Origin of the sequence: Collinsella sp. AM09-41 (assembly GCF_003473245.1) — a bacterium.
Lineage (GTDB): Bacteria > Actinomycetota > Coriobacteriia > Coriobacteriales > Coriobacteriaceae > Collinsella.
In genome coordinates this window covers 57,672-115,342 of the sequence record NZ_QRMJ01000001.1, presented here as the reverse complement: position 1 = coordinate 115,342, position 57,671 = coordinate 57,672, and the positions used below count along the sequence as shown (strand labels likewise).

Here is a 57,671-nt window from a genome sequence, read left to right as displayed (position 1 = left end):
GACGGGCGTATGGCCATTGATGATGTGACCGGTCGGCGAACAGGCCATGGGGGCAACGCCGAACTCGCGCATGATGTCGTCGCAGACCGAGGGCGACTTGGTTAGCGTAAAGTACGGGTCCATCGGCTCGACCCAGGTGCTCTTATCGGCGATATAGGCGCGCTCAAAGGTACGCACCAGGCGTCCGCTGGCGGGTGAGTTAAAGCCGATCCACAGGTACCACATCCAGTCGAGGGCGTCGCGGTCGCCCACGCGCCAGGCGCGGCGGGCGATGCGGTCGCAAAAATCGAGATAATCGCGGCCTGCGTGCCAGGTGCCCAGGCAGTTCATGCTGCTAAAGGTACCATCCTCGTTGAGCGGCACGCAGCCATGGAACAGCAGGTTGCCGTTGGCGACCTTATACATGGAGCCGTGGGTATAGAGGAAATCGATGTGGCGATGTAGGTGATCGGCGGTGACAAACTCGGACACGAGCTTGTCGATGATGTGCTGCTCCTCGGGTGTGAGCGTGTAGGGGTCCGTCGGATCGACGGTGGGGAAGTCGTTGGTCGTGAGCGGCCATACGCTGCCGTCGGCGAGGGTGACCGTGCCGGCGTCGTGATCGACCTTGTCGAGCAGCAGGCGGTCGGCCATGTCGAACTCCGGGTGACGCTGGATAATCTGGCCCTCGAGCTTAAAGAGCAGGACGTTGATGGCTTTGATCAGCGGGCTGATGGGCTCGCCGGCGATATAGGCGGCGTCGGCGAAGGCGACAAGCTCGCGCAGCGAGATGCCATAGTCGTTTTCGAGAATCTCGTAGTTGTCGTAGCGCAGGTTGTTGCGCAGCACCGTGGCGATGCAGGCGGGCTCGCCGGCAGCGGCGCCCATCCACAGCAGGTCGTGATTGCCCCACTGGATGTCGAGCGAATGGTAGGTGAGCAGGCGGTCCATAATCTTGGCCGCGCCGCCGCCGCGGTCGAAGATGTCGCCCACCAGGTGCAGGTGGTCGACGGCCAGGCGCTTGATGAGCGAGGCAAGCGACTCGATAAAGTCGTCGGCGCTGGCGGTCTCCAGAATGGACTCCACGATGCGCTCGTGATAGCGCACGCGATAGTTGTTCTCGTCCGGATGCGTGTGCAGCAGCTCGTCGATGATGTAGGCGTAATCGCGCGGGATGGCCTTACGCACCTTGGAGCGGGTATAGCGGCTCGAAAGCGAGCGGGCAACCACAATAAGCTGGTCGAGCATGGTTTTATACCAGGTAGGTGAGTCCTCGTGCTGGCTGCGGACCAGCTCGATCTTCTCGCGCGGGTAGTAGATGAGCGTGCACAGCTCGCCCTTTTCATAAAAGGTGAGCGTGTCGCCAAAGATCTCGTCGACATGCTCGCGTACGACGCCCGAGCAGTTGTTGAGGATGTGCATGAAGGCTTCGTATTCGCCATGCAGGTCGCTCATAAAGTGCTCGGTGCCCTTGGGCAGGTTGAGGATGGCCGAGAGATTGATGATCTCGGTAAACGCGGATTGCTCGGTGGGAAACTGTCTCGACAGCAGGCGCAGATACTTGAAGTCTTGCGGATTGCGATCGAATGCGACCATGAAACACCTTCCGATATGGTTGGTAAAACTGATAAAACAGTGTCAAGCGTTTACCAGTATGCGCCGGCTTTGTTTCGATTTTGCGCCGGCGGCTGAATTGTCGGCTGAACGGTTTGGTAAATCGATTTAGTTGAGGTAGATATGGCGGTTGAGTGGAGGCAAAGCGGGTGATTTTGCCCATGTTGGCCCATGGCGGGGATGGGGATGTTCATGATAAAGATAATCAATACAAATGGTTCGCATTGGTAAATAGTGGACATTTGTATCGTATTTAGGCTTGCTGTGCGATAATTTGCACAGCAATACTTAAGGAGCCTCATATGAGTGATTTTGTCCTGACCTGTGAATCCGCCGCCGATCGAACCCGTGAGTTCTTTGCGTCGCGCAATATCCCTGTCGTGTGTTTTCATTACGAGATCGACGATGTTGTCTATACGGACGATCTGTATCAGTCGATTACGCCGGACGAGTTTTTTGCCCAGATTGCCGCGGGCGCCATGCCCAAGACGTCTCAGGTGAGCGTGGGTGAGTACGAGGAGTTTTGGGAGCCGTTTGTTGCCGAGGGTAAAGACGTGCTGCACCTGACGTTGTCGTCGGGTATTTCGGGCACGTATGGATCGGCCTGCGTTGCGGCACAGATGCTCGCGGATCGCTATCCTCAGGGCGGCAAGGTGCGCGTCATCGATTCGTTGGCGGCGTCTTCGGGCTTTGGCCTGCTGGCGGAATGTGCCGCCGACGTGCGCGATAGCGGGGCTTCACTCGACGAGACGGCCGCCTGGATCGAGGAGCACAAACTCAACCTGCACCACTGGTTCTTCTCGACCGATCTGTCGAGCTACCTGCGCGGCGGTCGCATTTCGGCTGCGAGCGCAATCATCGGCACGGCGCTTAAGATTTGCCCACTTATGACGGTCGATTGCGAAGGTAAGCTGTCGCCACGTGAGAAGATTCGCACTAAGAAGCGCGCGATTTCCGAGATGGCTAAGACTATGATGGCACACGTGCAGGACGGTGCGGATTATTCGGGTAAGTGCATCATGTCGCACTCGGCGTGCCGCGAGGATGCCGAGGCAGTTGCGGCGCTGATTGAGGAACAGGTTCCGCAGCTTAAAGGCAAGATTGAGATTAATAACATCGGTACTCTGATTGGCTCGCATACCGGACCTGGTACGGTGGCGCTCTTCTTTATGGGCGACAAGCGCGTGGATTAATTTGCCCCATCACGTCGCTGTATGATTGCTTAAGCGAAAACGGCCCGCCTCACGTTTGTGGGGCGGGCCAAGATGTTTTGCTAGCGTTTCTTTCCGCGGAAGAAGAAGCCGTGCAGCGCGGGCTTGAGGCCGCGGTTGGCGCGATGCTCCTCGACGCGCTCGTGGATCGAAGCGACGCGCTCGATGACTTCGTCGGGAATCGGCACGTCGGGATTCATGTTCTCGACCTGGCTGACCTCGGCGGCGGAGACCTGGTCGATAATGGGCACATCGTCGTGCGAGATGACAGGTGTGGCGTCTTCCTTCATCTTGCGATAACGCTGCATCATGTCGGTCTGTAGCTGCTGGGCCGAAGGCGGCGTCCAGATGATGGCGTTGGCGCCGGCGGCGATGGTTTCACGGATGCTCTCTGGCGTCTTGCCGCCCGGCGCGATGAGCGGCAGGTTGGGATAGTGCTTGCGCAGCTCGCGTAGGACCTGGGGCGTGTTCTTGCCAGCGGCGATGTTGAGAATCTTGGCTCCAGCGCGCACCTTGGCGTGGGCATCGTCGTCGCAGCGAACGACCGTAGCGATGACGGGGATGTCGGCGATGTTGGTGATGTGCTCGACCATCTCGGCGGTGGCGGGGGAGTTGACCACGCATCCCGCCGCGCCCTGCATCTCGGAGACGGCTGCCATCTGCACGGAGCGCTTACCAGTGGTGGTGCCACCGCCCACACCTACAAAGACCGGGCACTCGGCGACGGTCAGCAGCGCTTGCGTAATGGCGGGCTGCGGCGTGAAAGGGTAGACCGCAAAGACGGCATCGGCGTTGGAGTTGCGGATAACCGCGACATCGGTGGTGTAAATGAGCGACTTGATGCGGCGGCCAAAGAGCGTGAAGCCGCTGGCCTCCTCAATCTCGTCAGGCATGCGAAGGGCCGCCTTGCGCAAACGCCCGTCGATGGGCAGCGGCTCCATGGGGAGCAGTCCGTTGGGGGTCACGGCTACCTGGGGCTCGGTGAACTCGTCTGCGAGCTCGACCTCGGAGAAATCGACCGAGGCGACGATGTCCTCGTGAACCTCGGCGGGCACATCGATGGGGGCTTGGTCGTTTGCCGCGGCAGGCGTGTCGAAGGAGCTGGTGCCGACGAAGGCGTCGACGCGCTCATTTAGATCGTTGAGGGTATCCATGGAAGCTCGATTCTATGCGATGACGGCCGGCGCGATGCAGCCGGAATTGCGAATGCTAAATCGTTTGACGAGTTGATTTTTCCCCGCCACGCAATTCGTTAGACCGAAGGGCCGGCGAACGTGAAGGAGCTGTGGTGGCGGGGATCGAGGTGCTATCTTGAAAGTCCCGTTTAAAAGAGAGGTGACGCGGTATGGAATTGACAGCAATGTTTGGCTCGATTGGCCTGTGTGTGGGCGCAATTGTTGCCGCCGCGGTCATCTACTTTGTGGTCACGGCCATTAAGGGCAAAAGGGCCGAACGCAAGGAGCGCACGATGCTTAAACAGCATCGCGACCAGCAGGGCAAACGCGCACGGAGATAGCTTGTTGAGTTTTGGATCCGTGCGCTAACTGCGTTTTCGGATCAGGGCAATGTAGAAGCCCTCAAAGTCGCGGCTGGGCGGAATGGTGAGCGTGCCGGGCAGGCCGTTGGCGATGGCCGATACCTGACCCGCGGCAATGGCTTCGGTCAGGGCGTTGGACTCGATGCGCGGCTCCTCACCAGCTTCCTGGGCGCGGCGTGCCTCACTTTCGCTCGGCGTGCCATCGAGGGGGATAAGCTCGCAGTCCATGTGCTTGTCGAGGGCCTCTTGCAGGGCGTCCTCGTTTTCCTGCGGCAAGATCGAACAAGTCGAATAGACGAGCGTGCCGCCCGGTTTGAGGGCTCCCATGGCGCGGTCCAGAAGTGCTCGCTGCGAGCGGGCGCACCTGCTCAGCAACTGCTCGGTGAGGCCGCGCAGGCTCTTCTCGTTGCCGCTGACGACTGTGCCCGTGCCGGTGCAGGGAGCGTCGAGCAGGATACGGTCAAAGCGGAAGAACTCGTCGAGCTCGCGTGCGTCGATGCGCATGACGGGCACGTTTTTTGCGCCTTGGCGGTGGAGGTTGGCTTCGAGCTTCTCGGCGCGGGGAATGCTCATCTCGCAGGCGGTGAGGTGTGCCTGGCCCTGGGTGAGGGCGGCGATCTGCGTCGTCTTGCCGCCGGGGGCCGCGCACATGTCCAGGATGTCCTCGCCGGCCTGGGCGCCCAAGACCAACGGCGGCATCATGGACGACAGACTTTGCAAGTAGATCTTGCCGTCGCGGTAGATGTCGAGGTCCCACAGGTCGGAAACCTGGGCCTCGGGCAGGATGGAAGCGTCCGGGTACCATGCGACGGGGCGGTGGGCGATGCCGGCGGCATCGAGCGCCGCGGCGATGTCCTCGGCGGTTGCCTTGAGCGTGTTGGCGCGCAGCGTGACCGGGCGTGTGGCCGCGGCGCCGAAGCCCTCGATCATAAGCTCGGCATCGGCGGGCGCATAGGCGCCGGCGACCGTGTCGACCATAAAGCGCGGCAGGTCGGCGGCGCAGGGAAGGGCGGCAAGCTGGTCGGAAAGCTCGGTGGCGGCAAACTGCCTGAGCTTGAGCTCGGCCTTGACCTGCTTTTTCTGCTTACGACGACGCGGCTTGGACATCCGTCTTTCCTTCCCATTCCATTACATGTCGAGTGTTTAGTACTGGCTCTCGTGCTTGCTAAAGAAGTCGAAGCGCGGGGGCAGCGGCTTCACGCGGTGCTCGCCGGGCTTCTCGCCCAGGATCTCCACGAACTCGTCCGTGGAGGCAAAGATGTTATCCCAGCTAAAGAAAGCGACCGGGTCGACGTCGAAGTACTCGCAGATGAGCTCGCAGCCGGCCGGCACAATACCGTGCATCAGGACGGTCGCCACGCGCAGCTCGGTAAAGGCGTCGACAAGGGCCTGCGTCATCGCGGCGTTTGCCTCGTTACCCTCGAGCTTGTTGGCGGCCTTGGAAGCGTCGCTCCAGCGCTTGTTGGCGGCGCGCAGGTAGTCGTCGCACACGGCAAGCGCGCGGTGCGTCTCGAACTTGTACATGGCCTGCTCAAAGGCGAGGGCTGCCTGCTGGGCGGCTTCGACCACGGTGTCAGAAGCGGCACCGGCGGGGATGCAGCCGTTGCGGTAGGGGCTCTCGTCGCCTTCCTTGACGGCGACGCCGTAGAAGCAGCTGCGGGCCAGACGGTTGAACACGCCGGTCAGCAGCGCGCTCTCCTTAAGGGCCGGGTCGATAACGCGCTTGTCGTCGCAGGCGCGTACCTCGTTGCCGTCCTTGTCCTTGCCGGTCACACGCGTGTCGTATGCCTTGGGGCTAAAGCTCACCGGCTTTTCGGATAGGCCGAGCGACAGCCAGTGCGCGCGCATCTGCTCGCAGGTGTAGTGGTTGAGCAGGTCGTCTGCCGGCGGGGGAGGCGTCTGCGAGGACGAGCTGGCCTTTTTGCCCATGTAGAGCAGGTGGTAGCAGGCGCTGACGGTGCTCTGCGTGAGGTCCCAGCCCAGGGCCTCCCACATGGCGGTCTGCGCGATGCAGTAGAAATAGATGTTGTCCTGACCGATGAACTGGTAAATCTGAGCGTCGTCAGAGCACCACCAGTCGCGCCAGTCGAGCGAGCTGTGCTGGTAGGTGGGTGCGGGCACCTGCGTGGAGTCGGCGGCGGGCTCGCCCATGAGGGCGGCATCCTGGGCGGCGACGCCCTCGGTCACGCCGGCGGCCTTGGCATCGCGCGCGAGCACGGTACGCGTATAGCTGATGGGCGCCCACAGGCTCTCGGGCCAGCACCAGCAGGTGACGTCGGAGACGCCATCGACCTCGGGCACCGGAACGCCCCAGTCGATGTTGCCGGTGATGCGGAAGGGCACGAGTGCCTTGCCGCTGCGGAAGCGCACGCCACCGTTGGCGAGCACCGCGTGGGCGTCGTCGCGCTCCTTCCAGCTGGGGAAGGTGACGGTAAAGCTGCTCTTGTTGCCCTCGGGCTCCAGCACGGTGTGCTCGGGGAGCTGGTCCTCGACGGCATCGAAGGCCTCGCGGAACTTGTTCTGGATGTAGAGCTGAGCCGGCAGCAGCCACTCCTCCATGGTCTTGGAGACCACGGAGCGAACCTGCGGGTTCTGGGCGAGCTTGGCGGTGTAGGTCTTCATAAAGTCGAGGTAGGCCGGCAGGTCAAAGTAGAGATTGTCGACCGGGCGCAGCTCGGGCACCTCGCCGGTGAGCTGGCTCTTGGGCGCGATGAGCTCCTCGGGCTCAAACTGGTGGCCCAGATCGCACTCGTCGGCATAAGCCTTCTCGGACTTGCAGCCCTGGATGGGGCAGCGGCCGATGACCTGGCGGCCGTTGAGGAACGTGCCGGCCTTGGCATCGTAGAACTGCAGCGTGGAGCGCTTGGAGATGGTGCCCTGCTCGTGCAGGCGCTCGATAATCTCGGCAGTCACCTCGTTGTGGATCTGGGCCGCCGGCTCAAGGCCCGAGCCGCCGTAGATGTCGCAGCTGATGTTGTAGTTGTTGAGGGTCGCGGCCTGGCGGGAGTGATTGGACTCGACATACTCGCCGATGGACTTGTCGTAGCCCTCGTTCTCCTTGAGCTTGCGGTAGCTCTCCATGATGGGCGAACCGTAGCAGTCGGTGCCCGAGGTGAAGATGACGTTTTCGCGGCCCAGGCGGTCGCGCAGGAAGCGGGCGAAGAAGTCGGCCGGGACAAAGACGCCGCCGACGTGGCCAAAGTGCAGACCCTTGTTGCCGTAGGGCTCGCCGGCGGTAACGATGGCGCGGCGCGGCCAGCTGGGACGGTCGTTCATGGAGTATTTGGATGCCATGGGACTCCTTCGCATATAGGTAAGAGCGCGGCCGGGCACGGGGTTCGGCGGCGCGGTGGTCAATTCGTGCATATCGTTCGACATTATCGCACATGCGGGCGGGTGCGTGGCAGGGGCGCTATCCTAAGATGCTATGAATGAGATTTCCAACATACATGCGTTTGAGGACGAGGTTTTTCTGCACGCTTGCTTCGTGTGGGGGATGGCCGTGATCGCGGTGTTTGCCGTGTGCCTGGTGCCGGTGTTTATGCTGTTGGGCGGGCCTGCGGACTTGGACGCGGCTGAGGCGGGCGGCTGGACCACCGTCGTGGGCTGGATGGTCGGTGTGGCTGCGGTTTCTGCAGCGTCGTTTGCCGTGCACGAGCTGGTGCATGCGGTGTTTTTTAAGCTGCTGGCGCCTGCGGGCGCGCATGTGACCTTTGGCGCGAATCGTGAGACGGCGATGATCTATGCCTGCGCCGAGGGCGTCGTGTATTCGCGTCGGCGGTACATGGCGGTTTGCCTGGCGCCGACGGTTGTTTTGACGGTGGCGTTTGCCCTGGGGTTTGCGTTCTCGGGCTATCCGCTGCTGTGCTACCTGGCGGCTGGTCTGCACTTGTCGGGCTGCGTGGGCGATTGGTATTACGTGCGGACCATCCTGCGCGACCGCCGCATTGTCGCCTGCGAGGATACGTCCTTTGGCGTGCGCTTTTTCGGGTGAGGAGATGTTGATGAGGCCGTTGTTGTTGCACGCTTGCTGTGCGCCGTGCTCACTTGAGCCGGTTCGCTTGCTGCGCGAAGAGGGGTTTGAACCCACGATTTGCTGGACCAACCCCAATATTCAGCCGCGCGATGAATGGCAGCGCCGCTTGGACGAGCTACGCCGGTGGTGTGCCGATGGCGACATCGAGCTCATCGAAGCGGGGGAGGACCGCGAGCGCTGGGAGGCCGGCGTGGCCCCGCTGGGCGCCGATCGACCCCGTCGCTGTCGCGCGTGCTATGCCCTGCGCTTGGCCGAGGCGTGCCGCGTGGCCCAGGAGCGCGGGTTTGAGTTTGTGGGCACGACGCTCGCCGTCTCGCCGTATCAGCTGTTCGATACCTGCAATGATGTTTTGGAGCGTCTGGCTGTCGCCCGCGGTCTCACCCCGGTGATTCGCGATTTTCGCCCGTATTACCCCGAGGCGACACGTCGTTCGCGCGAGCTTGGCATGTATCGGCAGAACTACTGTGGTTGCCGCTTCTCGGCTGTCGAGGCGGCCATGGACCGCGCCCGCATCCGCGACGAGCGCAAAGCCGCCAAAAAGTAGTTCGTTTGGGACGTCAGCCTGCTAGGATGTAGAGCGGACTTTAGCTATATAAGGAGTATCCGACGTGTCTATGCGTACCGATGATTTTGACTACAACCTTCCTGAGGAACTGATTGCCCAGGCTCCTGCCGAGCCGCGCGACTCCTGCCGCCTGCTGGTGGTTGATCGCAAAGGCTCCGAGACAGGAACGCCGCTAGAGCATGGCGGTACCGTTGAGCACCGCATCTTCCGCGACATCATCGACTATATCGAGCCGGGCGATGTGCTCGTCATCAACCAGACGCGCGTGATGCCGGCCCGTCTTATCGGTCGCAAGGCTGGCTCGGGCGGTGTGGTCGAGACGCTGCTGCTCAAGCGCCGCGAGGATGTTGACCCGCTGGGTCACGTTTGGGAGTGCCTGGTCAAGCCGGGCAAGCGCCTGAAGCCCGGTGCTCAGATTGAGTATCGCGCCGGTGGCGCCCATGCGCCCGAGGGGGCTCCCGTGGTGCTGATGGCCGAGGTCATCGACTTTGTCACCGATAGCCGCGGCGGTCGTCTGGTGCGTTTTGAGCCGGCCGGTTGCAATGCCGCCGGTGACCCGCGCACGCTCGACGAGGCCATCCATGCTGCCGGCCACGTGCCGCTGCCGCCTTACATTACCGATTACGAGGGCGATCCCGAGAAGTACCAGACCGTCTACGCCATGAAGGAGGAGCACTCGGCTGCCGCTCCTACGGCGGGTCTGCATTTTACGCCCGAGCTTATGGCTGCCATTGAGGCCAAGGGCGCGAAGTTTGCCGCCGTCGAGCTCGAGGTGGGCATCGATACCTTCCGTTTGGTGGAGGAGGACGATCCCACGCAGCATGTGATGCACACCGAGCGCTACCACGTGTCGCAGGAGGTTGTCGACGCTGTGCATAAGGCTAAGGCCGAGGGGCATCGCGTGATCGCCGTCGGCACCACTGCAGTGCGCTCGCTCGAGAGCGCCTTTGACGCGGATGCCCCGGTGTCCGATCCGGCCGTGACAGCGCGTTATTTTGAAGGCCGTGAGGACGGCGCCGACACGCTCGGCCGCGGTGACATCGTGGTGCGCGAGAACGCGACGACGCAGCTCTACCTCATGCCTGGCTCGACCTATCACGTGGTCGACGCGCTGATCACGAACTTCCACGTGCCGCGCTCTACGCTCATGATGCTCGTGAGCGCGCTGGCCACCCGCGACCAGATCATGGATGCCTACGCCGCTGCTATCGAGGAGCGCTATCGCTTCTTCAGCTTTGGCGACGCGATGCTCATTTGTTAGTTACGCGGTTCTACGAACCGCGTAACCAGTTGACGCTGCAAACGCCCCTAAGCGGCAATCTGACGTTCAATCGTCGGGCATGACCAGAAGGTCAATGCCCTCCTCTTTCACGTCACCTTGCTCGCTTAGGGGCGTTTTCGCTGACTTTGCCAAAGCATCGGCAGGTACTCATTGGGGACGTACTTAAATGAGTGCCTGCAGAATGAGAGTGGATAATCTCCCGTTTTTGGCCTGCTTGGGGGCTCAAAGTGGGAGATTATCCACTCTCGTCATTGGGCTAGTCGTTGGGGACGTTCTTGTTTGACTAGTCGTTTAAGAACGTCCCCAATGACTACTTGCTTGCGAACAGCCAGACTAGGATGATCGCCAGGATTGCGGCGACGATGCAGACGATGGCGCCGGTGAATTTGATGCGTGAGTCGCGGGTGCGCTCTCGTACGTCATCCTCGGTAGCCTCGAGCTGGGCCACTTCGCGCTCGGTTTCGGCGTGTTCGGCTTTGTCTCGGGCCAAGGATCCTGCAAGCGACTCAGTGATCTCTGGGTGGTCGTGCACCTCGGTCGCCTGTTCGATGATCGACTGTGCATGTGCGGCATCTGCTTGGGCGTTGGCGATGGTCTGCTCCTGGTCGCGGCGTGCCTTGTCCTCCGCGGCGATCTTCTCGCGCAGTTCGCGCTGACGAGTCGCGGCGGCAGTCTTCGCCGTCTGCAACTCGTCGCGCGCGGCATCGGCTTCGGTCGTCACGGCTTGGTGCGCGCGTTTTGCGTCGGCGATAGGGGCTTGAGCCTGCTCGACGGCCTGCTCGGCGGCGGCAAGTGAATGCTCAAGATCGGCGGTCACGCGCGGAATGTCTTCCTCGGCCTTGCGGAGGGCGTCGGCAGCGTCGGAGATTTGCATAGACAGCTCGCTGGTGCGCACGGTGTAATTGGCGGGATTTGCCGAAGGGTTGCGCTGCAGCTCGGCATACTCGCGACGCAAGGTCTCGAGCTGTGCGCGCGTAGCATCGGCAGTTTGTCGTGCGGCGGCGACACCGGTATCGCGCTCAGCCTTCACTTTGTCGCGGATGCGCTTGGAATCCTCAAGGCGACGAACCAGGCGGTTGCCGGTCTCGCGCGAACTCGCCTCGCGGGCTTCCACGGCGTCGAGTGCAGCCTTCAGGCGGAGCTCGGTCGCATCGTCCTCTGCCTTCATTTGCTCGAGCTGGCCCTTGAGCTCAGTCGCTTTGGCGGCATGGGCGTCGCGGTCAATCTCGGCGGCCGCAGCGGTCTTTTGTGCCGTGGCGATTGCCTGGCGCTGGTCGGCGATGATCTGATCGTAGCGGCCTGCGATGTCCTGGCGCGTCTCGAGCTCCTCTGCCTGGTCGGCGATGCGCTGCTCAAGCTCGGACAGGTGGGCGCGGGCATCGGCGAGTGCCTTCTTGGCGGCGTTCATCTCGCGCATGGCCGACGCGCCCTGGGCGATAAAAGTGCCCACGGCGTTCGCGGTGTTCGAGACGGCGGTCCCCAGATCGCGGCTCGCGGCGGGGGAGTGCGGGGCGGTCGGGCGAGCGGTGTCGGCAGCGTCCGCATCGGTAGCCTGCGGCGCGGCGATATTGCCGGTGCCGCCTTCGATCACGGAAAAGCCCGCTGCGTGTGGGTCGACCGCGTCGGTGCCGATCGTGGGGTGCTCGAGTTGCAGGAACGAGGGCATGGTGCTGCCCTGGTCGGCAACCGGGGTCTCGCCGGGCACAAACGTCGAGGCGGCCTCGGCAGCTTCCTCTTCCTCGGCGTCGACATCGGCATCGGCGACAGCGTCTTTCATCGCTTTGACGGCATCCATCATGGAGTCCATGACGGCGTCGAGCTCTTCTTCCGAAGACACCTCGATGGGGCCTGCTGCTTGCGGAGCGTTCTCAGCCTTGGGCTCAGTATCGCTCGGGTCCGGCTGCTCTAGCTGCTCTTCTTTGTCTTGCTCTGCGGCGACATTTGCGTCTGCGGCCTCGTCTGCGGCGGCAGGAGCCTCCTCGACAGCGGCATCAATGCCGCCATCGCTTCTGGTGGAAGTATCGCAGTCGTCAATGGTGTCTGCGGAATTATCAATATGCTGTTGAGTCTGGGGGTCCAGCTCGTCTGTCATAGGCATGTGCTCCTCATCGTTGTTTGTCACCCTATGATAAAGTCTCGCGCCGACATCCCGCGCGCTGCAGCAAAGTTTCAAAACGTGTTCGATGGCTCGCGTCGATAGCAAAAACTCGGCCACTTTATCCAGTTTGTACTTGACATTCCCTTCGCCGAAAGACGTTGCGCCGTTCGCCTGCCATGGGCTTTATTTTTCGCTTGAACCCGCTAAAGTTGCATTTCAGCTTTTGGCGCGTGAAGTTGGATGCGCGCAGTCGACGGGCAGGCCCGTCGCGATTTGAAAGGACTTTGTATGGGACTTTTCACTGGTAAGACCGTGATCGTTACCGGCGGCGGCAAGGCCACGCTTAAGGACGGCTCCGCTGGTTCCATCGGCTACGGCATCGATATCGCTTTTGCCAAGGAGGGCGCAAACCTCGTCATCACCGGCCGCAACGTCGCCAAGCTCGAGGCCGCCAAGGAATCCCTCGAGGCCGAGTACGGTGTCAAGGTTCTGCCTGTTCAGGCCGATGTTTCTGCTGGTCAGGACAACGAGGCTGTCGTCCAGAACGTCATCGACAAGGCCATTGAGGAGTTCGGTCGCATCGACGCCGTCGTCAACAACGCTCAGGCCAGCGCCTCGGGCGTGACCATTGCCGATCACACCATGGATCAGTTTAACCTGGCCATTTACTCTGGCCTGTATGCCACCTACCTGTACATGCAGAAGGCCTATCCGCACCTGAAGGAGACCAAGGGCTCCGTGGTCAACTTTGCTTCGGGCGCCGGCCTGTTTGGCAACTACGGCCAGTGCAGCTATGCCGCCGCCAAGGAAGGCATCCGTGGTCTGACTCGCGTTGCCGCCAACGAGTGGGGCAAGGACGGCATCAACGTCAATATCGTTTGCCCGCTTGCTTGGACCGCCGCGCTCGAGAACTTCCAGGATGCCTATCCCGAGGCGTTCAAGGCCAACGTCCACATGCCGCCGGCAGGCCACTACGGCGACGTCGAGAAGGAAATCGGCCGCGTTGTCGTTCAGCTCTGCGGTCCCGACTTTAAGTATATGAACGGCGAGACCGTCACCCTCGAGGGTGGCATGGGCCAGCGTCCGTAGGGTTACGCGGTTTTACCAAACCGCGTAACGGGTCGACGCTGCGCGGTCACCAGGGCGACAACTTGTCATTCAAAGAGGGCGGCATGACCAGAAGGTCAATGCCGCCCTCTTTTCATGCCAATTTGTTCGCCCTGGTGACCGCTCGCTGACGTTGTCAAAACATCGGCGTTGCCAAAATATCGGCGTTGCCGTGGCTGGTAAATAGCTCCACTCATCGGGGACGTACTTAAATGAGTGCCCGCAGAATGAAAGTGGATAATCTCCCGTTTTTGGGCTGTGCTTTGGGCAAAAGTGGGAGATTATCCACGCTCATCCGGTAATCGTCCAAAAATCCACGCTCATTTGCCGTGTCCCTGCCGTATCCTCCTCGCACCAGTTTCTGTCGAGTCGGTGCTTCTTGCGGGTTGCCCGTATAATGGTTTGCGTATGAACCGCAACCAAGGAGTTCCAGTTTATGGACCAGAACCTTTTTAAATTCGACCTGATCGCCGAGGACCCGACGACGCACGCGCGTGCCGGCGTACTGCACACCCCGCACGGCGACATCGAGACGCCGATTTTTATGCCCGTGGGCACCAAGGCAAACGTCAAGGGCATTCCTACCGAGACTGTCAAGAAGCTCGGCGCCCAGATCGTGCTCGCCAATACCTATCATCTGTCCATGCGTCCCGGCGAGGACACCATCGCCGAGCTGGGCGGCCTGCACAAGTTCATGAACTGGCACGGCCCCATCCTCACCGACTCGGGCGGTTTCCAGGTCTTCAGCCACAACGATGCCGTCAAGCTCACCGACGAGGGCGTGCGCTTTATCGTCAACGATTACGACGGCCGCCACGTGTTTTGGACGCCCGAGGACAACATGGAAATCGCCATGAAGCTCGGCTCCGACATCTGCATGCAGCTGGACCAGTGCCCGGGCTATCCCGCCACGCGCGCTTACGTTGAGCGTGCCGTCGAGCTGTCGAGCATGTGGGCCGAGCGCTGCTATAAGGCGCATACCCGCGACGACCAGGCACTCTTTGGTATCGTTCAGGGCGGCATGCACCTGGATCTGCGCCTGCGCTCGCTGCGCCATCTGGAGGAGTGCGGCGACTTCCCCGGTTACGGCATCGGCGGCTACTCGGTGGGCGAGGACCACGAGACCATGTTCGAGACGCTGGCGCCGCTGGTTTCCGAGTACATGCCTAAGCACAAGCCGCGCTACCTCATGGGCGTCGGCAACCCTACCACGCTCGTGCGCGGCGTTGGCGTGGGCATCGACATGTTCGACTGCGTCCTGCCGACGCGCACCGGCCGCATGGGTACGGCGTTCTCCAGTGAAGGTCGCCTTAACTTCCGCAACGCGCGCTTTGCGCACGACGACGGCCCCATCGACCCCACCTGCACCTGCCCGGTGTGCACGGGCGGCTACAGCCGCGCGCTCATCCGTCACATGGTCACGCAGAAGGAGATGCTCGGCGGTATTCTGCTGTCGATGCACAACATCTACTACCTGCTCAACCTTATGCAGCGCGCCCGCCAGGCCATTATCGAGGGCCGCTACGGCGCGTTTGTGAGCGACTGGATGAACAGCCCTGCGGCGGTGGACTACTAAGAGCCGCGACCGCTGACCGATGCCTTGCAAGCGCATGATGCATCGTGGGTACCATACCGAATAGTTGATGTTCGGGCGGGTGTTTGACGCATGGCGTCGACCCCGCTCGCTTTTCTTTTTCTCGATAGGAGTACCCTTGATTAAGAATGAGAACGTCGAGGGCGAGCCGGCCTACGACGAGACGTACCGACGCGGCCCCGTGGTCATGCGCGGCCCCATGATTCCTAAGGACAACACCTACGCCAACCTGCTGGCGCCCGAGGACTCGACCGACTGGTTGCATGCCGACCCCTGGCGCGTGCTGCGCATTCAGGCCGAGTTTGTCGATGGCTTTGGCGCGCTTGCCGAGCTTGGTCCTGCGGTGACCATCTTCGGCAGTGCCCGCACGCCCAAGACCGATCCGCTCTACAAGGCGGCGCGTACGGTCGGTCGTAAAATCGCCCAGCGCGGCGTGGCGGTTATCACCGGCGGTGGTCCCGGCGTCATGGAGGCGGCCAACAGGGGAGCGGCGAGCGCGAACGGCAAGTCGGTCGGCTTGGGTATCGAGCTTCCGCACGAGCACGGGCTCAACAAATACGTGAACCTCGGTATGGACTTCCGTTACTTCTTTGTGCGCAAGACCATGTTCGTCAAATACAGCTCGGGCGCCATCGTGTTTCCCGGTGGTTTTGGTACGCTCGACGAGATGTTCGAGGTGCTCACGCTGGTGCAGACGCACAAGGTTAAGCGCATGCCGCTCGTTTTGGTGGGCACCGAGTACTGGCGGGGCCTGTTCGACTGGCTTAATGGCCCGGTGATGGACACCGGTATGATCAGCCCGCTCGATCCGGAGCTGGTGCACATTACCGACGACCTCAACGAGGCCGTCGATATCGCCCTGAGCGGGCTGATGTAGGGCGAGCGTGCCTGTCGTTGTAGTGATGAGAAGGCAGGCTGATGCTATTTAGCATCAGCCTGCCTTCTAAATTGGGTATACTGATGCAAAAGACGAGAGCGAGGAGGTCGCGTATGTCTACTGCAACGGTTAAGCCTACGACGGTTCGCATCGAAGAGGGGCTCAAGGAACAGGCGACTGAGTTCTTGGATACGGTTGGTCTGAGTCTCAATTCGTATCTGAACCTTGCTGTTCGGCAGCTGGTAAATCAGCGAAAGATTCCGTTTGAGATTGTGGGTCGGCCCGAAGTTCCCAACGAGGCGACGAGGCGCGCCATGGTGATTGCCGAGGCTCATGAGTTGGGGATTCTGCCAGACGACAGCCCGTCATTCAATAACGCTGATGAGCTTATATCATTCCTCGATGAGGACTAGCGATGTTTGAGATTAAAGTCGAGGCTCAGTTTAAGGCGGATTACAAACGGACGATGCGCATCCATCCGCAGCTAAAAACCGAGTTTAAGGCAGCAGTCGCAGAGCTTGCAGCTCGCGGCTCGCTTCCCGCGGAATATGGCGCCCATGAGCTTTCAAACCCGGGCGGCAATTACAACGGCCACATCGATTTCCATCTATCCGATGGCTTGGTCGATGTGGTCGTTCTGTACTTGCCGCATAAGACTAATCCTGTGATCCGACTGGTGAGAATGGGCTCGCATGAGGAGTTATTTCAGGGCCCGCAGGGCTGATTGCTCGCTTATGCTTCGCGGGGAAATAGGGATTGATTCGCGGCCGATTGGCTAAAACAGCCCCTATTCCACCGTAACTGTTGGAGACGTCCCGTTCGTGGCTGCGACCTCCAGTTCTCCTCTTCGCTGGATTTCGCTTAAAAGCTCGGCTGCAACTTCGCTGCTTTTGAAACGGATGCTGCAGTCCTCTTTCTTAGGAAAGGCCAGTAACGGGATAGTTCCGTACCAGACGGTTTCCTCGTCAATTACTGACGCGCGCAGGCGCCCTTCGGCTTTGATGGAATAGTCGACGTTCATCTCGGTAAAACTCGCTTTCACGTCATTGTGCGGAGTCGAGGCAATTGAAATCTCAAGGGCAATCCCACGGGCGGCGGCGCCTGTGAGTACGGCAGCGAGCTTTGCGAGGCATGCAGCGGATGCGTAGGGCGCGGCAATAAAAATGCTTTTCGTTGCGCGCTCGATGTCATCCGCTAAGGCCTCCACGGCCCTTGCCGGCCTAACGAGGATGTTTTGATCGGCCCGTTTGTTGTCATTTGCTGCAAAGACTTCATACCCCAGCTTGGCGTAGGTCTTGAGTCTCTTCTGGTACATGTGCGCGAGCATGGGTATCGACAAATCAACATAGTCGAATATCTCAACCCGCTGCTTGCCCTCGTGACTTCTATGTAGCCTGCCTGCCTGCTGCGTTATGCTGCCGTCCCAAGATATCGGTGTGGCAATGAGCAGAGTGTCAAGGTAAGACAGGTCGAAACCCTCGCCCAGAAGGCCTTCGGTTGCGATGATAATTCGATGCTCATGCTCGAAGCCGGGAAGGCTGTTCAGTATTGCCTTTCTTTCTTTGGCGTCGATTTCTCCGGTTAAGAGTATAGGTTCGTGTCCGCGGCTTTGAAGCAGCCTACATAGCTCTTCGGCATGTTTTTTCCTTTTGGATAGCACAAGCGGATGTCGACCGTTTGACGCGGTCTCGAGGGCATCGTCGACAATTGCTTCGTTTCTCGCTGTGTGCGCACACAGGAGATCGAGAACTTGATTAAAGGACGCCCCTGGTTCGTAGGCGGGTAGTCGAACTCCGGTAAAACGCGGCCTAACAACGCGCTGAATTCCCTGTTGGATTGCTTGCGTTTTTGGATCAATGACATGGCGAAGCGGGCCGCAGAGCATTGAGAGTGCTCGCGTGAGTCCGTCCGAGCGTTCGGGCGTCGCGGAAAGGCCGTATACATATTTGGCTGGAGCGGATTTGAGGACGAGCTCAAGCTGTGGTGCGGCTGCATGGTGACATTCATCACAGATGATGAGGCCGTAATCACGAACGAACTCCTTGGCTATTGGTTCTCCGGTCTGGGGGTCCTTGCTGGACAGAGACTGGAATGAAGCAATGTCGATGAGATGGCTTATGGTGGTTTTGCCTCCTCCGATTTGGCCAATGAGCGGAGGCTGCCTTTTACTGATTCGTCCTTTTGGGGTTCGAACTGGCTTTCTGTTATCCGTAATGTCGATAAACCGTTCGAGCTGGGATTTCCATTGGGCAATGAGCGCAGTCTTGGGAACGATGACAAGCGTTGGAAGACCGATGGCAGCAATAAGATAGGCCCCAATGACGGTTTTCCCGAAACCCGTCGGCGCGGACATGATCCCGTCTTCATAGTTGAGCATCTGTTCGGCGGCAATTTGCTGTTCAGGGCGAAGAGCCCCTTTAAATGTCATCACAATTGGATTGCCCGACATGCGCTTGTCTGAATAGTGAGCAGAAGCGCCGGCTTCTTGAAGCAGCCGCTCGAGTTGAGCTTTACAGCCTCTGGGAATCGCAACGCAGCCATCTCTAAGTTCACTGAGGTCTATGTACCGCGGTTTGCCAAATACTGATTGGTGCATTGATTGGGCACGGAAGAATTCCGGGTTGGCAAATGTTGCAAGCCTGCGAACCTCCATCTGGGCGGCCGGGCTCAGAGATCTTTCGGTTATGTAGAGCATATCGGCTTGCGTGACGGGTAGCGATGACGGGAAGTCCTGCAGCGTGAGCGGAAGCCGCTTTCGCGGCCTCTGAGAATGTGGCGCGGCGGTGTTTCCCGCCACTGCAGCTGATATTCCATGCGGTTTATTGTCGATGCTTTCGATTAGATTTTGCACCGTTGCATGTGGAACCAGCTGAATTTGTGAAAGGTAAAGCCATTGATCGGGAAAGGGCTCAAATTGCTCGTCAACAAATACACTGTTCCCTTTTCGCTGCGCTTTTCCTTGAAAAGGCAGTGCTATGAGATTTCCGAAGCCGCCCTCAGGAATGGTGGACTGCGCGGGCAGCATCCGGTCAAAAGCTTCAAAGGTGATTGTCTTGTTGAGCGCCGCCGCTTCGGTGATAAGGCTGCTTCCAAATTCTCGTGCGATCTTTGCGCTGGTGAGCTCTAGGAAGAAAAACCAGACATGTGCGCCGTTACCTGATCTCGATCGCTCGACTGCAGCATCGATCCCATGGTTTTTTGCGACAAGCCGAATGGCGTTTGTCGCTTCTTTCCAATCGGCTCCGTCAAAGTCGATGACCAGGACTTTTGTGTTACTGTCACTATCGAGAACGTATTGACCTATGACGTCTCGGAGCCTGTCGTCGTTGCCTTTGAAATGGGCGATGATCGCGGCATCGCTCAGCTTGGGGAAGATGCGGTTGCCGCATTCCGCGCATTTGGTTTTCTGACGATTTACTTTGGGGCAAATGCTTGCCTTCCATTCATTTGCGCAGGCGGGTGTATAGCCGATGCCCCCGTCTTTTCTGCGGTACCCATGAGCGTAAACATCTTTGCGGCCAGTAAAGAGATTGCGAAAGAGTTCCAGTTTGTCGCGCGCTGGGCTCGCACTGGTGACGATTCCTTCGACCTGTGCCCGTCTATCGAAAGATTCGCCAGCTTTCTCCCATTCTTCCAGTGTTGCGTAACGGATGTCTGGACCGTTGCCGCAGATGACGATTTGGCTGTGCGGCTCCGATACATGGGCGACGGTTTTCTTGAATTGGAATAGCGTACCCCCGATGAGGGCGTATTGATGCGTGACGGTGCTCATGTAAATGCCGTTCTTGTCGGAGTTCATTGAAATGAGGGTACGTTATTTTGATTTTTAAGGGACTCGACTCTGATTTTGGTTCGGTGATAGCGGAGTACAGCTCCGTGAGTGGTGTTTGGCTGATGTCAAAATGTGCGGTAGCTGTTGCTGAATGGGTTTTGGCGGCCATGAGGTGGGCTGGAGGCGCAGGAAACTATCCTCGAATAGACCCTGTGGGCAAAAAATGGCAAATATGAGTACTGTGGTTTGAGCAGTAACATATCATCTGGAAAGTATTTAAGACCAATCGATTCGGATTGGATAGAATCAACCCTCTAAACATGGCGATTCGGGACTTTATGACGCTCGGAATTGGCGGAAGATGGCAAATTCAGCCAGATTTCGCTGTTACTAAACTGGTAACAGTACTCATATTTGCCATTTTTTGCCCAGAGGGTATCGCAAGGGGGTTGGACAAAGCATCGATCGCCGCCAATTTCTCGATTAGCTGGTTGGGCGGCAATGAAGTTGCGGCGTAATGGGAAGCGTTTCGCGGCCTTTTGGCTAAAACGGCCCCTTTTCCGCCGCGACTCCTAAAAAGACGCCGGCGCGCCTTGAGTTGCGGCGCGTCGGCGTGATGGCTTTGTTGTGGCTGGGTGTACTTCGGTTGTTCGACGGCTTTGGCATGTCCGATCTTGCCAGGCAAGCCTTTGTTACCGTTTAACGTTTGCCCAGATAAAACCTGCCAAAATAAACCTGTCCCTAATTGGCAGGTTGGTAGCGGGGACAGTAGCTGATGGCGATGGCGTCGACGCCTACGTGGGTGGCGATGGTGCAGCCGATGGGGCCGGTGCCGGCGTCTACGTAGTTCTGGCCTGCGAGCGCTTGGTTAACGAGCTCCTGCTCCTCGGCAGCACCGGTCGTGAGCACGCGCACGCTGGAGCCCGGGTGCTCGGTCAAAAATTCGAGGCAGTCAGCCATGGTGTTCGCAACGATGCGCTTGGCACCGCGGCCCTTCTTGATGGCCTTGATTTCGCCTGACTTCCACTCCGGCGAAACGGCCAGGCGAATGTTGAACATCTGCGTGAGCTGGCCGGCGAGTTTGGGCGCGCGGCCGTTCTTAACGAGGTTCTCGAGTGTGCGGGGAATCAGTAGCAGGTGTGCATCGGGCAGCGTCGCGCGGATCTGCGCCTCGGTCTCGTCCAGGCTGCGGCCGTCCTCGCGCATGGCGAGCGCGTACTCCACCAGCAGACCCTCGGCGCCCGAACCGGTGCGCGAATCGATGCAGCGCACGTCGAGCTCGTGGGTCTCGGCCGTCAGGCTGGCGTTGGCATAGCAGGCAGACCACTCGCTGCATAGCGAGATAAAGATGGCGCTATCATGGCCGTCGGCGCGCACGCGGTCAAAGAGCGCCTTGAACTCGCCGGCGCTCGGCTGCGATGTGTGCGGCAACTGCTCGGAACCAGCCATGCGGGCGATGTATTCCTCGGCGGTAATCTGCACCTGGTCGAGCAGGTCCTCGCCCTCGATAATCACATGCAGCGGAATCACGTAAATGCCGAGCTCTTGAGCACGAGCGGGGGAGATGTCCGACGTGGAGTCGGTTATGATGGCAAAAGACATAATTGCACCTTTCGTTGGGGCGCTTGCGCGCCGCCTTCTGAGAGCAAAGTGCGACAAGTATAGTAGAGTCGTTCCACATTACTAGGTTCAATTGTTGAATAGTCAACAGTTTGAAGTGTCGGTGTGGAAATCGTCAACTGGGGAAGAGAGGGTGCCAGTGGAGCAGCTGGAGATATGCAAGCGGTCGGTTGTGCTGTTTGATTTCGATGGCACGGTGGCCGATACAGGCCGGGCGGTGATGACCTCGACGCGCAAGACGCTGGCTGTGCGCGGGTTTTCGGAGGCGCAGATGGGTGATCTGCGCCGCATGATTGGGCCGCCCCTGTGGAAGAGCTTTCACGACTTTTATGGCTTCTCGCGCGAGGAGTCGCTTGTGGTGGCCGACGAGTACCGTGCCTTTTTTGATGAGCTGGGACCGGAAGAGTACCCTGTGTTCGATGGAATTTCCGAGCTGCTGGATGGGTTGGCCGCCCAGGGGCATCGCTTGGCCGTGGCGACGTCGCGCATGGAGGCAAAGTGCATCGACATGGTGGGCGAGCTGGGGCTTTCTCAGTTTAAGGCAGTGGTTGGCATGAATCCGCCGCAGGGACGCGAGACCAAGGCCGATTCGGTCCGCGATGCCCTGGCGGCGCTCGGTGCGACGGCGGACGATGCCGTGATGATCGGCGATCGCTTTAACGATGTGGAGGGCGCGCACGCAATGGGCGTGCCGTGCATCGGCATCTATTCGGGCGCGGCGGCGCCGGGTGAGCATGAGGCCGCGGGCGCCGATGCGGTGGTGCACTCGGTGGCCGAGCTTGCTAAACTTTTCGCTATATAAGTATGTGATGTGAGGGGCGGGCACGCTCGCCGCTCATTGGTAAGGAGGTCGTCCATGAATCAGGTGGAGCAGAGCGTTGCCGAGTATGTCGACGAGGTTTGGGAAGATGTCGTCGCCGATATCGAGCGTCTGGTGAGCTATCCGTCCGTGGCGGTTTCTGCCAATGCGGAGCCCGGCGCGCCGTTTGGCCGTCCAGTCCGTGACGCGCTCGATTGCGCGCTCGGCATTGCGCAAAAGCTCGGCTACCAGACGAGCGACGACGAGGGTTATGTGGGCATTGCCGATATCCCTGGCCGCGGCGACAAGCAGCTCGCGACCATTTGCCATGTGGACGTGGTGCCCGCAGGCCCCGGCTGGAACACCGACCCGTTTGCGATGGAGCGTCGCGAGGGCTGGCTGCTCGGCCGCGGCGTTATCGACGACAAGGGTCCTGCCGTGCTGTCGCTCTACGCCGGCGCCTATCTGCTCAAGCACGGTATTACCCCGCGCTACACCTTCCGCGCGCTGCTGGGCTGCGATGAGGAGGTGGGCATGTCCGACGTTCACCATTATCTGGAGAACCACGCAGACCCCGACTTTTTGTTTACACCCGATGCCGAGTTCCCGGTCTGTAATGCCGAGAAGGGCCAGTTTGGGGCGACGTTTGTGAGTTCCAAGATCGACGGCGGGCGCATTGTGTCCTGGAGCGGTGCCGAGGCGAGCAACGCCATTCCGTCGCAGTCTATCTGCGAGCTTGCGATTGCCGCCGATGAACTGCCGGCGCCCGTTGAGAATGCCGGCCGCCTGGAGATCACGGCGCTCGATAACGGGCATGCGCAGATTTTTGCCCACGGCATTGGCGGTCATGCCTCGATGCCCGAGGGAACGATCAATGCCGTCGGCCTCATCGTGGCGTATCTGCGCGAGGCCGAGGATGCGTTTGGTGCCCGTGACGAGCGCCTGCTGACGCCTGCCGAGCACGAGTTCGTCAAGTTCCTGGCCTTTGTGCATGCGGATGCCTATGGCCGCGGCCTGGGTATCGATGCGACGAACGCGGCGTTTGGCCCGCTCACGTGCAACCCCGGCGTCATCCGCGTGGTGGATGGCCACATTGAGCAGGTCATTGACGTGCGTTTCCCCGACAGCACGAGCGCCGATACCATCCGCGAGCAGCTCGAGCCACTTGTGGGCCGCTTTGGCGTGACGTATCGCGTGGATCGCGCAAAGGTGCCGTTCTCGGTCTCTGCCGACGATCCGGCTGTGAAGGCGCTTATCGATACCTATAACGAGTTTACGGGCAAGCATGTCGAGCCCTTCGCCATGGGCGGTGGCACGTACGCACGCAACTTTGCCCGCGCCGTCTCGTTTGGCCCCGAGGAGACCGGCCTGGAGCTGCCCCCATGGGGCGGCCAGATGCACGGCCCCAACGAGTGCGCCAACGAAGAGCAGCTCAAGCAGGCGCTCAAGATTTATATCGTCGCAATCCTGCGCTTGAACGAGCTGGAGCTTTAAGGTTACGCGAACGCCAGGGTGACAACCTGTCTTTCGAAGAGGACGGCATGACCAGAAGGTCTATGCCGTCCTCTTTCTGAAAATGATCCCTTGGGGACGGAGGAAAACGGATCATTTGGTGTAAAAGGCGGGTCATGCTTGTCGGCGGGATTGTTATTCGTTTGTAAAGCCCTGCCGCGCTTGCGGTAAGGGTCTATCAGATGCCCGTAATAAAGCGCAGCTGACGCGGGCGCTGCTCGATCGAGGCCGTATCTTTCCAAACAGCAAAGCGGGCAGGGTGTCCGCGAGTCGCATGTATGAAAGGAAGATCATGCTCGATCAGGCTTATTCTCGTCGTCAGTTCCTCGGCCTCGCTGGTGGTCTTGCCAGCATCGTCGGTCTCGGTCTCGTTGGTTGCGGCGGCTCCGGCGAATCCGACGCCGCCGGCAAGGGTAGCGCCGCTGCTGCCGAGTCCGTCTCGGGCGAGGTGACCTACGACGGCGCCTCCTCGTTCCAGGCTCTCGTCGAGGCCGCTGCCGAGAAGTTCATGGATGCCAACCCCGACGTCTCCGTCTCCGGTTCGGGCAACGGTTCGGGCAAGGGCCTGACCGCTGTCGCCGCCGGCACCGTTACCATCGGTAACTCCGACGTCTTCGCCGAGACCAAGCTCGAGGCCGATCAGGTCAAGAACCTCGTCGACCACGAGGTTGCCGTCGTGGGCATGGGCCCCGTCGTCTCCAAGAACGTGAAGGTCGACGACCTGTCCCTCGAGCAGCTCAAGGGCATCTTCTCCGGCCAGATCGCCAACTGGAAGGAGGTCGGCGGCGACGACGCTACCATCGTCGTTCTCAACCGCAAGGCCGGCTCCGGCACCCGCGCCACCTTCGAGGCCGCCGTCTTTGGCGACGAGGCCGTCGACTTTAAGGGCGACGCCGAGCTCGACAAGTCCGGCGACGTCCAGACTCAGATGGGCAGCACCGACAACGCCATCTCCTACCTGGACTTCTCGCACTTCGATGACTCCAAGTTCAACGCCATCAAGGTCGAGGGCGTGGAGCCCAAGAGCACAAACGTCACCGACGACTCCTTCAAGATCTGGGCGACCGAGCACATGTACTGCGCTAAGGACGCCGACGAGGCTACCAAGGCCTTCCTGGAGTTCATGCTTTCCGACGACGTCCAGGGCAAGCTCGTCGAGGAGCAGGGCTTTATCCCCGTCTCTGCCATGAAGGTCGTCAAGGACGCCAGCGGCAAGGTCTCCTCTAAATAAGTAATCGCCCCCGGAAAGGTTTGCAATGGCAAAACAGCTGCCAAAGCGCGACCTTGAGAACGTGGGCCTAGTCGTCACGGGCGCGTGCGTAGCGCTCGTGACGCTTGTCGTTGCCGCGCTCATCTTTATGGTCGCCCAAAAGGGCCTCTCGGCATTTGTTAAGGACGGCGTCTCGATCGTCGAGTTCTTCACCGGTACCAAGTGGGACCTGGCCAACACAGCCGAAAACGGCCTGCCTTATACCGGCGCCCTGCCCCTGATCGTCACCTCGTTTGCGGTCATGGTGCTCTCCACGCTCATCGCGCTGCCCATCGCCATCGGTTCTGCCATCTTTGCGGTCGAGATCCAACCCAAGTTTGGCTCCAAGGTCTTTCAGCCGCTCATTGAGCTTTTGACCGGCATTCCCTCGGTCGTCTTTGGCCTGATCGGTTTTCACGTGGTCGTCGGCCTTATGAAGAGCGTTTTCCACGTGAGCACGGGCCTGGGCATCCTGCCCGGCGCCATCGTGCTGGCCGTCATGATTCTGCCGACGATGACCACGCTTTCGGTCGATGGCCTGCGCGCCGTGCCCGACAGTTACCGTCAGGGCTCGCTCGCGCTGGGCTACACCCGCTGGCAGACCATCTGGCACGTGGTGCTCAAGTCCGCCATGCCGTCGCTCATGACCGCAGTCATCCTGGGTATGACCCGCGCCTTTGGCGAGACGCTTGCCGTGCGCATGGTTATCGGCGGTATCGAGGCCATGCCGATGTCGCTGCTGTCGCCAGCGTCGACCATCACCACCACGCTCACCACGTCCATGGCGGTCTATGCCGAGGGTTCGGCCCAGGACGACGTTCTGTGGGCACTCGGTCTGCTGCTGATGGGCATGAGCCTTATCTTTATCCTGATCATCCACCTTATCGGCCGCAAGGGGGCGAAGGCTCGTGGCTAGCACGCGCATCCATATCGACGAGGCGAGACTCGGGCGTGTCCAAAAACAGGACCGCATCGCCACGGGCGTGCTGACGGCGATCGCCGCCATCGTCATGCTCATCGTCGTTTCCATGGTGGCCTACATCCTGTTCGAGGGCATCTCGACGCTGCTTAAGCCGGGCTTCCTCACGCAGCCCGCGCGTGCCAACGGAACCCAGGGCGGCGTGCTCTACCAGCTGTTCGACTCGTTCTATCTGCTGCTGATCACCCTGGTCATCTCGGTGCCCATCAGCTTGGGCGGCGCGGTCTTCCTGGTCGAGTACGCGCCCGACGGACCCATCCGCGACATCGCCTCGACCGCCATCGAGACGCTGTCCTCGCTGCCCTCCATCGTCGTGGGCATGTTCGGCTTTCTGGTGTTCTCGGTGCAGCTGGGCTGGAAGTACTCCATCATCTCCGGCGCCGTTGCGCTCACCATGTTCAACATCCCCATCCTGGTGCGCGTGATTCAGCAGGCGCTCGAGGACGTGCCGCAGGCCCAGCGCGATGCGTGCCTGGCTATGGGCCTCACCCGCTGGGAGGCCACGCTGCACATCCTGATCCCCGAGGCCATGCCCGCCATCGTGACCGGTATCGTGCTTTCGGCCGGCCGCGTGTTTGGCGAGGCCGCGGCGCTGCTCTTTACCTCGGGCATGAGCTCGCCGGTGCGTCTGAACTTCTTGAGCTTTAACCTGTCGAGCCCCACCTGCGCCTGGAACGTGTTCCGTCCCGGTGAGTCGCTCGCCGTGCACATCTACAAGATTTATGGCGAGGGCAGCCCCGAGGCCCAGCAGATCGTTTGGGGTACCGCGGCGCTGCTGATGATCTGCGTGCTGCTGTTTAACGTAATCGCCCGTATCGTGGGCAAGCAACTGGCAAGGAGGATGACGGCCGAATGAGCGAGATGAATACAACGCCCGCAACCGAAGCGGCCACGTCCGAGACCCAGGACTTTCTGTCGAGCGTGGGGCAAAGCGAAAAGCACGTGCGTGTGAGCGGCAAGGCCGTGAACGACGAGGTCGTGCTCTCCACCAAGGACGTCAACGTGTACTATGGCGATCACCATGCGCTGCACAATACGTCGCTCGACTTTCACAAGGGCGAGATCACGGCGCTCATCGGGCCTTCGGGCTGCGGCAAGTCGACCTTCTTGCGCAGCCTCAACCTAATGAATCGCGAGATTCGCGGCTGTCGCGTGGAGGGCGAGATCAACTACCGCGGCCGCAACGTGAACACCAAGACCGAGAACACGTACGAGCTGCGCCGTTCCATCGGCATGGTGTTCCAGCAGCCCAACCCGTTCCGCAAGTCCATTCGCGACAACATCACGTTTGCGCCCAAGCGTCACGGCATCACCGACCGCGACGAGCTCGATCGCATGGTCGAGGAGAGCTTGCGCGGCGCGGCGCTGTGGGACGAGGTCAAAGACAAACTCGACAAGAGCGCCTACGCGCTTTCGGGCGGTCAGCAGCAGCGCCTGTGCATCGCGCGCACGCTGGCGCTCAACCCCGACGTGATCCTGTTTGATGAGCCCTGTTCGGCGCTCGACCCCATTTCGACGCTGGCGATCGAGGACCTGATGTCATCGATCGTTGTCGACCGCGCCATCGTCATCGTGACGCACAACATGGAGCAGGCGTCGCGCGTGTCCAATCGCACGGCGTTCTTCTACATGGGCGATATGGTCGAGTACGAAGAGACCGACGAGATTTTCCAACGGCCCAAGGATAAGCGGCTGAATGATTACCTCACCGGCATGTTCTCCTAGTCCGGGACATGCTTGAGGCCCGCGACGGCCACGGTCGCCGCGGGACTGATTGGAGAGGCGGGTCATCTCTTTTGCGAGATGGCCCGCCTTTTGCTCTGCGACCGAAACGACCACCACAAAGGGGACAGGCACCTTCGTGGTGGTTTGGGGTGGGGCTCGCTGCTATCATGGACAACGTTGAATTTCTACGAAGGAGCAGGGCATATGGCGATTCTTTTGGGATGCGATTCCATCAGCCTAGAGTTTCCCACCAAGCATATTTTCGATAGCGTGACGCTCGGCGTGGGCGAGGGCGACCGCATTGGTATTGTCGGTAAAAACGGCGACGGCAAGTCGACGCTGCTGAGCGTGCTCGCCGGCACGCTGGAACCCGACGACGGACGCGTGACGCACCGCCGCGGCACCACGATCGGACTGCTCGGCCAAAAGGACCAGCTTGTCGACACCGATACCGTACATCATGCCGTTGTGGGCGACACGCCCGAGTACGAGTGGGCCTCGAGCCCCCGCACGCGCCAGATCCTGGCTGGCCTCATTAGCGATGTGCCCTGGGAGGGCACGGTGGGCGAGCTTTCGGGCGGTCAGCGCCGTCGCGTGGACCTTGCGCGCCTGCTGATCGGCGACTACGACGTGCTCATGCTCGACGAGCCCACCAACCACCTGGACATGCGCACCATCAACTGGCTCGCGCGTCACTTAAAGGCCCGCTGGCAGCGCGGTCAGGGCGCCATGCTCGTGGTCACGCATGACCGCTGGTTCTTGGACGAGGTCTGCACCAGCATGTGGGAGGTCCACGACGGCCAAGTCGACCCCTTCGAGGGCGGCTACTCGGCCTACATCCTGCAGCGCGTGGAGCGCGATCGCATGGCCGCGGTTACCGAGGAGCGCCGTCGCAACATGGCGCGCAAGGAGCTCGCGTGGCTAAGCCGCGGCGCCCAGGCGCGTTCCACCAAGCCCAAGTTTCGCGTGGATGCCGCTCGCGAGCTGATTGCCGACGTGCCGCCTGTGCGCGACGAGCTGGAGCTCAAGCGCCTGGCGGTGAGCCGCCTAGGCAAGCAGGTTATCGACGTGGTCGACGTGGACGCCGGCTATGTGGATACCGACGGCGCGCCCAAGCAGGTGCTCTCCGACGTGACCTGGCTCATCGGTGCGGGCGACCGCTATGGTCTTTTGGGCGAGAACGGCGCCGGCAAGTCCACGCTGCTTGACGTGATTCAGGGCAAGATCGCGCCCCTGCGCGGCCGTGTGAAGATTGGCCAGACGGTGCGCTTTGGCGTGCTGTCGCAGCAGCTCGAGGAGCTCGAGCCCTCTATGGGCGATACGATACGCGAGGTGCTCAGCAACTATAAGAAGTACTACGTCATCGACGGCAAGGAGACCTCGCCCGAGAAGCTTTGCGAGCGCCTGGGCTTTACGACGCAGCAGCTCTGGAGCCGCATCGGCGATCTTTCGGGCGGCCAGCGCCGTCGCCTGTCGCTGCTGCTGACGATCCTGGACGAGCCCAACGTGCTTATCCTGGACGAGCCGGGCAACGACTTGGATACCGACATGCTGGCGATTGTCGAGGACCTGCTCGACGGCTGGCCGGGCACGCTGATCCTGGTGACGCACGACCGCTTCTTGATGGAGCGCGTGACCGACCAGCAGTGGGCACTGCTTGACGGTCATCTGACGCATATGCCCGGCGGCGTCGACCAGTACCTGCGCCTGTGCAACGCCACGGCCGAGGGCGAGCCCGTGGGCGCGCCGAGTGCCAAGACCGGCACGTTCGACACCGGCGCCGCGGCGGTTGCAGCCGAAAAGCCCAAGTCGAGCGGCCAGCCCAATGGCCTTTCCAATGCCGAGCGCCAGAAGCTCCGCCGCGAGGTGAGCTCGCTCGAGCGCAAAATGGAGACGCAGCGCGCCCGCGTGGAGGAGGCCGAGGCCGCGATGGCTCAGGTCGACCCCACCAACTACACGGCGCTGGGCGAGCAGCAGACAAAGATCGACGAGGCCCACGCCGCCATGGACGAGTTGGAGATGGCGTGGCTCGAGGCGAGCGAGAGGCTCGAGGGCGAGGAGTAGGCGAGGATGATCAAGGCCGCGTTTTTCGATATCGACGGCACGTTGCTGAGCTTTAAGACCCATCGGATTCCGGCGTCGGCGCAGCAGGTGCTCGACAGCTTTCATGAGCAGGGGATTGCGTGCGTGATCGCCACGGGTCGCCCGACCTATCAGATGCCCGATTGGCTGTTCGAATTGGGTTGGGATGCGTACATTACGCTCTCGGGCCAGCACTGCTTTGATGCCGAGGGGGTTTACCGCAGCTGCCCGATCGATCCGGACGACGTTGCGGTGATCGTGGACCAGGTGGCGCAGGGACGCTACGACTCGCTGTGTATGCAGGGCGAGAACTCGTTTGTGAACCGCCTGTCCGAGCGCGTGGTGACGGCCGGCAACAACGCGGGGATCGTCTACCACGAGGAACCGTTTGAGCGCGCCTTTGACGCACCGGTCTACCAGTTCTGCGCCTTTGTGGACCCGGCCGACGAGCATATCGTGACCGATGCGGTGTCGCATTCGCTCGCTACGCGCTGGTGCGATCTGTTCTGCGACATTATTCCGGCAAACGGCGGCAAGGACCTGGGTGTGGCGGCGACGCTGGAGCGCCTGGGCATCGACGCGAGCGAGGCGATTGCCTTTGGCGACGGCGAGAACGACCTGTCGATGTTCTCGGCCGTGGGCACAAGTGTGGCAATGGGCAACGCGCAGGCGACCGTGAAGGCCGCAGCGACCTACGTAACGACCGCCGTGGATGACGACGGCATCTACAACGCCGCGAAGCACTTTGGCCTCGTGTAGCTGCGACCCGGCACTTGGGGACGCTCCTTATCTGCCGGCAGCTGGGGACACTCCTTGCGGGGCGTTCCCATTTTGTTTTCGTCCCGCACGTTTTGTGAAACGCGGCTAACTTTTTGGTCAATGCAGTAAGACATGGTCAACTTTTGCGGTAAAGTAAGCCAAGGAAAGTATCAGAAGGCTAACTAGCAATCATCGCGAAAGGCGGCCCATGGCCCTACGTGAATCCGGAGAAGACTATCTCGAATCGATCTACGTTCTGTCGCAGCGCCAAGGCACGGTGCGCTCAATCGACGTCGCCGAATACCTGGGCGTGACCAAGGCGAGCGTTTCCAAGGCCATGGCGACGCTGGAAAGCAACGGCTATGTCGAAATGGGCAAGCGCGACGTTCATCTGACGGAGCGTGGTCTGGAGGTCGCTCGCCAAATGTGGGAGCGCCACTGCTTTTTTGTGGGGCTGCTCGAGGACGCAGGCGTTTCGGCAGAGGTTGCCTCGCAAGAGGGCTGCCACATGGAGCACTGCCTAAGCGAGGAAAGCTTTGAGAAGCTAAGGGCAATGCTGGGCCGGGACGGCGACCGGGATCAGTAACCCCATCAACCAAGTCTAACTCAGCCAAGGAACCCCGCCAGCAAGCGATGCCCAAGAACCACCGGCGATGTTGCCGCAGGTCCCGGCAGGGATGTCCCCTCCAAAACATTCCGCAAGTGGCCCCGTTGTCTATAGCCCCGTAGGAGCAGGACAACGGGGCCACATTTGCCGAGGACGTTTTGGAGGGGACATCCCTGCCGGGACCGTCCGAGTACAAGCTACAGGTTCTTGACACCCATCGCGCGCATGGCGTTCAGGATGGCGATGATCGCCACGCCTACGTCGCCAAAGACGGCAAGCCACATATTGGCGATACCCAGCGCTGCCAGCACAAGGATCAGCAGCTTAATGCCCAGCGCAAAGATTATGTTCTGCCAAACAATCGACATGGTCTTGCGCGCCACGCGGATCGCGCGGGAAATGTTGGACGGCTTGTCGTCCATCAGCACCACGTCGGCGGCCTCGATCGCGGCGTCGGAGCCCATGGCGCCCATGGCAATGCCCACATCGGCGCGCGTAAGCACAGGCGCGTCGTTGATACCGTCGCCGACAAAGGCGAGCTTGCCCTTGCCACTTTCGGCCGCGAGTAGTGCCTCAACGCGCTCGACCTTGTCGCCCGGCAGGAGCTGCGCGTGGAACTCGTCGAGACCGAGTTGCTTGGCCACAGACGCTGCAACCTCCTCGCGGTCGCCCGTGAGCATGACGGTGCGGTTGATACCGGCGGCATGCAGGTCGCGAATCGTTTGCTCCGCATCGGCCTTAACGGTGTCTGCAATCACGATGTGGCCGGCGTACACGCCGTCAACGAGCACGTGGAGGATCGTGCCGACAACCTCGCAGTCCGGTGCTTCAACGCCGGCCGCGCCGAGCATCTTGGCGTTGCCAACGACGACGTGCTTGCCGTCGATGGTTGCCGTCACGCCGTGGCCCGCGTCGTTGGCGGAGTCGCTCACGCGCTTGGGGTCGACCTCGCCCTGGTAGGCGTCGCGCACGGACTGCGCGATGGGGTGATCGGAGAACGACTCAGCAAGGGCTACGACTTCGAGCAGCGACTGCTCGGTATAGCCAGCCTCGGGGTGCACCGCGACGACTGAGAACGTGCCGTTGGTGAGGGTGCCCGTTTTGTCGAAGACGATGGTGTCCACGTCGGCGAGCGTCTCGAGGTAGTTGGAGCCCTTGATGAGAACGCCCAGCTTGGACGCGCCGCCGATGCCGCCAAAGAAACTCAACGGTACGCTGATCACGAGGGCGCACGGGCAGCTGACGACCAGGAAGGTCAGGCCGCGCAGGATCCAATCGGACCAAGCGCCAGTCACCAGGCCGCCGCCAAGCGCGAGCACCGCGGCAGCGCCAGTGACGGCGGGGGTGTAGACGCGGGCAAAGCGCGTGATGAAGTTCTCGGTGCGCGCCTTCTTTTCGCTGGCATTCTCCACGAGCTCCAGAACACGCGCGACGGTTGACTCGCCAAAGGGCTTGGTGGTGCGCACGTGGATGAGGCCCGTCATGTTGATGCAACCGCTGATGATATCGTCGCCGGTCTTGGCCGGGCGGGGGACCGACTCGCCCGTGAGTGCGGCGGTGTCGAGCTGGGTTTCGCCCTCGACGATGACGCCGTCGATAGGCACGCGCTCGCCGGGCTTGACCACGATCACGGTGCCGACGGCGATGTCATCGGGAAAGACCTGTTCGAGTGTGCCGTCGGCTTGCTCGACGTTAGCGTAGTCGGGCGCGATGTTCATCATGGCACTGATCGACTTGCGGCTCTTGCCCACGGCGTATGCCTGGAACAACTCGCCGACCTGGTAGAACAGCATGACAGCGGCACCTTCGGCCATGTGCGGGTCGGTGTCGGGGAAGAGCACCATGGCAAACGCGCCGATGGTCGCGACGGCCATGAGGAAGCTCTCGTCGAAGGCCTTGCCGCGGCGGATGTTATTGAATGCCTTTTGCAGTACGTCGTAGCCGGCAATCAAAAACGGCACGAGGAACAGCACAAAGCTGGCGTAGATGTTGCCGGGCTCCCCAAATGCGATAGTGAGGGCGCCGAGCTCGTCGAGGGCATAAACAACGGCAAAAATGCCCAGTGCTACCAGGATGCGGTTGCGCTTATGCTCAAGGGACTCTCTCTTCTTGCGCTTCTTCTTTTTCTTTTTGGGATCGGCGGCTGTCATGATTCAAACCTCTCATTTGAGTTTATGAACACTCGCTCATATAATTTCGCGAGCAAAGGCCGCGGCAAGCGCGGCCTCGCAGGTCAACGTATGCGCGGGTTAGAGAATGATCTCGCAGTCCGGCTCGGCGTCGGCGGTGAACTCAACGACGCGGTCCAGGACCTCGTCGAACTTGGCGTCGTCGGCCTCGAGCGTCAGCTTCTGGGTCATAAAGTTGACCGAAACGGACTTGACGCCCTCGAGCTTGGCAAGTTCGTCCTGAAGCTCGCGCGCGCAGTTGGCGCAATCGATCTCGTCGAGCTTGAACTGCTTTTTCATGGTGGGTTCCTTTCCCTGTGTTAGCGGTCTGGGTGCCGGCCGCGCTGATACCGTGGTTGATTGCTATTCGCAGATATGGCTCATGCCCTGGTTAAGCATGGTGTAGACGTGATCGTCGGCGAGCGAGTAGAGAATGTTGCGGCCGTCGCGGCGGAACTTGACCAGGTGCGACTGCTTAAGCGTGCGCAGCTGGTGCGATACTGCCGACTGCGAGGTTGCGGTCGCTTCGGCGATGTCAGCCACGCAGAGCTCGCGGCCCATGAGGGCATAGAGGATCTTGATGCGTGTGGTGTCGCTGAAGACCTTGAACAGGTCGGCCAGGTCGTACAACAGCTCCTCGTCGGGAAGGTCCTCGGGCGAGCAGGTGGTGGGGACGATCAGCTCGGTGGCCTCGATGCCAGTCTTTGTTTCATCAGCGTGGCTGCTCATTGCAACATCCTTTCATATGAACATGCGCTCATATAACTTACTTCCGATTATATGAGCGCATGTTCATATGTCAATACTATTTACGTTAATTTCGATGACTGCTTGCCGCCTCTGCGATTTTCTGCGGGTTGGGAGACATCGACGCAATGCTCGCCAACATATTTCGAGATGTTCGGCCAGCATGCTAAGAAAGCCACCTTGAGAAGCATTAGAACTGTTCATATTTGTACTTTATCGTGTTAAATACCGCGAGAATCAGTTCTTCCTCTACGGGAGTTCCTGCAGAATCAGTTTTATCTAAAGTTATATTGAGCATTGCTGCAGCCAATCTGGCACATCGGTGGCCGAATAAGTCGAAAAATGTAGGTGGACATCCGCAGAGATCGCCTTTAGAAGAGCGAATTCTCAATTAGATCAATAATCGTGTCGTCTTCCGTGCGGTTTTCATCGATTTTTGCGAACATGTCGCATTCCCAAGGCCCATTGATTTCCTCAGCAAGGGCCCCGACGTGTTGCATGTCGTCGGGTTCTGGCACATCGTTGATGCTCGGGTCATCAGCTTGCGGATATTGGCTTGCAATTTCGCGCTTGGCGGCCTCTTCTTCTTTGAGTGTCTCCAGGACGCGGCGACCGTATTCGAAGTAGCGCCGCAAGACAAATTGACGAAGAGTTTCTTGCAGGATGGCGAAGTTATCCGGGAGTCGACCGGGCCATATCTTCTCGCGAATGCGAATCGCTTCCATGACCCGCCTAAAAGCGGACTGCTTGAAAAACGAATGACGACTAACTGTGATAACGGCATATCCCATGTTTCGCAGCGTGTTTCGGCGTTCCTCGTCAATTGATTGCTGTTCGGGCTCGTCGTGGTAAAAGCCGTTGTATTCGATATCGGTCATCGAATTTTCGAGCAGCGCGTCGAGGTAGAAAACCGTCCGTCGCGTTAGGGCGGCGTATCTTTTGGGGACTGGGATCGGATAGTCCGTTTTGATAGCGCGTATGGCTAAGCCACCCATTGACTTGGGCATTGTCAGCATCATGACAAACGCCGTTTCGAGTGGGGAGCGACAGCCTTCGCGTACATAAGAAAGTGCCTTAAGTGCTTTATTAGATCCACGATACCCCGATGCCTCTGAAAAGAAGGCTCTGAGCTCTTCAACGCTGGTTAGGGCTGGGCGCTCGCGATATTGAGTTTCGTCGGACGTTCCAAGCGCGTAGGAGCCGCAGATTTCAAAGTAATACTCAACGAGCTCCGAAAGGTTGAGGTCGGCTGTTGCTTCTAACGCGCACAGCTTGATGTCGACGATGTAGACGTTCGGCTCGAGTTCTAGGTAGCTTTCTGCATCAAACGTATAGCGCGTGCAGTGGCAGATGCAGCCCTTGCGGTGCCTTTTGGCATTATTGGAAAACGTCAGCACATGGATGCTTTCAGAATCGACATTCTTTCTGTTGAGCCATGCTCGCGCCGCTTCCAGGTTGGACGTGGTCGGCGCAGACACCTTGATCTTTTCCATAGATATGGGATCGGTCGCGTGGCTTGCGAGCGAGTTGACTGTTTGGTATACAGCGCGTGCCGTGGTATGTGACAGAACGATTCCCATACGCGCATGATGGCATAGCGGACGCCATATACGCTCGAAACTTCGGGCAACGGTATTGGGGCGCGGCTTATCTTCTGCGAACGGTGGGTTTTTGAGCTGTCGTATTGAGGGGGGGCAGCTTCGGCTGGGGAGGTTTCTGTCGGCTGCCCCATTTTGGTGAACTTTAGTTGCGGATTCGTAGCTTCTAAGCGTTTTTGCCGACCGCTCAGATGCCTCACCAACATAATTTGAGTTATTCGGCCTTATCCTATACGAATGGTGTGATCGCAACGTCTTATTCGAATTGATTCAGGTAGATTTATAGGGCTTGGTTGCGAAATTGGGGCGACTATAGCGCTCGATTGCGGTTCAAGGGGCCTCGACTAGTGGTTCAGCTGGCCGAACAACTCGAAAAAAGTAGGTGGGCCAATCTGCCGACTATGTGAAGCATGCGTATTTGCTCGTTTTGATTAAAACTAGGGTGCAGCCATAAGACTGCGCCCTAGTTTACTGCGTGCCGGTGCGTCCAGACGGATTGCACTGTGCCTGGCAGGCGCTCCCGCAGATGGATCGGTTATTTCGCAAACAGGTTCTTGAGGTTGAACTCGGCCTGTACCGTGCGGAGCATGAGGTCGGTGTCGTCCAGACCCAGATGCTGCTCGTTGGCGTCGGGCGCGAGGGTGCCGCGACGGCGTGCCCAGTTCTCGAGCGCGGCGGGGGCGGACTCGCGGGGGAGCGAGCGCACGTCGGCGTCCAGGCTGCGGCAGATCTGGCGCGAGTCGATGACGATGATCTTACCCGCGCGGCGTGCCTCGGCGTAACCGTCCAGGTGAATCTTGAACCAGCTGTCCTCAAAGGCGGCGTTATGCGCCATGTACGGGTACTTCTTCATAAGCTTGAGCAGCTGCTTTTGCAGCTCCTTGTTCTCGCGGAAGGGCGTTTTGCCGTCGATGTCGTCCCAGGTAATGTGGTGGATATTCGACAGCGGCACATCTTCGCCGCGGTAGATGTCGGGCAGGCCGCAGTAGTGTGCCTCGGCGTCATGCGGGACGGCGTCGCTGGTGAGCTCCATGATCTCCCAGCCCACGTTGATGATATAGCCGCGCTCGGGTGCACGGCCGGTGGTCTCGATGTCGATACCGAGCACGGTGCCCTGGATGGGCTTGCGGGCGTAGGCCACGCCGAGCGCGTCGCGGTCGCCGCGGATTTCGCGCATAACGGACGCGGCGGTGCGCTTTTGCATCTTGCCGATGGCGGCGCAGGTGTCGGCATCGGACAGGCCGCGCGAGAGCGTCGCGGGCGTCACGTTGCGCAGACGCGCCTCGCCAATCTGGTCGCACAGGTCGCGGTTGCGGTCGGCCAGGTCGCGCACGGTGGCAAAGTCGAAGCCGGGGTCGCCCTCGGCGGTAAAGTACTCGGTCTCGAGCACCTTGAGGGCCTCCTCGCCCTTCTGGCGCTCGGACTCCATGGCGCCGTGGTCGCCGTAGATAAACATGGGGATAAACGGCTGGCGCTCGTATTCGAGTGCTTGCGATACGTTCATATGCTACTCCTTGGACGGGCCGCGTTGTGCGGCTCGAGGTTACTGAGTTATGGCGAGATGATAGTTTACCATAGGCAACTATTGGCACCGCGCCCGGGACAACTACAATACCCTAGTTGACCGCTAGGACTTTTACAATGCTGCCGAAAGACACGAAAGGTTCCATCCGTCATGGATTTACTGATTGATATTCTGCTCGACGCCGGCAAGGACACGCTGTCGCTGGTGCCGTTTTTGTTGGTGACGTATCTTGCTCTCGAGACACTTGAGCACGTTGCGGGCGACCGCGTCAACGGCGCTATCAAGCGCGCCGGCGCTGCGGGTCCCGTGGTTGGCTCGCTGCTGGGCATGGTGCCGCAGTGCGGATTTTCGGCCATGGCAGCAACGCTGTACGCCGGCCGTGTCGTGACCTTGGGCACGTTGGTGGCGGTGTTCCTTTCGACCTCCGATGAGATGCTGCCGCTGTTGCTTGCCGAGCAGGTTCCCGTGCAGACTATGGCGATGCTTTTGGCTTCGAAAGCGCTGATCGCACTGGTCACGGGTTTTATCGTGGACGCTGCCATTCGCGGCCTGCGCCGTAACGCCCGCGCGCACGCGGCGATTCGCCGTACCGTGCTGGGAACCGCGGCCAACCCGGCCCACGTGAACTGCGCGCACGACGACCACAGCGGCGGTGACATCATCGACGAGGTGGCCGAGGCAGGCGTGAGCGCCGACCACATCCACGAGCTGTGCGAGCGCGACCATTGCGGTTGTGATGAAGACGAGGACGAGCACGAACACGGACATGGCCACGATCACGGTCATGAGGGCGAACATGAACACCATGATGGTCACGGTCACTCTCACTCCCACGAAGGGACGCCTGTCCTGTCGATCATCCGCAGTGCGATCTCGCACACCGTGCAGGTCTCGGTATTCATTTTTCTGGTGACGCTGATTCTGGTCGCCGTGCTCGAGACGTTCGGCGAGTCCGCGATCGAGCAGTTCCTGCGCGGCAACGAGACACTCGCTGTCCTGGGTTCGGCGCTTGTCGGGCTGATTCCCAATTGCTCGGCGAGCGTGGTCATTACACAGCTGTATCTGGAAGGCGCGCTGCAACTGGCGCCGATGCTCGCCGGCACGCTCATTTCCGCCGGCGTGGGTTATCTGGTGCTGTTCCGCACCAACCGCAGCGCCCGCGAAAATGCCGTGTTCCTGATCATGATGTACGTCATCGGCGCTGGCTGGGGCCTCATCCTCTCCGCCGTTGGCCTCTAAGTGGGCCTAAAAAATGGGCTTCAAATAGCCATGCTCAGCGCCTGCGCAATGCGGCGACGCATGGCATTTTGAAGCCCGTTTTTTGTTGAGCCATGGATTCCGAGCGCTCACACCGCTCAAAACAAAAAGGTAGATTTCCGGACATGTCCCAAAAATCTACCTTGGTTAGCGCAGCAGCTCGGTGAGGTTGCGTTTAAAGCGGGCGCGGTCTTCGCTGGTAAATGCCGCCGGCCCGCGAGTGCGTCCGCCGGCGCGGCGCACCTTCTTTTCCTCGTGGCGAATAAACAGCTGCATGTCGATGGTTGCTTTGTCGTAGACGCGCCCGCGCACACCGATAGCGGCGGCATCGCGCCCGAGCACCATGCTCGCCAAGCCAATGTCCTGCGTCACGACCACGTCGCCCGCCTGCAGGCGTTCGACAATGGCAAAGTCGGCGCTGTCGGCGCCCACGCTCACGTCGAGCGTCGTGACCCAAAAGCCGCGTCGCGCGTGCTCGGCATCGCGCGGGTCGTCGCGGCGAATGTGCCGTTCCAGGTTTTGCGTGCTGTTGCCGGCGATAACAACGGCGACGCCCGCCCGCCGCGCGCAGTCAATCGACTCGCGCGTGACCGGGCAGGCGTCGGCATCAATAAAGAGCGTTCGCGGCATCTAGTGCACCAGTTTGCCAAATTGAATAGCGCGAACAATCAGCGTTACGCCAAACACCAGCAGCGCGGCGCCGCTAAAGATGACGAGCATCTTGGCCGACCACAGCGGATAGATAAACACGAACATGCCGGCGATGATGGAAAGTGCGCCGCTCAGGATGGCGAGGGCGCGGTTGGACGAAAGCTCGGACTCCAGAATGGACATGACACCTTCGACAATCCAGCCAAAGCCGGCCACGATAACCACCATCGTGGTGAGCGTCGCGGTCGAGAAGGCCTGGTTGCGCAGGATTATGACGCCGCCCAGAATGATGAGCAGGTTGGAGATGATGCTCGTAACGCGCCAGCCGGTGGGCAGCAGCGGCTCGAAAACAGCGGTAAACAGCCTGATCGCGGCCGTGATCACAAAGTAGATGCCCAAGACGGTCGTCAGGAAGACGAGGGATTTGGCGGGCGCAAACAGCAGTGCGATGCCGGCGACGAGCGCCAAGACGCCCGTGATGGCGTAAATCCAGCGCACGGCCTTGACGGCCTTGCCTGCCATGCTTTTCTCGTCAAATCCAAACTGGCTCGATTTTTGGTCATCGTTCTTAAAGATGCCCATAATGTCTCCTTTCCGTGCGGCGTAAGCCTTGATCGTTACAACCAGTAACGCTTAAAGGCGCTAGCGTATGGGTCGGGGAGGGCGAAACGTAACCCAAAGGTCCCGAATTGTTTCCGTTGTTCCCCACGTCGCGATTTTCTATTCAACAGGTGTAGAACATTGCAGCCCTGTTCGTTATTGCCCACGTTTTAGGTTAGATTTTCCTAAGGACAATTGGCTTGTATTGGGGGTCCCTATGAACGAAGCAGTTCCCGAGGCACCGTCGAGTGTCGAATCGATGGCAAAGCAAGGTTGCGAAAAGCTCGGTCTGGAAGCGTTTGATGCGCTGGTCCGTCGTGCCCGTACGTGCCGTCGCTTTGACGAGTCCATGCGCGTGCCGCGCGAGTTTTTGCTTGAGCTGGCGGAACTGGCGCACCTGGCTCCCTGCGGCGCCAATGCTCAGCGTCTGCGTTTTCATGTGGTGAGCGGTGCCGAGGACTGCGCGCGCGTATTTGATGAGCTTGCATGGGCCGGCGCGCTTAAGGACTGGCCGGGTCCTGCCGAGGGCGAGCGCCCGACCGGCTATATCGCGATTTTGGCCGAGCGCGCCGTTCCGGGCAAGCCTGCCGCTCCCATTACCGAGGTCGACACGGGCATTGCCGCGCAGACGATGATGCTCGCCGCCCGCAGCGCCACGCCCGAGGTGTCAGCCTGCATGTTCAAGGCCTTTACGCCCCGCGCGATCGATGCCATGGGGCTCGATAACGACAAGTATGAGCTCAAGCTGATCATGGCGTTTGGCGTTCCGGCCGAGACACAGGTGATCGATGCGATCGATTCCAATCCCGACGGCTCCATCAATTATTGGCGCGACGAGGCGCGGGTGCACCACGTACCCAAGCGTTCGCTCGCCGACGTGCTGGTGTAGTTGAGTGTCACCGCGGTGTGATCCGGCGGTAAACCACCACAAAGGTACCCGTCCCCTTTGTGGTGGTACGAGGGGAGGGTGTGTGGCAGATCTGTATTTGGTGCGGCATGGGCAGACTGAGCTCAATGTGCAGAGCATTTTGCAGGGCTGGCACGATTCGCCGCTTACGGCGCGCGGGCGCGAGCAGGCGCTGACGGCGCGTACGGCGTTTGCGGCGCGTGGCGTGGCCTTTGATCATGTGTATTCCTCGCCGTTAGGCCGGGCGCGGCATACGGCCGAGCTTATCGTTGGCGAGGGCCGTTCCATTGAGCTGGTCGATGACCTGCGTGAGTGGCATTTTGGCTCGCTGGAGGGCACATCAAATCGCGAGATGCCGCCGCAGCCCTGGGGCGATTATCCTGTTGCCTTTGGCGGCGAGTCGGAAGTGCAGCTTCAGTCGCGCATGGTCGCGGCGCTGTCCCGTATTATGGCCAGGCCGCAGCACGACTGCGTGCTGGCGGTTTCCCATGGCTCAGCCTGCCAGGAGTTTCTTGAGTATGTGACTGGCGGGGGAGAGCTGCCCGACAACGGTGCCGTGCTTCATTTTGGCTATTGCGACGGGGCGTTTTCGCTTTTGGGTTGGTAACGAACGAAAGGACCCCTATGAATAAAGATCTGTATCTGGTCCGTCATGGACAGACGATATTCAACCTTAAGCGTATCATTCAGGGGTGGAGTGATTCGCCGCTTACGCAGTTGGGTTGCGACCAGGCGGCGCGCGCCGGCATGTTTTTACGTGCGCGCGGCATTGAGCCCGATCATGCCTACACCTCCACGCTTCATCGCACCGAGCAGACTATCGCCAACTTGTGGCCGGGCTTGGCGTACGAGCGCCTGGACGGCCTGCGTGAGTGGTTCTTTGGCGACTTTGAGGCCGAGCGCGTGATGCTCATGCCCGAGCGCCCGTGGCGCGATTTCTATCGTCAATTTGGCGGCGAGGGCCAGATCCAGGTGCGCACGCGCATGGTGGCGACGCTGACCGATCTTATGCAGCGTCCGGACCATACGTGCGTGCTCGCGGTAAGTCATGGCTCAGCTATCAAGGAGTTTTTGGACCACGTGCGGGGCGCGGCGGCCGACGAGCGCGAACGCGTGCCGGGCAACTGCTCAGTGCTGCATTTTGCGTTTGACGATGCGGCCGATACGTTTGAACTGGTCGAAGTCTTTACGCAGGAAGACTACGCGCGCGAGCTGGGGCTAGAGCCGCTCGTGGCGGCGGCAGGTCCGCAGCGTGGATGACGCTGACGTTGCGGCCCGGTTTACCGGCGTAATTGTTTGATGCGAAAAGGGCGGAGGTGCATGCGTTTGCTGCATCTCCGCCCCTTGTTTGTTTGGATGCTGGGTTTTCCAGCTTAGCGTTTGAGTTCGCTAGAACCGTGAGACCTGGTGAGTGAGCAGACCCGTCGGAACCTGCGGCGCGCTGCCGCTGACCTGCGCGGCGGGGAACAGCACGGCTACAGCAAAGTTGAACGGCTCTTTGCCAGAGTAGGCGCCGGCAGCGCGGGCCTCGTCGGCCAGAATCTGCGATGCCCCAGCCAGTGCGGCGACATAGGCGGAGTCACCGGCGAACACCGGGTCGGGCGCCTGATCGAGCATGGCACGGATGGCGGCAACGGCGTCCTCGCGCTTGACCTCCCACACGCGATGTGTGACGCCCGCGGGATCGGTGACGGCGTAGAGCGATGCGCCCTCTTTGGCAGCGCTCAAAATGATATCCATGACGGGCGACGCCTCGTAGGCGAGCGACACGGGGCGCGGCTGCACCTTGAGCTCGGCGATCGCGCGCGCGGTGGCGAGTGCGTCGATGCTCTCGGCGGCAGCCTCGTCGCCGCCCGTCAGCACGTTAACCGGGCAAATCGCCACGACACCCGTCACGCGTCCCGGCTCACCCGAGCATTCGTACACGTAATACGCCGCGCCTGGATCCTTGAGCATCAGACCATCGGCAATGGCTCCGCGCAGAGCATCGTTGCCGCTCAGGATGCTGCCCATTGCAGGCAGTGCCTCGAGCACGCGGTCCTGAGCCGGGCGGATGCAGGGAAACGGAAGTGCTTTCATGGGGCGGTCCTAACGCACGAGTCGGTTTGTTCGCGGCTTATTATGCCCCAACTTGGCCGCTCGCGTCCCAGAGCACGTTATCGGCGAGCGCGATTAGCACCTGCTGACAACGAACGATGTCGGCGTGGGGCACATATTCGTTGGGCTTGTGCGCGAGCGCGAGCGACCCGGGACCGTAGCTCATGCAATTGCGGTTACCTGTCTTGCCGGCAATGACGGCGGTGTCGGTGTAGCCGGTAAAGAAGCCGACGGTCGTGTCCGCGTCCGTCACGTCATCGGCGGCACGCTTGAGCGCTGCTAGAAGGGGAGAGTTCGGGTCGCGCTCGATGGCGGGGCGGTCGCCCGTCACGGTGTAGCTGCCATGGCAACCGGGAACGGCGGCTTCGGCGACGGCGATGGCATGCTCGACCATATTGATTGCGGCGGCCGTATCGGTCGGCGGGGTCAGGCGCATGTCGACCCAGACCTTGGCGTGGTCGGGCACGACATAGGGGCGATAGCCGCCCTCGATCTGTCCAAATGTGACGGTCGAAGGCCCCAGGTCATCATGTACGGGCAGCGCCGCGAACGCACGGCGCAGCGCACAGACGACCTCGGCCATGGCGGCGACGGCGTCGGCGCCCTTCCACGGCTGGCTCGCATGCGCTGTGACGCCGGCCATGTCGATCTCGAACCACGTGCGCCCCTTGTGCGCCACCTGAATCTGTCCGTCGGTGGGCTCGGTATCCAGCACCCATTCGCGCGAGCCGACCCAGTCGGCGTCGATGGCCGCCTCGGAGCCGCGCATAAAGTCCTCCTCGTCAACCGAGCAAATGAGCGAAAAGCCGCGGTGGGGAAGTGCGCCCTTCGCCGCAATACGCTCAAACGTGTGAATAAGTGCGGCAATGGCGCAGGCCAGACCGCCCTTCATGTCGCAGGCGCCGCGGCCATAGAGCTTGTCGTCCCGCACGGTCGCCCCGAGCGGCGGTATGTCTGCGTCCCAGCCATCTCCCAGGGTGACGGTATCCATGTGGCAGATGTAGACGAGCCGCGCCTCGTCGCTCGCGTCCGGCACGGTAATCATAAGGTTGCGGCGCCCGGGGAGCACTTCGAGCTCCTCAATCCGCACAGCATCGAGCGCAGGACTATCAAGCTGCGCTAGCTGCTGCTCAATGAGCCTCTTAATGAAGTGCTCAATCTCGCCCTCATATGCGCCGGGGTCTGAGCTGTCAATCTTTACAAGGTCCTGCGCAAGCCGCCAGGCAAAGTCCTCATCAACCATATGCAACCTCACAATCAGTTTGCTTTCCAAACCGATTGTAAGCCTCCCGAGAGATTCACGACGTGCAAGTAGCAGTATTTACCGTTCGCAGGCCGAGCCATCGCGTTTGTCGTCTGGGCGGGCTCACAAACGACGTACTGGGTACGTACTCTTCATGGACGACATGCTGTGCGACATATCAGCCTTTAGGTATTACCGGATACCTCCACAGGTTTTGGCAATAATGCCGGACCTGCCCGATTCTGCGGACGATCCGCGCAGGGAGCACCTATGTGAGCATCCGCTCGTCACGCATTTCCTGGGCACCCCGTTACACGTGTTGGCGCAGGGCAGCTGCGGACGTAAGGGCGATCGCATTGTCAGGCATGTTTGGAACGGGGAGAGGCCGTTTGATTCCGTGCGGCAGACGGAGTTTGGCTTCGATGTTGCGTCCCCACTCTTTACCCTGCTGACCCTGGCTTCCTCGGTCTCAAACGAGCGTCTAATCATGTGCATGTATGAGATGTGCGGCACCTTTGCCGTGTGCAAGATTGCGCCTCAGGTAAAGTCGGCACTTGAGCAGGCATATGGGAGCCGATGGAGTGACGCACGGTCGGGCTGGGAAAACGTAAAGGATGTCTCGGGGAATCCAACGGACTTGTGGAAACGACCTCCCTTGATCGAGCTCTCTGAGCTTACAGAGTTCGTCGATAAGGTCCGGGGGCTCCGCGGCGCTAAATCGTTCATACGAGCCGCGAAATGCATTACGGGGGTGGCAGCATCGCCGCTCGAGGTCCAGGCTTCGATGCTGTTTGGTCTTACGAGGTTGCGCGGCGGCGAAGGGCTGCGCCTTACCAATAACGTTGAGATTCGTATGACGCGCAGCGCCCGTCTGATTTCGGGGCTTGATAGGCGCTATGCCGATATCCTGCTGGCAAATAAGGACGGCAGCCGAGAGTGTCTGGTTGAATGCCAGGGTAAAGCCATTCACGGATCCATTGAATCCAAGATTTCGGACTCCGATCGAACGACGGCCTTGCAAGCCATGGGATATCCCGTCGTTCTGATGACCTATGGTCAGCTGGCCGACTTCGATGCCTTCCGCGTGGTGATGGAGCTCATCATGTCCTATCTCGATGTGCCGCTGAAAGACAAGACGCCGCGACAGCAGGAGCTCGAACGGCGGCTTCGTGAGGAGATTTTTATCGATTGGGCGGGAATGTAGTCGCGCGGTGGGTAAACGGTAGCGCGAGCTAGAGTTCTGGTCGCAAAAAGGCTTCAATTTTGCCTTGGAGGGACCCTAAAAATGCTATCTAGAATAAGTTGTTTCGGAAAATAGACAGTCAACTTACATTCGGCACATAGAGACCGATTTTTACCTACTAAAGTCCCTGATAAAGCTGTTTATCAAAGCGGGTGTGCTTAGCGACTGGAGCCTCACTATCGATTATCTGAAAAAACTTGTTCTGGGTATCATTTTAAAGTCGTCCGGAGCAACAAAATCGCCCCCCCGTTTCGTGAATACGGGGGGGCGAATGGGCTTCGTGGTCTGTCTGGCAGGCTTGGCACCGGCGCTATTTAATCACGCGCACGCGATACATCGACGGAATCTGCTTGAGCGCCTCGATCGTGCTGCCGTCCAGGTGCTCATCGGTGTCGAACATGGTGTAGGCGTTCTCGCCAGCGGACTCGTTGGTCATGCGCTGCACATTGGCGTTGTCCTTGGCGAGAATGGCCGTGATCTGGCCGATCATGTTGGGCACGTTGGCATGCAGGCAGGCAATACGGCTTGCGGCGCGCGCCTTGCCCATGCTGCAGGCGGGGTAGTTGACGCTGTGCGCGATGTTGCCGTTTTCCAGGTAATCCTTGAGCTCGCTGATGGCCATGTCGGCGCAGTTGGCCTCGGCCTCGCCGGTGCCGGCGCCCGAATGCGTGGTGATAAACGTATTGGGCATCTTGACGGTCTTGGGCGTGGCAAAGTCGCAGCTAAACCAGCTGAGCTTGCCCTCGCGCAGGGCGGCGTCGACGGCGTCTTCGTCAATGATGGTCTCGCGCGCGTAGTTGATGAGCACGGCGTCGGGCGCTAGCAGGTTAATCTGCTCGGTGCTGATCATACCGATGGTGTCGGCCTTGCTGGGCACGTGCACGGTGAGGTAGTCGCAGCCGCGGCACAGATCCTCGAGCGTGCCCACGCGCTGCACCTCGCGGCTCAGCACCCACGCGTGCTCGACGGAAATGAACGGGTCGTAGCCGTAGACGTCCATGCCCAGATCGACACAGGCGTTGGCGACCTTGGAGCCCACGTTGCCCAGGCCGATGACGCCAATGCGCTTGCCCTTGAGCTCGCGACCCACAAAGGCCTTCTTGGCCTTCTCGGCGTCGACTTGGATATCGGGGTCGTCGGCGTTGTCGCGCACCCAGTTCATCGACTGCACCACGCCGCGGCTCGAAAGCACCAGCATGCCCAGGACGAGCTCCTTGACGGCGTTGCTGTTGGCGCCGGGGGAGTTAAAGACAACGACGCCCTTCTTGGCGTACTCCTCGACGGGAATGTTGTTGACGCCGGCGCCGCAGCGGGCGATGGCGCGAATGCCCTCGGGCAGCTCGTAGCCGTGCAGGTCGGTCGAGCGCATCAGGATGGCGTCGGCCTCCTCGGCGGTGCTTACAAACTCGTAGCCCTCGCCAAACTCGACTTTGCCGTCTTTAGTGATGTCGTCGATGGTCTTAATCTTACGCATGGAAAAACTCCTTAGCAGGTTTTGATCTAAGCAGGGTGGTTTGAAGTGGCTGGTCGGCCCGCGCGTTGCGGGCTAGTTAGATCGCGGGCTCAAACTATGCTGCGCTTCGAAGTCTTTCATGTACGAGGCCAGTGCCCGCACGTCTTCCATGGTTACGGCGTTGTAGACGCTGGCGCGCATGCCGCCCACCAGGCGATGGCCCTTGACGTTTTGAATCTGGTGCTCGGCCGCGCCTGCGACAAAGGCGGCGTCGAGGTCGGCATCGCCGGTACGGAAGGTGACGTTGGCGATGGAGCGGCTGTCGGCCTGTGTGGTGCCATGGAACAGCACGCTGTGCTCGAGCAGGTCGTAGAGCAGGTTGGCCTTGGCCCAGTTGCGCTCGGCCATAGCGACAAGTCCGCCGGTCTGCTCAACCCAACGGAACACCTTACCGCACGCGTAGATGCCAAAGGTGTTGGGCGTGTTGAGCATGGAGCCCTTGGCGGCCTGGGTCTTAAGGTCCATGTACTGCGGAGTCTGCGCAAAGGCCGGACCGTCGGCGATCAGGTCGTCGCGCACGATAACCACGGTGACGCCCGCGGCGCCGGCGTTTTTCTGCGCGCCGGCGTAGATGAGTCCGTAGCGCTCAACGTCGAGCGGCTGCGACAAAAAGCAGCTCGAGACATCGGCGACCAGCGGCACGTCGCCGCAGTTGGGCAGCTCGTGGTACATGGTGCCAAAGATGGTGTTGTTCTGGCAGATGTAGACGTAGTCGAGCCCGTCTCCCGCGGCCTCGGCGGCAATGCGCGCGTTTATGTCGGCCATGTCGGGGATGCGGTCGAAGTTGGTGTCCTCGGAGCTCGCGAGCAGCACGGCCTCGCCGTACTTGGCGGCCTCCTTGTACGCCTTGTTGGCAAAGTTGCCGGTGACGACGTAGCCGGCGCGGCCGCGGCGCATGAGGTTCATCGGGATGCCCGCAAACTGCAGCGTGGCGCCGCCCTGCAAAAACAGGACGTGGTAGTTGTCCGGGATGCTCAGCAGGCGGCGCAGGGTTGCCTCGGCGTCGTCGATGATCTGCTGGTACATGCTAGATCGATGACTCATCTCGAGCACGGACATGCCGCAACCACGGCAGTCCATCATCTCGTCGGCGATCTCGGTAAGCACACTGGTGGGCAGTGCGGCCGGGCCTGCTGAGAAGTTGTGCACACGCGCCATCTTCTAGGTCCCCCTTGTAGTCGTTTGAACGTTCGGGATACTTTAGCACAGTGGAGCGCCAGGCGCGACCGCATCACGGTAAAACTCGAGTGCGTCGCTATGATTTACAGGATGGTTACATGGGGGAGGGGTGCCTTACTTCTCAGGAAAATCCAAATCTGCGAGCGAAGGCATGAGGTTCTCTGGGCGCTTGATCTCTTCGTCGCAAATTAGCTACCCCCGCCCGCTACGATGCCAGCGTGGCGATGACGGCTTCGTCGCCGGCGTATATGAGGGTGTTGCCGTCGGGGATGATCGTTTGGCCGTCGCGCTTGAGCATCACCACAATAAACGGATGCTTGCCCTGCGGCACGTCGCGCAGGCGCTGGCCGGCCAGGCGACCGTGGGGCGTTACGGTGATCTCACGCAGCGTAACCTCGGCACGCTCTTCAAACGTTGGCGCGGCCATAACCAGAAGGTCGCCTTCCTCGATGACGGTATCGCCGTTGGGCAGCACTGGGTGCGCACCGTCGCGCAGCACCAGGACGACGAGCATGTCCGTGACGCTGCCAATATCGGCGAGCGAGCGTCCGACAAACGGATGGCCCGCGCCCACCTTGAGCTTAACGAACGACATGCCGTCCTCGTCGCGGTAATCGTTAAAGGTGCGGCGCACGTCGCCTTCCGCGTCGATCATGTCGAGCTTCTTTGCCACCGCCGGCAGCAGCGAGCCCTGCACCACAATGCTCGACACGGCAATCACAAAGACTAGGTCAAACAGGTCGTGGCCACCGAGAACACCGGCCACAACGGCAAAGAGGCTAAAGACGACCGAAGCCGCGCCGCGCAGGCCCGCCCAGCTTACGAGTGCTACCTGGCGAGGATTGGTCTTAAAGGGCGCCAGCAGCATGCCCACGGCGATGGGGCGGCTCACGAAGAGCATAAACGCCATGAGTGCCAGGCCCGGCGGCAGCATTTGCGGCAGGCGGGCGGGCGTCACGAGCAGGCCGAGCAAAAAGAAGATGGTCATCTCGGCCATCTCGGTGAGGGTGTCGAAGAAGTGCGCCAGCTCGACCTTGCCGGTGATGTCGCTCGCGCCCAGCACAATTCCGGCAAGGTACACGGCCAAAAAGCCGTTGCCACCCAGATAACTCGGCAGTGCGTAGGCGACGATCGCCACAGCGAACAAGAAGATGGTCTGCGCACCCTCGGCTGTTGCATGTGCGCGCTCGATCAAGCGGCCCGATGCCCAGCCGATGACAATGCCCAGGCCCACGCCTAGGATGATTTGCTTGGCCAGCAGCACGGGGATGTTAACGTCGCCGCCCGCCGCGAGGGTCGCGAGCACGGCGGTGAGCATGTAGGCGACGGGATCGTTGGAGCCCGATTCGACTTCGAGCAGCGAGTCGGTGCCGCCCTTTAGCGAAAGACTGTGCTCGCGCAGCACGCTAAAGACGCTGGCCGCGTCGGTGGATGCCACGACTGATCCCAGCAGCAGGCCGCCGATCCAGTCGAAGCCCAGTACAAAGTGCGCGAACACGCCCGTGATGCCAGCGGTGATGACGACGCCGAGCGTGCTCAGCAGCACCGCTGGCACAGCGACAGGTTTGGCGCGGTCGATGTTGGTGTTAAAGCCGCCGTAGAACATGATGAACAGCAGCGCCGTGCTGCAGACGGTTTCGGTGAGCGCGTAGTCGCTAAAGTCGATGTGCGCCGGCCCGTTGACGCCCAGCAGCATGCCGAGCGCGATAAAGATGAGCAGGGTGGGGAAGGGGAGCTTTTTGCCGACGGGTTTGATGGTCAGGCACAGAATAATGACGAGTCCGATAAAGAGAAGTATCTGGTTCATGGATGGTGTCCGCTCCTGGGTGGTTTGCGTGGCACGGTCAGTTGTCTGCTGTTATTTGTACCCAAAGATGGTGGGTTTATGGGGGCGGATTGCAGGCGTGCGCATTTTCGACACGAGGCGAAGGTGCGGGCGGCGCTGGTTGGGGCGCTGTATCAGACGGCGCGGCGTGAGCGGTGCGGGTTGACGGGCGTGCGCCGGCGACTGTTGACGGTATGCAACCCTTTCCAGCTTTATTGCTACGGAGTACAATGGGTAACGTTTAAGTTCAACTTGAAGTTTTAGTTGCGGCGCCGGGCTTCGGCCGCAATGCAAGGAGAGGCGTACCATGGCGATCTATGTGACATCTGATGCTCACGGGCACGTGCGTGCGCTTGACGAGGCCCTGTCCAAGATTTCGCTGGCGTCCGACGATACGCTGTACGTGCTGGGCGACATGATCGATCGCGGGCCCGATCCGGTTGGCGTTATTAAGCTCGTGCGCTCGCTGCCCAACGCTCGCGTGCTCAAGGGCAATCACGAGCAGATCATGCTCGACGCCATCATTGGCCAAGATCCGCTCGATGCCGAGACATGGGATATCAACGGCGGTTGGACTACCCGTCAGCAGCTCAACGATATGGAATTCGAGGCGTACGAGGAGCTCGTGCGTTGGATGGCGACGCTGCCGCTCTACGCAGTGGCCGAGACTGATGAGCGTCCGTACCTGCTGGTACATGCCGGCATCCAGACCGAGGCGGCGCGGGCGTTTTTGCTTGAACATGGGGTTGATTGTGCCGATGGTGCGGGGGCGGTGAATGCTGATCGCGAACTGCTGAAGCAGATGCTTGCCGTGCAGTCGTCCGATGACCTGCTGTGGATTCGTCACGGCTATTGGGATGCGCCGACGGGGTTGCTTTCTGCCGAGGGCAAGGGTCCGGTCGTGGTGAGCGGCCACACGCCCACGGTGTCGCTTGGGCGCTATTGCGAGGTTGGCGGCCTGGCGGGGCTTGATGAGGAGTCGGGCCGCGGGCAGATTGTGCGCCTGGGCGGCGAGGATACCGCCGGCGTGCCCGATCGCATCGATATCGACTGCGCCGCCGCCACCGGCTCCGAGTTCGGCCGCGTGGGCATCCTGCGCCTGGATGATGGTGCGGAGTTCTACGCGAACATCAACCCGGGCGAATAACCTTGTTCCGCCGTTCTACCGAACGGCGGTCACGTTGACGCTGCGCAGCCCCGAAGCACCCCATCTTGTCGCTCAAACCGTTGCTCGCGTACAGAAGTACGCGTCGCTCCTCTTTCGCGCCAACCTGGGGCACTTCGAGACTGCTCGCTGTCGGTGCCAAAACATCGACGTTTCTTTTCTTCAAATTGATTCGAATTAGGCGCCGTATGGGTTGCGGTCGCGTTCGATGCGTTGGCGGATGTGGGCGTACTCGATAATCAGTAGCACCAGGAGTAGGGCCATGATGGCTAGGTAGCTCACCACAGCGCCCATCAGACCCAGCAGCTTAATCAGGATCACCGGCAGCACCACGCTTACGGCAAAGCAGATCAGGTAGATCTTGGTGACGTCTCCAGCGTGGCGCAGCACCGTGATGATGGCGTAGATAAAGTCGATTGCCGCGGTGACGCCGCCGGCGACAACCATTAGCAGCGCCAGCGTGCGGTAGCGCTCAAAGTTAAGGCCGTACATAAAGCTCATGATGGGGATGCCGGGGCCTGCCATAAATGCGGCGCACGCTCCGGTAATGACTACGATTAGTGCCATAACGGCAACAATAATCAGGTCAAAGCGGCGACGCTTACGCGGATTCGCCCAAATGCTCGACAGACGCAGGAGCTGCGGTTTATAGATAAATCCAATGCTCAATAAAATAGCCTGCGCCGGAAAGAATAGGGCATTAAAGTACAACTGATACTTGTAGGCCAGCGTGCCTTCCATCACGAACTTGGGCATGCTCTCGATAAGGTTGAACAGGAACAGCGCACCAAAGAGCGGGGCGCACTGGACAAACAGGTAGCCGACCTCGCGCAGGCTCACGCGGCGCGATTTTTCAGTTTCGAGCAGGGCGAGCGGGGCGGTGACCAGCACGAGCGAGGCGATGGCGGCGACGCCCATGGCCATGGCCGCGATGGGCATGCTGCGCGTAAGGAACAGCGCCACGCTAAAGACCACGATGACGCCGATGGAACGCAGCGTTTGGCTCATGCCGGCCAAATAGAGCTTGTCGGCCTGCTGCAGGCGGCCCTCGTACACGTCCGCCACGCCGTCGATTACCTTATAGAGGTAGACGCCCAGGCCGATCGTGGCCATCTGCGCATCGTAGCCGCGGGCGCTGCTGTACATGAGGCCGCAGCCTAGGGCGAGCGCTCCGCAGAGCCAGCGGTTGAGCTGGTAGGAGGCAAAGGACGTCTTTTCGTCGATGTCCGAGACCTGAAAATTACGCGCGCCGTAGTTGCACGCGATCATGATGAGCGTGCCGGTGACAAAGGCGATGGAGAACTTGCCGGCTTCCTCGGCGCCCACAAGCTGCGTGGACACAATGGTGAGCAGGGGAAACGTGAAACCCCATACGGCGGTGCCCAGGGTATTCCAAAGGTAGTCGAGACGGGTGGCGTGATCTTCGTACTCGGCTTCTTGCGTGGAGAAGCCGCCGCCGTAGACAGCGCCGAGCAGGCGGTTCCACCATGCGTTAACCATGCGGTGGATGGGGCCGGGTTGGCGATCGCGCTCGCGGCGACGGCGTGTGGCCTGGCTGCTGTCGGGACCGCCGGCGTTACGCTGGCTTAGCTCTTGGATTCGTGCGAGCTCCTCGGCGGTGTGCGATGCGGGGAACAGGCCGTTCTCGATGCGTCCGCCCTGGGCCTTTGCGGTACCGCTGCTCGTTGCGGCGGGGTCGGCGACGCCATTACGGCGGGCGATGGTGCGGCGGATGCTATCGAGGGGCGTGATGCTCAAGGCGATTCCTTTCTATTGCTGCGCTCTAGTATAGCCGCGGTGGTATCGACTCGTGTTTTTGACCAGGTTGTTCAATATATTCGGCGGTGCCATTCAGTAGTCGGCACTTTAGGAACGTCCCTAAGTGCCGGCATCTGGGGACACTCCTTGAATGTTGCCTGTTCAAGAGTGTCCCCAACGACTAGTCGTTTAAGAACGTCCCCAATGACTAGGCCGCTTGCGTGCGATTTTTGACCGTTGGGCGGGCGCTTCGCCCTTGCCGCAAAAACGTTTTTGCATATCGGGTACAACGGGCTTTACGTGAGTAAAGTGCGCGCCGCGTCCACGTGTCGCGTTTTTAAAGGAGGCCCCATGCCTGGTGTTACCCCTGCAGAAGTTCTATCCAACTTTGGCATTACGCTGGTCGAAGATCCCGCCGAGAACCAGCCCCGCCTGCTGGTCGACCTGCCGGCAGCCGAGCTCGTCGAGCATGCGATTCGCCGCGAAGAGGGCCGTATGGCCTCCAACGGCGCACTCGTGATCGAGACGGGGGAGCGTACCGGACGTTCGCCCAACGACCGCTTTATCGTTGACACCCCCGATGTCCACGACAAGATTGCCTGGGGCGCCGTCAACCGCCCGCTGTCCGTCGAAAGCTACGAGGTCATCAAAGCCGGCATCGTTGACTATCTCAACGAGCGCGATGTGTTCGTCACCCGCGGCATGGCCGGCGCCGACCGCAACCACACGCGCCGTCTGCTTGTCGCCTGCGAGCGTGCCAGCCAGGCGCTCTTCATTAAGCAGATGCTCGCCCGCCCGCTCGCCCGCGAAATCGCGCGCACTGGCGAGCCGGATTTCTGCGTGCTCGCCGCGCCGGGCTACCAGTGCGATCCCGCCATCAAGGGCCTCAACTCCAGCGCCGCCGTGGTCATCAACTTCCAGGAGCGAGTGATTCTGGTCGCTGGCACCGGCTACTCCGGCGAGATCAAAAAGTCCATCTTCAGCGTCATGAATTACCTGCTGCCCGTCGAGGACGACGTACTGCCCATGCATTGCTCGGCCAGCATGGATCCCGTCACGCACGAGACCGCGGTGTTCTTTGGCCTGTCCGGCACCGGCAAGACCACGCTTTCGGCCAACCCCACGCGCCTGCTGATCGGCGACGACGAGCACGGCTGGTCCGACATGGGCATCTTTAACGTCGAGGGCGGCTGCTACGCCAAGTGCGAGGGCCTGGACGCGTTCCACGAGCCCGAGATCTTCAACGCCGTTCGCTTTGGCGCCATCTGTGAAAACGTGGTACTCGATGAGAATCGCAAGCCTAACTACGACGACGTCTCGATCACGCACAATACGCGCGTGGCCTACCCCGTCGAGCATATCCCCAACGCGTGGACCAAGGGCATGGGCACCACCCCGAGCGTCGTGCTGTTTTTGACCTGCGACGCCTTTGGCGTGCTGCCGCCCATCTCGCGCCTGACGGCCGACGCCGCCATGTATCACTTTGTGACGGGCTTTACGGCCAAGATTCCCGGCACCGAGGTCGGCGTCACCGAGCCCACACCCACGTTCTCTTCGCTGTTTGGCGAGCCGTTTATGCCGCTCGACCCCATGGTCTACGCTAAGATGCTCGGCGAGCGCATCGCCGACGGTCGCACCCGCGTCTATCTGGTCAACACCGGCTGGATCGGCGGCGGTTATGGCGTGGGCCATCGCATCGAGCTTGCCTACACGCGCGCCCTGGTGGCCCGTGCCCTCGACGGTACCATCGAGGACAGCGAGTTCGTGCATGACGATATCTTTAACGTCGACATTCCCACCACGTGCCACGGTGTGCCCGACGGCATTCTGGTGCCGCGCCAGTACTGGCAGAGCACCGCTCGCTACGACGAGGCAGCGCACAACCTGGCCGTGATGTTCGAGGAGAACTTCGAGAAGAAGTACTCGCACCTGCCCGAGTCCGTCAAGGCCGCCGGCCCGCACGCCCAGGTGCCCGCTGAGGCCCGTCATCGCGGCCGCGGCCTGCTGGGGCTCCGCCACTAGCGTCGCCTCAGGCCCAAAACCACCACAAAGGGGACGGGCGCCTTTGTGGTGGTTTTACTCACGCGAATGACTCGGGTTACAATACGCCTGACATATCGCCCCCTTCTCCGGATGGGGGCAGCGTAAGCGCTCTTGTGGCGGCACCGTAGGACTTTGAAGGTGGCCGCTGTGAGGGCGCTTTTTGTTTAGGCGTCCGGACTCGGGCGTCCGCTATGAAGGGAGAACATATGAAGAGTTTCGTTGCCGAGGATTCGTTTTGGGAGCTGTTTCCGCAGGCGGCTATCGGCGTCGTGGTCGTAAAGGGCATGAAGCCCGCGGCTCAGATTCCCCAGGAGGACGTGGATGCAATCGCCGCGCTGCTTGACCGCGCCAACATCGATGCGGAGCGCCATCTGACCAGCGATACCATCAGCGAGAACGCGCCGGTCAAGGCATGGCGCGAGGCCTATCGCCTGTTCAAGACCAAGAAGGGCGCGCGTTGCTCAGTTGAGAACCTGCTCAAGCGCGTGCTCAAAGGCAAGCCGGTCGGCCACATCACGCCGGCGGTGGATATCTACAACACGATTTCGTTGACTTATGCGCTGCCCGTTGGCGGTGAGGATTTGCATGCTATTGAGGGCAATCTGCGCCTGACGGTGACCGACGGCGGCGACGCGTTCTTGCCACTTGGCGAGGAGGCGGATGATCCGACGCTGCCCGACGAGCTTGCCTATATCGACGATGCAGGCGCCGTGTGCCGCTGCTGGAACTGGCGCGATGGCGTTCGCACGGCGCTGTCCGACGATTCGGCCGATGCGTTCCTGGCGATTGAGTGCGTAGAGCCCGAGCGCATGGGGGATTGCCAGGCTGCGATCGATCGCCTCGCTGAGCTGCTCGAGCGGTATTTGGGAGCGACGGTTGTCGTTAAGACGCTTGTGACCCGCGACAATCCTTGCGTGGAGTTGTAGCAACGCCTAAAACTTATTGAGGTTCAAACCACCACAAAGGTGCCTGTCCCCTTTGTGGTGGTTTTTATGTTGATGGGTTAACAAATCGGATATTTGGGTACGGGTGTTGCCTTGTGCGGCTAAGATGTTTACCCGTTAGCATCATGTAAGCGAAAGGCGGTCGTCACCATGCAGCAGAACGACGAGACACGTTTTGAGGACTTTGTCGGACTGATCAGCGGCCTCTACAAGGAGATTCAGCGCATCAAGACGTCCGAAGGCGCAAGGCTCGGCCTTAAGGGCTCCGATGTCATGTGCCTGTACTATCTTGAGCGCAGCAAGGACGGCCTGACTGGCGCCGACCTCGCCCGCATGGCCGGCGTTACCCGTGCCGCCGTTTCGCGCACACTGGCTCATCTGGAGGAGGGCGGCTACGTCGAGGTTGACGACTCGGGTGATGCGGCCGTCAAGTACCGTGCTCCGGTGCGCCTGACTGCTCTGGGCGGCGAGAGCATGAGCGAGGCCGATCGCATCATTCGCGATGTGCTCGATACCACCGGCAAGGCCATGGGCGTGGAGCAGCGCGAGCAGATGTATGCGTCGCTGCGCACGATCCTCAGCACCCTGCGCGAGATTTAGAGCCGCGCTGGCACTATCTTTCAGCCAACAACTGCATCGTCCCGTTTGAGCGCGTATACCGTGCCGGGGCATTGCTGTCAAAATTCCCCGCGCGAGCTCCGCGCAAGAAAGGATTTGTTATGTCCGTCCGCATTATTACCGATTCCGCAAGCGATATGTCGCCGGCGGAACACCCCGCTCTGTTTGTTCTGCCGCTGTCCGTTACCTTTGGCACCGATGTGTACATGGATGGCGTCGACATCGATCACCAGCGCTTTTACGAGATGCTCGTGGAGCGCGATGAGCTGCCCAAGACCGGCCAGGTCAACCCGTACGCGTTTTCGCAGGCGATTGCCGAGGCGCGTGAGGCCGGCGACGAGGCCGTGATTATTACCGTGGGCGCCAAGCTTTCGGGCACCAATCAGAGTGCCCGTACCGCACTTGCCGAGGCGCCGGGCGGCGACGTGTTCGTGGTGGACAGCAATAACGTAACCCTGGGCGAGCGTGTCCTGGTTGAGTATGCCCTGCGCTTGGTGGACGAGGGCCGTAGTGCGGCTCAAATCGCGGCGGCCGTCGAGGCAGTCCGCGACCGTGTGGTGGTTATCGGTCTGCTCGAGACGCTGGAGTACTTGGTGCGCGGCGGTCGTCTGTCTGCTGCGGCCGGCGCCGTGGGTACGCTGCTCAACGTGAAGCCGGTCGTGGCTGCCGAGGACGGTCTCATCGTGCAGCTGGGCAAGGCGCGCGGTTCCAAGAACGGCCGTAACCTGCTCAACCAGAAGGTCGAAAAGGCGGGCGGCGTCGACTTCTCCATGCCGCTGGCGCTGGGCTATACGGGTCTTTCGGACGCCGTGCTCAAGAAGTATATCGAGGACAGTGCGGCGCTGTGGGCTGGCCACACCGAGGGCGAGCTGCCCGTCCACACCATCGGCGCCACCATCGGCACCCACGTAGGTCCCGGCGCCGTAGCCGTGGCCTTCTTCCAGCCCGCCAACTAACCCACCTGCCAAAACCACCACAAAGGGGGCAGGCACCTTTGTGGTGGTTTATGCTTTTCCGGGTGGAAGGGAGCGAACAATGGCGTCTGAGGGCTTTTTTGAGCGGGTGTACGAGGTGGTCGAGCAGATCCCCGAGGGGATGGTCGCCACGTACGGCCAGGTGGCGCTGCTCGCCGGTCGTCCGCGGAGCGCGCGCTATGTGGGCTACGCGCTGCATAGCAATCCGCGCCCTGGTCAGATTCCCTGTCATCGCGTGGTGTTTGCCGACGGGCACATTTGCGAGGGTTTTGCGTTTGGCGGTCCCGATGCTCAACGTGAGCTTTTGCTAGGGGAGGGTGTGGCGTTTAAGGACGACATGCACGTCGACTTGGCCGCCTGTCGCTGGCCAGCAGGGCTCTAGCGGCTTTGCCGTGGCTAAAACCCCCACGAAGGTGCCTGTCCCCTTTGTGTTGGTTTTCCGTTGCAGGTTTACCGGGGCTAACTTATGGAGAACATATGACGGCGCGGTTTGACGCTACAAAGTAAACCACGGTGAACTATATTGTTTTCAGCAACGGAGCAGGCAATAGGCGATGAAAAAGCCTGCCCTGTTGAGTTTGATTCGCATTTCTCCCCTCTGTGCGATTCAAC

50 protein-coding genes (1 of these 50 only partly in view) are annotated in these 57,671 nt (G+C 60.6%); 30 read left to right on the top strand and 20 right to left on the bottom strand.

From position 1 onward, the window contains the following. Positions 1-1,575 carry the 5' portion of a fructose-1,6-bisphosphatase gene (locus tag DW112_RS00520; RefSeq protein WP_118065107.1) on the bottom strand. Its footprint begins 342 nt before the window's first position, so only the first 1,575 of its 1,917 coding nucleotides appear in the window; its start codon is at positions 1,573-1,575; its stop codon lies beyond the left edge, outside the window. A gap of 320 nt (positions 1,576-1,895) precedes the next feature. On the opposite strand from DW112_RS00520, the gene DW112_RS00515 reads away from it, so the two are divergent. Further along, the gene (locus DW112_RS00515; RefSeq protein WP_117634925.1) at positions 1,896-2,786 is read left to right on the top strand and encodes a DegV family protein; all 891 of its coding nucleotides are present in this window, start codon (positions 1,896-1,898) and stop codon (positions 2,784-2,786) included. Between the two features lie 80 nt (positions 2,787-2,866). Here the strand turns inward: DW112_RS00515 and DW112_RS00510 are convergent, their stop codons facing one another. Next, on the bottom strand, positions 2,867-3,958 hold the full coding sequence (locus DW112_RS00510) for a hypothetical protein (RefSeq protein ID WP_118065105.1): 1,092 nt from the start codon (positions 3,956-3,958) through the stop codon (positions 2,867-2,869). A gap of 191 nt (positions 3,959-4,149) precedes the next feature. Between DW112_RS00510 and DW112_RS09915 the strand changes: the two genes are divergently transcribed. Further along, positions 4,150-4,320 (top strand): hypothetical protein, encoded by a 171-nt coding sequence (locus DW112_RS09915; RefSeq protein ID WP_158551274.1) that lies wholly within the window; start codon positions 4,150-4,152, stop codon positions 4,318-4,320. Positions 4,321-4,344: 24 nt separating this feature from the next. Here the strand turns inward: DW112_RS09915 and DW112_RS00505 are convergent, their stop codons facing one another. Both DW112_RS00505 and DW112_RS00500 read right to left on the bottom strand, forming a co-directional pair. Continuing rightward, positions 4,345-5,448, bottom strand: a complete 1,104-nt coding sequence (locus DW112_RS00505; protein ID WP_117564476.1) for an RsmB/NOP family class I SAM-dependent RNA methyltransferase — start codon at positions 5,446-5,448, stop codon at positions 4,345-4,347. A gap of 36 nt (positions 5,449-5,484) precedes the next feature. After that, the gene (locus DW112_RS00500; protein WP_055250885.1) at positions 5,485-7,635 is read right to left on the bottom strand and encodes a methionine--tRNA ligase; all 2,151 of its coding nucleotides are present in this window, start codon (positions 7,633-7,635) and stop codon (positions 5,485-5,487) included. 133 nt (positions 7,636-7,768) lie between these two features. On the opposite strand from DW112_RS00500, the gene DW112_RS00495 reads away from it, so the two are divergent. The 3 genes from DW112_RS00495 (at position 7,769) to queA (ending at position 10,203) form a co-directional block, all read left to right on the top strand. After that, complete coding sequence (locus DW112_RS00495; protein ID WP_117758769.1) at positions 7,769-8,335, top strand: DUF3267 domain-containing protein; 567 nt, start codon at positions 7,769-7,771, stop codon at positions 8,333-8,335. Positions 8,336-8,345: 10 nt separating this feature from the next. Next, positions 8,346-8,921, top strand: a complete 576-nt coding sequence (locus DW112_RS00490; RefSeq protein ID WP_118065103.1) for an epoxyqueuosine reductase QueH — start codon at positions 8,346-8,348, stop codon at positions 8,919-8,921. Positions 8,922-8,991: 70 nt separating this feature from the next. Beyond that, a complete protein-coding gene (gene queA, locus DW112_RS00485; protein WP_118065101.1) occupies positions 8,992-10,203 on the top strand; it encodes a tRNA preQ1(34) S-adenosylmethionine ribosyltransferase-isomerase QueA in 1,212 nt (403 codons plus the stop codon). A 331-nt stretch (positions 10,204-10,534) separates the two neighbouring features. On the opposite strand, the gene DW112_RS00480 is transcribed toward queA, so the two are convergent. Further along, positions 10,535-12,316: a hypothetical protein gene (locus tag DW112_RS00480; RefSeq protein WP_118328121.1), complete on the bottom strand. Its 1,782-nt coding sequence runs from the start codon at positions 12,314-12,316 to the stop codon at positions 10,535-10,537. Between the two features lie 294 nt (positions 12,317-12,610). Here DW112_RS00480 and DW112_RS00475 point away from each other — a divergent pair, with 294 nt between their 5' ends. The 5 genes from DW112_RS00475 to DW112_RS00455 all read left to right on the top strand — a co-directional run bounded on the left by DW112_RS00475 (position 12,611) and on the right by DW112_RS00455 (position 16,624). Next, on the top strand, positions 12,611-13,411 hold the full coding sequence (locus DW112_RS00475) for an SDR family NAD(P)-dependent oxidoreductase (RefSeq protein WP_006235414.1): 801 nt from the start codon (positions 12,611-12,613) through the stop codon (positions 13,409-13,411). Between the two features lie 454 nt (positions 13,412-13,865). Continuing rightward, positions 13,866-15,005 (top strand): tRNA guanosine(34) transglycosylase Tgt, encoded by a 1,140-nt coding sequence (gene tgt / locus DW112_RS00470; protein WP_055250876.1) that lies wholly within the window; start codon positions 13,866-13,868, stop codon positions 15,003-15,005. A gap of 205 nt (positions 15,006-15,210) precedes the next feature. Next, entirely contained in the window at positions 15,211-15,900 is a 690-nt protein-coding gene (locus tag DW112_RS00465; RefSeq protein ID WP_369831358.1) for a TIGR00730 family Rossman fold protein, read from the top strand. 113 nt (positions 15,901-16,013) lie between these two features. Continuing rightward, positions 16,014-16,313, top strand: coding sequence for a type II toxin-antitoxin system RelB/DinJ family antitoxin (locus DW112_RS00460; RefSeq protein ID WP_117637361.1), 300 nt, complete (start codon positions 16,014-16,016; stop codon positions 16,311-16,313). Positions 16,314-16,315: 2 nt separating this feature from the next. Next, a complete protein-coding gene (locus DW112_RS00455) occupies positions 16,316-16,624 on the top strand; it encodes a type II toxin-antitoxin system YafQ family toxin (protein WP_117637301.1) in 309 nt (102 codons plus the stop codon). A gap of 63 nt (positions 16,625-16,687) precedes the next feature. Here DW112_RS00455 and DW112_RS00450 read toward each other — a convergent pair whose 3' ends face one another. Then, positions 16,688-19,672: a DEAD/DEAH box helicase family protein gene (locus tag DW112_RS00450; protein ID WP_158551272.1), complete on the bottom strand. Its 2,985-nt coding sequence runs from the start codon at positions 19,670-19,672 to the stop codon at positions 16,688-16,690. 741 nt (positions 19,673-20,413) lie between these two features. After that, the gene (locus DW112_RS00440) at positions 20,414-21,274 is read right to left on the bottom strand and encodes a DegV family protein (RefSeq protein WP_118328120.1); all 861 of its coding nucleotides are present in this window, start codon (positions 21,272-21,274) and stop codon (positions 20,414-20,416) included. 157 nt (positions 21,275-21,431) lie between these two features. Between DW112_RS00440 and DW112_RS00435 the strand changes: the two genes are divergently transcribed. The 9 genes from DW112_RS00435 to DW112_RS00395 all read left to right on the top strand — a co-directional run bounded on the left by DW112_RS00435 (position 21,432) and on the right by DW112_RS00395 (position 30,983). After that, positions 21,432-22,094 (top strand): HAD hydrolase-like protein, encoded by a 663-nt coding sequence (locus tag DW112_RS00435; RefSeq protein WP_233545829.1) that lies wholly within the window; start codon positions 21,432-21,434, stop codon positions 22,092-22,094. A gap of 54 nt (positions 22,095-22,148) precedes the next feature. After that, positions 22,149-23,585: a M20 family metallopeptidase gene (locus DW112_RS00430; RefSeq protein WP_118065089.1), complete on the top strand. Its 1,437-nt coding sequence runs from the start codon at positions 22,149-22,151 to the stop codon at positions 23,583-23,585. 310 nt (positions 23,586-23,895) lie between these two features. After that, complete coding sequence (locus DW112_RS00425; protein WP_118328119.1) at positions 23,896-24,834, top strand: phosphate ABC transporter substrate-binding protein; 939 nt, start codon at positions 23,896-23,898, stop codon at positions 24,832-24,834. 25 nt (positions 24,835-24,859) lie between these two features. Next, positions 24,860-25,768 carry a phosphate ABC transporter permease subunit PstC gene (gene pstC, locus DW112_RS00420; RefSeq protein ID WP_118328118.1) on the top strand — a complete coding sequence of 303 codons (909 nt, stop codon included), beginning with the start codon at positions 24,860-24,862 and terminating at the stop codon, positions 25,766-25,768. Next, positions 25,761-26,687 (top strand): phosphate ABC transporter permease PstA, encoded by a 927-nt coding sequence (gene pstA, locus DW112_RS00415; protein WP_118328117.1) that lies wholly within the window; start codon positions 25,761-25,763, stop codon positions 26,685-26,687. The genes pstC and pstA overlap by 8 nt, the downstream gene beginning before the upstream one ends. After that, positions 26,684-27,556 (top strand): phosphate ABC transporter ATP-binding protein PstB, encoded by an 873-nt coding sequence (gene pstB / locus DW112_RS00410; protein WP_118328116.1) that lies wholly within the window; start codon positions 26,684-26,686, stop codon positions 27,554-27,556. Before pstA ends, pstB begins: the two co-directional genes overlap by 4 nt. Before the next feature lie 204 nt (positions 27,557-27,760). Next, positions 27,761-29,620, top strand: coding sequence for an ABC-F family ATP-binding cassette domain-containing protein (locus DW112_RS00405; protein WP_118328115.1), 1,860 nt, complete (start codon positions 27,761-27,763; stop codon positions 29,618-29,620). Positions 29,621-29,626: 6 nt separating this feature from the next. Then, positions 29,627-30,397, top strand: coding sequence for a Cof-type HAD-IIB family hydrolase (locus DW112_RS00400; RefSeq protein ID WP_118328114.1), 771 nt, complete (start codon positions 29,627-29,629; stop codon positions 30,395-30,397). 208 nt (positions 30,398-30,605) lie between these two features. Further along, positions 30,606-30,983: a metal-dependent transcriptional regulator gene (locus DW112_RS00395; protein ID WP_118065083.1), complete on the top strand. Its 378-nt coding sequence runs from the start codon at positions 30,606-30,608 to the stop codon at positions 30,981-30,983. Positions 30,984-31,201: 218 nt separating this feature from the next. Here DW112_RS00395 and DW112_RS00390 read toward each other — a convergent pair whose 3' ends face one another. The 5 genes from DW112_RS00390 to DW112_RS00370 form a co-directional block, all read right to left on the bottom strand. Next, the gene (locus tag DW112_RS00390; protein WP_233545828.1) at positions 31,202-33,154 is read right to left on the bottom strand and encodes a heavy metal translocating P-type ATPase; all 1,953 of its coding nucleotides are present in this window, start codon (positions 33,152-33,154) and stop codon (positions 31,202-31,204) included. A gap of 99 nt (positions 33,155-33,253) precedes the next feature. Then, positions 33,254-33,472: a cation transporter gene (locus DW112_RS00385; RefSeq protein ID WP_089572082.1), complete on the bottom strand. Its 219-nt coding sequence runs from the start codon at positions 33,470-33,472 to the stop codon at positions 33,254-33,256. Between the two features lie 63 nt (positions 33,473-33,535). Next, positions 33,536-33,901: a helix-turn-helix transcriptional regulator gene (locus DW112_RS00380; protein WP_117637779.1), complete on the bottom strand. Its 366-nt coding sequence runs from the start codon at positions 33,899-33,901 to the stop codon at positions 33,536-33,538. Between the two features lie 389 nt (positions 33,902-34,290). Beyond that, a complete protein-coding gene (locus tag DW112_RS00375; RefSeq protein ID WP_118094647.1) occupies positions 34,291-35,412 on the bottom strand; it encodes a hypothetical protein in 1,122 nt (373 codons plus the stop codon). 640 nt (positions 35,413-36,052) lie between these two features. Then, positions 36,053-37,021, bottom strand: coding sequence for a 3'-5' exonuclease (locus DW112_RS00370; RefSeq protein WP_117766893.1), 969 nt, complete (start codon positions 37,019-37,021; stop codon positions 36,053-36,055). Between the two features lie 171 nt (positions 37,022-37,192). On the opposite strand from DW112_RS00370, the gene DW112_RS00365 reads away from it, so the two are divergent. Further along, positions 37,193-38,281 carry a putative manganese transporter gene (locus DW112_RS00365; protein WP_055252059.1) on the top strand — a complete coding sequence of 363 codons (1,089 nt, stop codon included), beginning with the start codon at positions 37,193-37,195 and terminating at the stop codon, positions 38,279-38,281. 165 nt (positions 38,282-38,446) lie between these two features. On the opposite strand, the gene DW112_RS00360 is transcribed toward DW112_RS00365, so the two are convergent. Together DW112_RS00360 and DW112_RS00355 are read right to left on the bottom strand one after the other, a co-directional pair. Then, positions 38,447-38,929, bottom strand: a complete 483-nt coding sequence (locus DW112_RS00360; protein ID WP_006235439.1) for a DUF188 domain-containing protein — start codon at positions 38,927-38,929, stop codon at positions 38,447-38,449. Continuing rightward, complete coding sequence (locus tag DW112_RS00355) at positions 38,930-39,532, bottom strand: HdeD family acid-resistance protein (RefSeq protein ID WP_118328113.1); 603 nt, start codon at positions 39,530-39,532, stop codon at positions 38,930-38,932. 235 nt (positions 39,533-39,767) lie between these two features. Between DW112_RS00355 and DW112_RS00350 the strand changes: the two genes are divergently transcribed. The 3 genes from DW112_RS00350 (at position 39,768) to DW112_RS00340 (ending at position 41,717) form a co-directional block, all read left to right on the top strand. Beyond that, positions 39,768-40,439 carry a nitroreductase family protein gene (locus DW112_RS00350; protein WP_199410655.1) on the top strand — a complete coding sequence of 224 codons (672 nt, stop codon included), beginning with the start codon at positions 39,768-39,770 and terminating at the stop codon, positions 40,437-40,439. An 82-nt stretch (positions 40,440-40,521) separates the two neighbouring features. Continuing rightward, positions 40,522-41,064 carry a histidine phosphatase family protein gene (locus DW112_RS00345; protein WP_055252053.1) on the top strand — a complete coding sequence of 181 codons (543 nt, stop codon included), beginning with the start codon at positions 40,522-40,524 and terminating at the stop codon, positions 41,062-41,064. A 17-nt stretch (positions 41,065-41,081) separates the two neighbouring features. Next, complete coding sequence (locus DW112_RS00340) at positions 41,082-41,717, top strand: histidine phosphatase family protein (protein ID WP_117563979.1); 636 nt, start codon at positions 41,082-41,084, stop codon at positions 41,715-41,717. Between the two features lie 129 nt (positions 41,718-41,846). Here the strand turns inward: DW112_RS00340 and DW112_RS00335 are convergent, their stop codons facing one another. Then, entirely contained in the window at positions 41,847-42,536 is a 690-nt protein-coding gene (locus DW112_RS00335; protein WP_117637782.1) for a DUF1015 family protein, read from the bottom strand. A gap of 40 nt (positions 42,537-42,576) precedes the next feature. Further along, on the bottom strand, positions 42,577-43,797 hold the full coding sequence (locus DW112_RS00330; protein WP_117637783.1) for a M20 family metallopeptidase: 1,221 nt from the start codon (positions 43,795-43,797) through the stop codon (positions 42,577-42,579). Between the two features lie 397 nt (positions 43,798-44,194). On the opposite strand from DW112_RS00330, the gene DW112_RS00325 reads away from it, so the two are divergent. Continuing rightward, positions 44,195-45,001 carry a hypothetical protein gene (locus tag DW112_RS00325; RefSeq protein WP_158571707.1) on the top strand — a complete coding sequence of 269 codons (807 nt, stop codon included), beginning with the start codon at positions 44,195-44,197 and terminating at the stop codon, positions 44,999-45,001. A 349-nt stretch (positions 45,002-45,350) separates the two neighbouring features. Here the strand turns inward: DW112_RS00325 and DW112_RS00320 are convergent, their stop codons facing one another. The 3 genes from DW112_RS00320 to DW112_RS00310 form a co-directional block, all read right to left on the bottom strand. Further along, entirely contained in the window at positions 45,351-46,514 is a 1,164-nt protein-coding gene (locus tag DW112_RS00320; RefSeq protein ID WP_117637785.1) for a phosphoglycerate dehydrogenase, read from the bottom strand. Positions 46,515-46,586: 72 nt separating this feature from the next. After that, a complete protein-coding gene (gene serC, locus DW112_RS00315; RefSeq protein WP_118328111.1) occupies positions 46,587-47,711 on the bottom strand; it encodes a 3-phosphoserine/phosphohydroxythreonine transaminase in 1,125 nt (374 codons plus the stop codon). 226 nt (positions 47,712-47,937) lie between these two features. After that, positions 47,938-49,539 carry a potassium/proton antiporter gene (locus DW112_RS00310; protein WP_118328110.1) on the bottom strand — a complete coding sequence of 534 codons (1,602 nt, stop codon included), beginning with the start codon at positions 49,537-49,539 and terminating at the stop codon, positions 47,938-47,940. A gap of 325 nt (positions 49,540-49,864) precedes the next feature. Between DW112_RS00310 and DW112_RS00300 the strand changes: the two genes are divergently transcribed. Beyond that, positions 49,865-50,704, top strand: a complete 840-nt coding sequence (locus DW112_RS00300; protein WP_118260539.1) for a metallophosphoesterase family protein — start codon at positions 49,865-49,867, stop codon at positions 50,702-50,704. A gap of 195 nt (positions 50,705-50,899) precedes the next feature. On the opposite strand, the gene DW112_RS00295 is transcribed toward DW112_RS00300, so the two are convergent. Then, positions 50,900-52,480, bottom strand: coding sequence for a lipopolysaccharide biosynthesis protein (locus DW112_RS00295; RefSeq protein WP_233545827.1), 1,581 nt, complete (start codon positions 52,478-52,480; stop codon positions 50,900-50,902). Between the two features lie 351 nt (positions 52,481-52,831). Between DW112_RS00295 and pckA the strand changes: the two genes are divergently transcribed. The 5 genes from pckA (at position 52,832) to DW112_RS00270 (ending at position 57,441) form a co-directional block, all read left to right on the top strand. After that, positions 52,832-54,502, top strand: a complete 1,671-nt coding sequence (gene pckA, locus DW112_RS00290) for a phosphoenolpyruvate carboxykinase (ATP) (protein WP_199585290.1) — start codon at positions 52,832-52,834, stop codon at positions 54,500-54,502. 227 nt (positions 54,503-54,729) lie between these two features. After that, positions 54,730-55,449, top strand: a complete 720-nt coding sequence (locus DW112_RS00285; protein WP_118328108.1) for a B3/4 domain-containing protein — start codon at positions 54,730-54,732, stop codon at positions 55,447-55,449. Between the two features lie 168 nt (positions 55,450-55,617). Further along, on the top strand, positions 55,618-56,067 hold the full coding sequence (locus DW112_RS00280; protein ID WP_118328107.1) for a MarR family winged helix-turn-helix transcriptional regulator: 450 nt from the start codon (positions 55,618-55,620) through the stop codon (positions 56,065-56,067). Positions 56,068-56,186: 119 nt separating this feature from the next. After that, the gene (locus DW112_RS00275; protein ID WP_118328106.1) at positions 56,187-57,041 is read left to right on the top strand and encodes a DegV family protein; all 855 of its coding nucleotides are present in this window, start codon (positions 56,187-56,189) and stop codon (positions 57,039-57,041) included. A 79-nt stretch (positions 57,042-57,120) separates the two neighbouring features. Further along, positions 57,121-57,441 (top strand): MGMT family protein, encoded by a 321-nt coding sequence (locus tag DW112_RS00270; RefSeq protein ID WP_040359378.1) that lies wholly within the window; start codon positions 57,121-57,123, stop codon positions 57,439-57,441. The last annotated feature ends 230 nt before the right edge of the window (positions 57,442-57,671 follow it).

Coding starts and splice junctions, on each gene's coding strand:
- DW112_RS00515 (WP_117634925.1), top strand. CDS start 1,896: ATGAGTGATTTTGTCCTGACCTGTGAATCCGCCGCCGATCGAACCCGT.
- DW112_RS00510 (WP_118065105.1), bottom strand. CDS start 3,958: ATGGATACCCTCAACGATCTAAATGAGCGCGTCGACGCCTTCGTCGGC.
- DW112_RS09915 (WP_158551274.1), top strand. CDS start 4,150: ATGGAATTGACAGCAATGTTTGGCTCGATTGGCCTGTGTGTGGGCGCA.
- DW112_RS00505 (WP_117564476.1), bottom strand. CDS start 5,448: ATGTCCAAGCCGCGTCGTCGTAAGCAGAAAAAGCAGGTCAAGGCCGAG.
- DW112_RS00500 (WP_055250885.1), bottom strand. CDS start 7,635: ATGGCATCCAAATACTCCATGAACGACCGTCCCAGCTGGCCGCGCCGC.
- DW112_RS00495 (WP_117758769.1), top strand. CDS start 7,769: ATGAATGAGATTTCCAACATACATGCGTTTGAGGACGAGGTTTTTCTG.
- DW112_RS00490 (WP_118065103.1), top strand. CDS start 8,346: ATGAGGCCGTTGTTGTTGCACGCTTGCTGTGCGCCGTGCTCACTTGAG.
- queA (WP_118065101.1), top strand. CDS start 8,992: ATGCGTACCGATGATTTTGACTACAACCTTCCTGAGGAACTGATTGCC.
- DW112_RS00480 (WP_118328121.1), bottom strand. CDS start 12,316: ATGACAGACGAGCTGGACCCCCAGACTCAACAGCATATTGATAATTCC.
- DW112_RS00475 (WP_006235414.1), top strand. CDS start 12,611: ATGGGACTTTTCACTGGTAAGACCGTGATCGTTACCGGCGGCGGCAAG.
- tgt (WP_055250876.1), top strand. CDS start 13,866: ATGGACCAGAACCTTTTTAAATTCGACCTGATCGCCGAGGACCCGACG.
- DW112_RS00465 (WP_369831358.1), top strand. CDS start 15,211: ATGCGCGGCCCCATGATTCCTAAGGACAACACCTACGCCAACCTGCTG.
- DW112_RS00460 (WP_117637361.1), top strand. CDS start 16,014: ATGTCTACTGCAACGGTTAAGCCTACGACGGTTCGCATCGAAGAGGGG.
- DW112_RS00455 (WP_117637301.1), top strand. CDS start 16,316: ATGTTTGAGATTAAAGTCGAGGCTCAGTTTAAGGCGGATTACAAACGG.
- DW112_RS00450 (WP_158551272.1), bottom strand. CDS start 19,672: ATGAGCACCGTCACGCATCAATACGCCCTCATCGGGGGTACGCTATTC.
- DW112_RS00440 (WP_118328120.1), bottom strand. CDS start 21,274: ATGTCTTTTGCCATCATAACCGACTCCACGTCGGACATCTCCCCCGCT.
- DW112_RS00430 (WP_118065089.1), top strand. CDS start 22,149: ATGAATCAGGTGGAGCAGAGCGTTGCCGAGTATGTCGACGAGGTTTGG.
- DW112_RS00425 (WP_118328119.1), top strand. CDS start 23,896: ATGCTCGATCAGGCTTATTCTCGTCGTCAGTTCCTCGGCCTCGCTGGT.
- pstC (WP_118328118.1), top strand. CDS start 24,860: ATGGCAAAACAGCTGCCAAAGCGCGACCTTGAGAACGTGGGCCTAGTC.
- pstB (WP_118328116.1), top strand. CDS start 26,684: ATGAGCGAGATGAATACAACGCCCGCAACCGAAGCGGCCACGTCCGAG.
- DW112_RS00405 (WP_118328115.1), top strand. CDS start 27,761: ATGGCGATTCTTTTGGGATGCGATTCCATCAGCCTAGAGTTTCCCACC.
- DW112_RS00400 (WP_118328114.1), top strand. CDS start 29,627: ATGATCAAGGCCGCGTTTTTCGATATCGACGGCACGTTGCTGAGCTTT.
- DW112_RS00395 (WP_118065083.1), top strand. CDS start 30,606: ATGGCCCTACGTGAATCCGGAGAAGACTATCTCGAATCGATCTACGTT.
- DW112_RS00390 (WP_233545828.1), bottom strand. CDS start 33,154: ATGACAGCCGCCGATCCCAAAAAGAAAAAGAAGAAGCGCAAGAAGAGA.
- DW112_RS00385 (WP_089572082.1), bottom strand. CDS start 33,472: ATGAAAAAGCAGTTCAAGCTCGACGAGATCGATTGCGCCAACTGCGCG.
- DW112_RS00380 (WP_117637779.1), bottom strand. CDS start 33,901: ATGAGCAGCCACGCTGATGAAACAAAGACTGGCATCGAGGCCACCGAG.
- DW112_RS00375 (WP_118094647.1), bottom strand. CDS start 35,412: ATGGAAAAGATCAAGGTGTCTGCGCCGACCACGTCCAACCTGGAAGCG.
- DW112_RS00370 (WP_117766893.1), bottom strand. CDS start 37,021: ATGAACGTATCGCAAGCACTCGAATACGAGCGCCAGCCGTTTATCCCC.
- DW112_RS00365 (WP_055252059.1), top strand. CDS start 37,193: ATGGATTTACTGATTGATATTCTGCTCGACGCCGGCAAGGACACGCTG.
- DW112_RS00360 (WP_006235439.1), bottom strand. CDS start 38,929: ATGCCGCGAACGCTCTTTATTGATGCCGACGCCTGCCCGGTCACGCGC.
- DW112_RS00355 (WP_118328113.1), bottom strand. CDS start 39,532: ATGGGCATCTTTAAGAACGATGACCAAAAATCGAGCCAGTTTGGATTT.
- DW112_RS00350 (WP_199410655.1), top strand. CDS start 39,768: ATGAACGAAGCAGTTCCCGAGGCACCGTCGAGTGTCGAATCGATGGCA.
- DW112_RS00340 (WP_117563979.1), top strand. CDS start 41,082: ATGAATAAAGATCTGTATCTGGTCCGTCATGGACAGACGATATTCAAC.
- DW112_RS00335 (WP_117637782.1), bottom strand. CDS start 42,536: ATGAAAGCACTTCCGTTTCCCTGCATCCGCCCGGCTCAGGACCGCGTG.
- DW112_RS00330 (WP_117637783.1), bottom strand. CDS start 43,797: ATGGTTGATGAGGACTTTGCCTGGCGGCTTGCGCAGGACCTTGTAAAG.
- DW112_RS00320 (WP_117637785.1), bottom strand. CDS start 46,514: ATGCGTAAGATTAAGACCATCGACGACATCACTAAAGACGGCAAAGTC.
- serC (WP_118328111.1), bottom strand. CDS start 47,711: ATGGCGCGTGTGCACAACTTCTCAGCAGGCCCGGCCGCACTGCCCACC.
- DW112_RS00310 (WP_118328110.1), bottom strand. CDS start 49,539: ATGAACCAGATACTTCTCTTTATCGGACTCGTCATTATTCTGTGCCTG.
- DW112_RS00300 (WP_118260539.1), top strand. CDS start 49,865: ATGGCGATCTATGTGACATCTGATGCTCACGGGCACGTGCGTGCGCTT.
- pckA (WP_199585290.1), top strand. CDS start 52,832: ATGCCTGGTGTTACCCCTGCAGAAGTTCTATCCAACTTTGGCATTACG.
- DW112_RS00285 (WP_118328108.1), top strand. CDS start 54,730: ATGAAGAGTTTCGTTGCCGAGGATTCGTTTTGGGAGCTGTTTCCGCAG.
- DW112_RS00280 (WP_118328107.1), top strand. CDS start 55,618: ATGCAGCAGAACGACGAGACACGTTTTGAGGACTTTGTCGGACTGATC.
- DW112_RS00275 (WP_118328106.1), top strand. CDS start 56,187: ATGTCCGTCCGCATTATTACCGATTCCGCAAGCGATATGTCGCCGGCG.
- DW112_RS00270 (WP_040359378.1), top strand. CDS start 57,121: ATGGCGTCTGAGGGCTTTTTTGAGCGGGTGTACGAGGTGGTCGAGCAG.